Genomic DNA, 56,924 nt, shown 5'->3' with positions numbered 1-56,924 from the left:
CGTGCTGAAGATGCGTTTCCGCCGGTGATTGGCGTTGCAGCTCACAAAGGTGGTGTTTACAAAACCTCAGTATCCGTTCACCTGGCTCAGGATCTTGCTCTGAAAGGACTCCGTGTTCTGCTTGTTGAAGGCAATGACCCACAGGGAACTGCTTCTATGTATCACGGATGGGTGCCCGATCTTCATATTCATGCTGAGGACACTCTCCTGCCCTTTTATCTTGGGGAAAAGGATGACGCGAGCTACGCTATAAAGCCCACCTGCTGGCCTGGCCTTGATATCATCCCGTCCTGTCTGGCACTGCACCGCATTGAAACCGAGCTGATGGGGAAATTTGACGAAGGCAAATTACCTGCTGACCCGCACCTGATGCTCCGTCTGGCCATTGAAACTGTCGCTCATGATTATGACGTGATAGTTATCGACAGCGCACCCAACCTTGGTATCGGTACGATAAATGTTGTATGCGCTGCTGATGTTCTGATTGTCCCTACTCCGGCAGAGCTGTTCGACTACACCTCCGCACTGCAGTTTTTCGATATGCTTCGTGACCTGCTTAAGAACGTGGATCTTAAAGGCTTCGAGCCAGATGTCCGTATTCTGCTTACCAAATACAGTAATAATAATGGCTCGCAGTCCCCGTGGATGGAAGAACAAATTCGGGATGCCTGGGGAAGCATGGTCCTTAAAAATGTTGTGCGCGAAACGGATGAAGTCGGCAAAGGTCAGATCCGTATGAGAACCGTTTTTGAACAGGCTATTGATCAACGTTCTTCAACCGGTGCCTGGCGTAATGCCCTCTCTATCTGGGAGCCTGTTTGCAATGAGATTTTTGATCGTCTGATTAAACCACGCTGGGAGATTAGATAATGAAGCGTGCTCCTGTCATTCCAAGACATACCACACATACTCAATCGACTGAAGATACTTCATCACCGGCGCCGGCCGCGCCGATGGTGGATTCATTAATTGCGCGCGTGGGTGCTATGGCCCGCGGTAATGCAATCTCTCTTCCGGTAAGTGGACGGGAAGTAAAATTTACCCTTGAGGTGCTCCGGGGAGACTCTGTTGAGAGCGCTTCACGCGTATGGTCAGGCAATGAGCGCGATCAGGAACTACTTACCGAAGATGCTCTGGATGATCTCATTCCTTCATTTTTACTGACCGGTCAGCAGACTCCAGCTTTCGGCCGCCGGGTTTCTGATGTCATAGAAATTGCAGACGGCAGCCGTCGCCGTAAAGCCGCAATCCTGACGGAAAGTGATTATCGCGTTCTGGTTGGTGAACTGGACGATGAGCAGATGGCTGCATTGTCCCGACTGGGTAACGATTATCGGCCGACGAGTGCTTATGAACGTGGCCTGCGTTATACTAGCCGGCTGCAGAATGAGTTTGCAGGAAATATTTCTGCGCTTGCCGATGCGGAAAACATTTCTCGTAAGATCATTACCCGCTGTATTAATACGGCCAAACTGCCTAAATCCGTTGTTGCCCTGTTTGCACATCCTGGAGAACTGTCTGCCCGGTCAGGTGAAGCCCTTCAGAAGGCTTTTGCAGATAAAGAAGAATTACTGAAGCAGCAGGCTGAGACTCTCCACGATCAGAAGAAAGCGGGACTAATCTTTGAAGCTGAAGAGGTCATTAGTCTTTTAACATCCGTACTGAAACAATCTCCCGCATCAAGAGTTAATCTGAGCTCACGTCATCAGTTTGCTCCAGGGGCAACAGCATTGTATAAGGGCGATAAAATGGTGCTTAACCTGGATAAGTCCCGCATTCCTGCGGAGTGTATAGAGAAAATAGAAGCCATTCTTAAGGAGCTTGAGAAACCAGGAGTCTGATGCGGACACGCATTAGTCTACGGTGATCTCCCTTTACTTCATTTCCTTTCTCACAGGCCAGAAAACATAACTGGCCTGAATATTCTCTCTGGGACCACGGTCCCACCTGCATCGTCGGTCAGCTTATCTGCCTGGGACCACGGTCCCACCTGTATCGCCGGTCAGGTTATCTCCCTGGGACCACGGTCCCACCTGCGTCATCTGTCAGCTTATCTGCCTGGGACCATGGTCCCACCTGCGTCGTCGGTCAGCTTATCTGCCTGGGACCACGGTCCCACCTGCGTCATCTGTCAGCTTATCTGCCTGGGACCACGGTCCCACCTGCATCGCCGGTCAGGTTATCTCCCTGGGACCACGGTCCCACCTGCATCGTCGGCACATTATTAGTTAGGGATAACGGTTCAATCAATGCCTGTCACGAACAGGTATTGGCTTGTCGCCAGCAACCCGATGAGCGGAGTAATCACGCAGCAGGGCGGCTATTACAGGCGATGGTGAAAGCTCTATTGGGATCTGAACGAAGCATGTTGAGTGAAATTTGCAAAATTTCGCAGAGTATGCAGCTTAATCTTTAAATTTCCGCCGGCATTTTTAAAGCCAGCTACCGACGCTGCGCGTTGGCCGGCCCTTCGTCCGGCGGGTAACCAGTACCGGCCGATCTTACGACCCTGGATGAACATCATCCCGTCAGCAGCGTCTCCACTGTGATGTCGTTTTTCACACTGTCCGATCACAAAATAGAACGGGGAGGGACAACATATGGTAGGAAAAGCAACTGCCAGAGACACAATATATTGATTATCCACAGTAACGGGGGATAACCGTGTGGGTAACATATTGAAAGTCCGTCACGTTATCGTATTAATTGACTTTGTAGACACCACTGGACCATGAAAAGAATCTGGGGGAATCATCACAGCGCATAAACATACCGTTTGTTTTTGGGGGACGGCAAGGAGGCCCCTGTTATCCAGTGCGCCGTAAAACCCCGACCTTCAGGGCGGGGATATAAGGCGCGGTTTTCGGTAATGACTCCAACTTACTGATAGTGTTTTATGTTCAGATAATGCCCGATGACCTTGTCATGCAGCTCCACCGATTTTGAGAACGACAGTGACTTCCGTCCCAGCCTTGCCAGATGTTGTCTCAGATTCAGGTTATGTCGCTCAATGCGCTGAGTGTAACGCTTGCTGATAACGTGCAGCTTTCCCTTCAGGCGGGATTCATACAGCGGCCAGCCATCCGTCATCCATACCACGACCTCAAAGGCCGACAGCAGGCTCAGAAGACGCTCCAGTGTGGCCAGAGTGCGTTCACCGAAGACGTGCGCCACAACCGTCCTCCGTATCCTGTCATACGCGTAAAACAGCCAGCGCTGACGTGATTTAGCACCGACGTAGCCCCACTGTTCGTCCATTTCAGCGCAGACAATCACATCACTGCCCGGTTGTATGCGCGAGGTTACCGACTGCGGCCTGAGTTTTTTAAGTGACGTAAAACCGTGTTGAGGCCAACGCCCATAATGCGTGCACTGGCGCGACATCCGACGCCATTCATGGCCATATCAATGATTTTCTGGTGCGTACCGGGCTGAGAGGCGGTGTAAGTGAACTGTAGTTGCCATGTTTTACGGCAATGAGAGCAGAGATAGCGCTGATGTTCGGCAGTGCTTTTGCCGTTCGCACCACGCCTTCAGTAGCGGAGCAGGAAGGACATCTGATGGAAATGGAAGCCACGCAAGCACCTTAAAATCACCATCATACACTAAATCAGTAAGTTGGCAGCATTACCCAGAATAATGTCGCTATGGAAAGCATCATCAAGGGTGGCTGGCAAAGTAAAATATAAAGGGGCAAATGCCCCTTAGGATTCATTTCAGTCGTTTACCTGCATCATCAACGACTTTTTCACCATCTTCTTTGGTGAACGCGTGTTTTTGTGCATCCGGAAGAATATCCAGCACCACTTCTGAAGGACGACACAGCCGGGTCCCCAGTGGCGTCACCACAATCGGGCGGTTAATCAGAATAGGATGCTGTAACATAAAGTCGATTAACTGCTCGTCAGTAAAGCGGTCTTCCGCCAGCCCTAATGCTTCAAAAGGCTCGACATTCTTACGCAGCAGCGCTCGTACTGTGATCCCCATATCCGCAATAAGTTTAACCAGTTCATCGCGTGATGGTGGTGTCTCAAGATAATGAATAACGGTCGGCTCTGTACCGCTGTTGCGGATCATCTCAAGCGTGTTGCGAGAGGTGCCGCAGGCTGGGTTGTGATAAATGGTAATGTTGCTCATATCAGTATCTCATTACAAAGTGAAAGAGAGACGTAGCGCCAGCGCGGCCAGCGTTACAAACAGCACAGGCAGAGTCATGATAATCCCGGTGCGAAAATAGTATCCCCAGGTGATTGTCATCTTCTTCTGTGAAAGTACATGCAGCCAGAGTAGCGTTGCCAGGCTACCAATAGGCGTAATTTTAGGTCCCAGATCGCAACCGATGACATTGGCATAAATCATTGCTTCTTTGATGACACCCGATGCGGTGCTGCCATCGATCGACAATGCGCCAATCAATACAGTAGGCATGTTGTTCATGATGGATGACAGGAATGCTGTCAGGAATCCCGTGCCAAATGTGGCCGCCAAAAGCCCTTTGTCTGCAAGTAAATTCAACACGTCAGAGAGGTATTCTGTCAGCCCGGCATTACGCAACCCATACACAACCAGATACATTCCCAGTGAGAAAATCACAATCTGCCACGGTGCACCACGCAGGACTTTACCGGTGTTAATGGCATGACCTCTTTTAGCCACGACAAAGAGGATAGCAGCACCCACAGCTGCAATAGCGCTGACAGGAATACCCAGCGGCTCAAGCACAAAAAAACCTGCCAGCAGAAGGATTAATACAATCCAGCCCGTTCTGAACGTCGCCGGATCTTTGATAGCAAGAGCAGGTTCTTTCAGTCGGTTCAGATCATAGGTCGGGGGGATATCTTTGCGGAAAAACAGATGCAGCATCACCAGCGTGGCAATAATGGCGGCAATATCCACAGGCACCATCACGGAAGCATATTCCGTGAAGCCCAGATGGAAGAAGTCAGCAGAAACAATATTGACCAGGTTCGACACAATCAGCGGCAGGCTGGCGGTATCGGCAATAAACCCTGCAGCCATTACAAATGCCAGCGTGGTGCTTTTACTGAATCCCAGAGCCAGCAACATGGCAATCACGATCGGCGTCAGGATGAGAGCTGCACCATCATTGGCAAATAGCGCTGCTACCGCAGCACCGAGCAGAACGATATAAGTAAACAGCAGGCGACCCCGGCCATTTCCCCAGCGGGAAACATGCAATGCTGCCCATTCAAAAAAGCCAGACTCATCCAGCAGCAAACTGATGATAATCACGGCAATAAAGGTTGCTGTGGCGTTCCAGACGATATTCCATACCACCAGAATGTCGGTAATGTGTACTACCCCAGATATGAGTGCCAGTATTGCGCCAAATATGGCGCTCCAGCCAATCCCTAACCCCTTCGGCTGCCAGATAACCAACACGATGGTCAGGATGAAAATTGCTCCTGCCAGTAACATAAAACCTCCTGACAGGGCAGCATGACTGCCCTGTATATAGTAAAAATTAACCTGCGAGCTGTTTGAGTTTGTCTATACCGGTTGGCTCTGCCGCAAGAACAGGAACCAGTGCAACACGGGTAGCATGCTGGTTCTTTACAGCCTCGATTTGAGGCAGTTCCTGCTGCGCGCGCTGACGAAGCAGCGGTGAACGGGTTTCAGCGATGGAAAGACTGTTATTGATAATCCAGCCCCATGGATGAATCCCGGCACGTTCAAGATCGGCTTGTAAATTTGCAGCCTCAAGAACGGGGGTCGTTTCCGGCAGAGTGACCAGTAATACTTTTGTTCTTTCCGGATCCTGAAGCTGCATCATTGGCGTAGAGAAATGGCCTTTATCTCCCATTTTCTTTGCTATCTCCCGGTGGTATGCCCCGGTAGCATCAAGCAGCAACAATGTATGTCCTGTCGGTGCCGTATCCATGACGACAAACCGTTTACCCGCTTCACGGATCACCCGTGAGAAGGCCTGGAACACAGCAATCTCTTCGGTACACGGAGAGCGTAAATCCTCTTCCAGCAGATGTTTCCCCGCTTCATCCAGGTCACGTCCTTTCGTTTCAAGGACATGCTGGCGATAACGTTCTGTTTCATCATGAGGGTCGATTCTGCTGACCTGCAGGTTATTGAGGCTTCCATTGAGGGTTGTGCTCAGGTGTGCAGCAGGATCTGACGTCGTGAGATGCACATCAAATCCCATTTCGGCCAGTCTGACTGCAATGGCCGCAGCCATGGTTGTTTTACCCACGCCACCTTTACCCATCAGCATAATCAGGCCGTGTTCATTAAGGGCAATCTCATCAACCAGAGCAGACAACGACGATATCGCTGGTTTTTGCAGGGCGGACACTTCAGCAAATGAAGCCGTCTCAGGTTGGGAGGTGAGAAGTCCCCTTAAAGCAGACACACCGACCATATTCACTGGTTGAAGGAATAATGTGTCAGTAGGGAGAGCGTCCAGACCAGCGGGAAGACTTGCCAGCGCCTCCTGCTCCCGGCCCCATATTGCAGCCGCCAGGGTATCGTTGACTGCTTCTGTCTCAGGTAACACGCCGTTGATGACCAGATACTGATTTTTGAGACCTATCGCCGCAAGCTCATCATGAGTACGGGCGACTTCCTGAAGCGTTGATTTTTGCAGTCGAGCCACTAAAACCAGCCTCGTACGATCCGGATCAGACAATGCCTGGACGGCGTGTGAATACTGCTCACGCTGTTTCTCCAGCCCTGCCATCGGGCCAAGACAGGAAGCACCATCAGGATTGCTCTCAATGAAGCTACTCCACGCACCGGGCAACTGGAGAAGACGAATAGTGTGACCGGTTGGCGCGGTATCAAAGATAATATGGTCAAAGCGGGTCAATAATGATGCGTCAGTCAACAGACCGGTAAATTCATCAAAAGCTGCAATTTCGGTGGTACATGCACCAGAGAGCTGTTCGTTAATACTGTTAACGACATCATCCGGCAGAATGCCTTTGATAGGATCAACGATTCTGGCCCGATATTCCTGGGCGGCGGCCTGAGGATCAATTTCCAGCGCTGAAAGACCCGGTACAGAGGCCACCGGCAGAATGGTATTGCCAATAGTCTGGCTGAACACCTGGCCTACGTTTGAAGCCGGATCGGTGCTGACAAGCAAAACCCGCTTGCCTTGTTCCGCCAGGCTGATAGCGGTGGCACAGGAAATAGAGGTTTTACCGACGCCCCCTTTACCGGTAAAAAACAGGTAAGGTGGGATATTCTGTAAAAATTTCATATGTCCTCCTGACATTTCAGCAACAAGAAGTATTACCACCGCAGCAGCTTTTAGATGCTAATCCTACTTTCTCCAGCGGTATTCCGAACCAGCGGGCCAGCTCTGAGCGTTTCGGATAACGCCCCGCCATCACCATTTCTCCATCCAGCAACAACAATGGAAGCCCTTCAGCCCCGGATGCCTCAAGGAATGCTTTGGCTTTTTCGTTCTGTACAAAGCTCATGGGTTGCTGTGCCAGGTTATAACGATCAACCTGAATTTCACGCTGTTTTAGCCACTGTACATCCGCAGAAAAATCAACCAGAACCTGATCAATATCTGTACCGCAGACGCCGGTACTGCAACACATAGCCGGGTCAAACACCGTTAACGTTTTCATCATGAACACCTCACATTTGAAAAATCATATATGTTCAGGCAAATTTTTTAGATGCAGACAGCCTTGCCGCTACCAGAGCAGTTAGCTGATGCCAGCTTATGGGCGATAGCCTGTACGTCGTCCTGTTGGCTTAACCAGGCCTGCTCAATAACCTGAGCAGCCCATGAAGGAATATGCGGAGATAAGCGGTAGTGAACCCATTTCCCATTCTTGCGATCCAGCAACAATCCGCTTTCACGTAGCATCGCCAGATGACGGGAGATCTTAGGCTGCGACTGTTCCAGCGCCGTGCAGAGATCGCATACGCATAGTTCACCCATCTCTTTGAGGAGAAGGACGATACCCAGACGGGTTTCATCGGACAGGCTTTTAAAGAGTTGTAGGGGTGAAATTGATGACATCGTGACCTCCTGCGTTGAATGAATAGTGTCGCGCTTCTAAACCAGGAAGTCAAAAACATATATGTTATATCGAATTCGTTTAGTGTTAATTCTTCATTGGTAGATAACAGGAACAACAGAGTCGGGGCAATACGGGCAAAATTTCATCTTTGTTGTGAAAAGAAAAAGTTTAACGATAGGGTACTGATAAGTAAGGCAGCACCATACAATGAACAATAAATCACCTTAGCGTGGGATTTTTTCCGTTTTCCAAGCGGACCCCTGATACCGTGGGAAATGACGACATTCCAGTGGATAGCGGGCATGGGCAAAGTCCAGGGGATTTTTGTTGGTCACCGAAAGTTTGCTGTAGACAGCGACTGGAAAAGACGGGAAGAAGAGCGACGGTATCAGCTGCGATGCCAGAAATTTGATGCATGGTCAGAAAAATGGATCACCGTCTACAGACTTAATAACTCCCGTTTGTGGACAGATGCCGCCATACGCCGCTGGCTTGGCGTACCCCTGCAGCAGGGCAAATATAAGGTTTTCTCTGTTGAAGTCGTCAGGATGGCGGAAACACGCCCGGACTTTCAGGCGTGGCGACAGATACGTATCGATAAAAAACGAACTATGGATAAATACTCAGAGATCCCCTCTCTCTGAATGCGAATAACCGGCTTGTTCTCAAGCGTCTGACCCCACTTTACATATGGGCCTGACGTGTGACTGAATCATGGAGAAAGTTTATGAGTATCGAAGCAAAGCAGTTTTTACCGGCAGCGGCAGAAGAGTGCTGACAGATTATGGCAGGCAGGGAATGGGATCAGTTGATGGTGTCGGCTCTTCAACCGAGAAAATGCAGGACTACGTCGCTGCAGCTGTTTTTAAAACTGCGGCCAACTGACAACCAGCAGCTCGATGACATTATCAGTTGGATATAACTTTATCAGTCCTGAATGATGCATGATGATACAACGCGGCTTGTGTTTCTAACCGACGAAAGCATGACAGATTTGTATAGCGTTTCTATATACAAAGGCTATAATCGTATATAAATCTGCTAAACATGAGGTATCTATGAAACCAGACGTTCGTGAAGCTCCGATCAATATCCGGGCCAAAACATCACAGCGTGACCTGATCGACATGGCCGCAAGCCTGGTCTCAAAATCACGGACTGATTTTATGCTTGAGGTTGCCTGCAGGGAAGCACAGGACATTCTACTTGATCAACGACTGTTCCTCCTCAATGACAATCAGTTTGAGGCGTTTATTGAAGAGCTTGACGCCCCAATAACGCCGGAGCGCCAGGCGCGAATCGATAACCTGATGAACCGCAAATCACCATGGGAATGAGAGCGCCTGAATCCCTGACGGCTGAACATAACATCGCTGAGTTCTGCTGCCAGGAGCCTGCCCTTAATGAGTGGTTAAAGAAGAAGGCTCTCAGAAACCACAGTACCGGCATTTCCCGTGTCTATGTCGTCTGCGCAGAAAACTCGAACCGGGTCATCGGTTATTATTGTTTATCTTCGGGTAGCGTCCACCGTAACACAGTGCCTGGGGCCTATAGACGCAACGCGCCTGAAGTCATTCCGGTCATTGTCCTGGGACGGCTTGCCATCGACCAGGCCTGGTCCGGGAATGGGCTTGGTGCCGCACTTCTTAAGGATGCTATATACCGTGCGCAAAACATTGCCTTTCAGGTCGGGGTGAGAGCACTGGCCGTGCATGCGCTGAATGAAGAAGTTAAATGTTTTTACACCCGTTTTGGCTTTGAGCCTTCCATAGTCAACACGCTGACATTGTTATTCCCGATAAAAGTCTGAATGGTTTTCTGTATTCTGATTTTTTAATCGACTCCAGGAGTCTGCGGACAACCATCTCATTTGCTTCTCCGCTGTGTGCCACAAGCAGTCATTGCTAATTCCTGACTGCAACCATTGGCGAGCAACTCCGCCAGTCGATATAACCCAGAGTTTATGCCTGCACATGCGTTAATGACCAAGAGCTTTATTTCTCGGACGTAATGTAGCGACTCGGAGTCCTTGGCAAAGAGTTGATAAACGAGCCGTTGAATTATTAGACGGGATTTTTTCTGCTCTGCATGGAGTGTGACATTATCGACATTAAGGAAAAAATGGGGGTAGTGCCTTGCGGCCCACCCAGTCACTGTTAATCTGATTAACGTAGACGCTCTATCTCCTTGTCCCAGTAACTGATTTCGTTCTGCAATTGCTGGTATCTGGACTTAAACTCGCTGGATGCACTTTCCACATCAATTTTTTGGTAAAAAAGCTGTTTAGCATCTGAATCAAGGGCATCCCACATCATCGAAAATGTCGCGCCCTGCGCCTGTGCTTTACGCCGCTCGGCAAAGTGCCGTTCTGATCGCTTTGTGGTATCTACGTATGCAAACGATAAACCGAATAATACCAGAAACGTAGTCACTACGATGGTGACAGGGGCATTCAGTTTGAAATAGTAGATGGCAACTGCATCAAGAATAATTACTATCCCCGTGTATATAAGCGATATGAATATTACATTAAATAATCTTCCCATAAGTTGACGCATAATCTTTTCAGTTAGTCAGATATTTATAGGAAAAGTATACTGAATCGCCACGGGTTTAACAGACACCTCAGAGTCATTTAAGATGGCTTAAAGAGAGGTGCCCATGAGCGGTAAGCGTTATCCCGAAGAGTTTAAAACTGAAGCAGTCAAACAGGTTGTTGATCGCGGTTATTCTGTTGCCAGCGTTGCAACACGTCTCGATATCACCACCCACAGCCTTTACGCCTGGATAAAGAAGTACGGTCCGGATTCTTCCACAAATAAAGAACAGTCAGATGCTCAGGCCGAGATCCGCCGTCTCCAGAAAGAGCTGAAGCGGGTTACCGACGAACGGGACATATTAAAAAAAGCCGCGGCGTACTTCGCAAAGCTGTCCGACTGAGGTACGCCTTTATCCGTGACAACACCTGTTGCTGGCCTGTTCGCCTGCTCTGTCGGGTGCTGGATGTTCATCCCAGTGGTTTTTACGCCTGGCTTCAGCAGCCGCATTCACAACGCCATCAGGCAGACCTGAGACTGACAGGACAGATTAAACAGTTCTGGCTGGAATCGGGATGCGTCTATGGTTATCGCAAAATCCATCTGGATCTGCGTGACAGCGGGCAACAGTGCGGAGTGAACAGGGTCTGGCGACTGATGAAACGTGTCGGGATAAAGGCTCAGGTCGGATACCGGAGCCCGCGGGCACGTAAAGGCGAGGCCAGTATCGTGTCGCCCAACAGGCTCCAGCGACAGTTCAATCCGGATGCTCCGGATGAGCGTTGGGTAACGGACATAACCTACATCAGGACCCACGAAGGCTGGCTGTATCTTGCCGTGGTTGTTGATAGACTGGCCCCCTGAATCTCCAGACAGTTGGTATCACTTAAGTTAGTGATAGTCTTAATACTAGTTTTTAGACTAGTCGTTGGAGTCCGAATGATTGATGTTTTAGGTCCAGAGAAGCGCAGACGGCGAAGTGTTCAGGAAAAAATCGCCATTGTTCAGCAGAGTTTTGAGCCCGGAATGACCGTGTCGCTGGTCGCCCGTCAGCATGGCGTTGCTGCCAGTCAGCTGTTCCTGTGGCGTAAGCAGTATCAGGAAGGCAGCCTTACAGCCGTTGCCGCAGGAGAACAGGTTGTGCCCGCGTCGGAGCTGGCATCTGCGATGAAGCAAATTAAAGAGCTGCAGCGCCTGTTGGGCAAGAAAACCATGGAAAACGAGCTGCTAAAAGAAGCCGTTGAATATGGCCGACAAAAAAAGTGGATAGCGCACGTGCCCTTGTTGCCGGAGGATGGCGAATAAGCCTTGTCAGTCGTTGCCTCCGGGTCTCACGTGCGCAACTGCATGCCATGGCCCGTCGGTCGAAGGACTGGCAGGATCGTCGGTGCAAGCGCAAGCCTGATGATACTGACGCGCTGGCCCGTATCCATACCGTTATCGGCGATCTGCCCACCTATGGTTATCGTCGGGTATGGGCACTGCTGCGCAGACAATCAGAAACTGACGACATGGCGGTGATCAATGCCAAACGCGTATACCGCATCATGCGTCAGAATGCGCTGCTGCTTGAGCGTAAACCGGAAATACCGCCATCGAAGCGGGCGCATACAGGGAAAGTGGCCGTTGGAGAAAGTAACCAGCGGTGGTGCTCTGACGGCTTCGAGTTCAGCTGTGATAACGGTGAAAAACTGCGGGTCACGTTCGCTCTGGACTGTTGCGATCGCGAGGCACTTTACTGGGCGGCCAGTAACGGTGGATATGACAGTGAAACCGTGCAGGACGTCATGCTGGGTGCCGTGGAGCGTCGCTTCGGTAACAGCCTGCCGACATCCCCAGTTGAGTGGCTGACAGACAACGGTTCAGCCTACCGTTCTTATCAGACGCGTCAGTTCGCCAGAATGGTAGGACTGGAGCCTAAACATACGGCGGTACGTAGCCCGGAAAGCAACGGGATGGCAGAGAGCTTCGTGAAAACGATGAAGCGCGATTACATCAGCATCATGCCGAAACCCGACGGGTTAACAGCGGTAAAGAACCTTGCGGAGGCCTTCGAACATTACAACGAATGGCATCCGCATAGTGCACTGGGGTATCGTTCGCCACGGGAATATCTGCGGCGACGAACCAGTCATGGGTTAAGTGATAAAAAGTGTATGGAAATATAGGGGCCAATCCAGTTGATCTGTTCTCACGCAAAATTATCGGCTGGTCCATGCAATCCCGGATGACAAAGGACATTGTCCTGAACGCACTGCTGATGGCTGTATGGCGGCGTAATCCCCAAAAACAGGTGCTGGTTCATTCGGATCAGGGCAGTCAGTACACAAGCCATGAGTGGCAGTCGTTCCTGAAATCACACGGCCTGGAAGGCAGCATGAGCCGTCGCGGTAACTGCCATGATAATGCGGTTGCAGAAAGCTTTTTCCAGTTGTTGAAACGCGAACGGATAAAGAAAAAGATCTACGGAACGCGGGAAGAAGCCCGCAGTGATATTTTTGATTACATCGAAATGTTTTATAACAGTAAGCGTCGGCATGGTTCTAGCGAACAGATGTCACCGACAGAATATGAAAACCAGTATTATCAACGGCTCGGAAGTGTCTAGATTATCCGTGGCGATTCATTTAGTGCGACGTTAAGTCGCGCTGGTTACTGCCTTTGCCGTCTTTTTCCTGTAGCTTTCTCCCTTCAGTTCGAACATATATCCGTGGTGGATCAGCCTGTCGGCCGCCGCTACTGCCATCGTCTCATCCACGAAGATGCTGCCCCATGTGCTGAACGGATGGTTACTGGTGATCACCAGACTCCCTCGTTCATAGCGATGAGCGATTAACTCGAACAGCACACCGGTTTCCGCGTTGTCGCGTTTGACATAACCGAGGTCATCCACCACTATCACCCGATAGCGATCCAGTTTCAGTAACAGCTCATTCAGTTTCAGCTGAGCTCTGGCTTTACGCAGTTCCTGCAACAGCTCTCCCGCGCTGTAGAACCGGGCCCGGTAGCCCTGACCTACAACGCCATCCACGATCGCTGCCGCCAGATGGCTTTTCCCCAGCCCGCTGGCGCCGAACAGCAGGACGTTTTCACCTGCATCAACCCAGTCTGTCGTTTCGCAGAGCTGCCGGAACTGAGCTGCATTCAGCTCCGGCACCTGGGCGAAGTCATATTCACCCAGGGTTTTCGCGACCGGCAACCGGGCTTCCTTTTTATAGCGGCGCAGCTTTTCGCTTTCACGCCACAGCAGTTCTTCATTACACAGCGTCAGCAGATAGCGTGACGGGGTCCACCCCTCTGCCAGCGCACGTTTTTCCAGCGCATGCCATTCCGCGCCAACGCGTGTCAGGCGCAGTTTTCGCAGGCTGCGTTCCAGGTGATGGATATTGCTCACTGCAGACCTCCTTTTCCACGCAGCAACTGCTCATAACTGCTCAGGTTATGCTGAACGACACTGACGGGCGGTAGCTCTTTTTCCTTTATTCCCAGGAACCGCATCAACCGGTTCAGATCCAGTTCGCCTGGGGTATTCAGCATCTGCTCCATCCCGCGTGCCACGACCGAGATATCGTCATACCCCGCAGCCAGTTTCAGTGCGTGTACCATCAGTCTGCCAGCCATTTCGGGCTCCAGGTGGTTGCACAGACGGCGCCATAGTTTTCGCCATTCATCATCCGGCAGGATGTCGTTTCTCAGTGTCGCATGGCAGAACGCCCCGGGATTTTTTGCCAGGCTGTCGATCACATGCCGGAAGTCGATTCGCCGTGCCCGCGTCTTGCCTTTTTCGGGTCTGACCCGGGGACAGTTCATGACTTCGTTACTGCCAACGTAACAACTCAGACGGTCATCCCATAACCGGACCCGCAGAAGCTGGCCAACCAGCCGGGAAGGGACGCTGTAGATGACGTGCCTGACGTTGATGGTACTGCTGCTACTGACCCTCACCGTCAGTTCGTCATAGTCGGCGCTGCGACGAAGCGGCAGCGGCTTCAGATGAGGCTGCTCTTCTTTAACCAGATCCTGATTATTGCGGTTATGCCGCATGACCTGCTGAGTGATGAAGGCCTGGTATTCTTCAAGCGTACTGAAGTCGTTGCTACCGCGTAGTATCAGCGCCTGGCGGATCCGCCGTTTCAGATGCCCGTGAGCGCTCTCCACCGAACCGTTTTCATGGCCCCGTCCGGCATTATTGTGCACGCCCTGCATACCGTAGTGCCGGCAGAGCTCGGCATAACGCTCTGTCAGTTCCCGTTGACCGTCTTCACCCCGGTGTTTCCACGCGGCCCGCAGGCTGTCAGTTTTGTGCTCTGACGGCACGCCGCCTAACTGACCGAGCGCCTCCTGCAACCCTTCAGCCAGGGCAGAGAAGCTCTCCCCACCCAGCACAACCCGCATCCAGCTCCAGTGGCTCCACTCAAGGCGGAAGTGATACAGCTTATGCGCCAACAACTTACCGGCGATGGTGACAACTACGCCTTTCAGCTCAGTAAAGTCAGACAGACCACGCAACCCGGGTTGATGCCGCTGGCGGAACATGACCTCCTGCTCCGCACCATATTGCAACTTCCATTCACGGACCCGCCGCTGCATTGTCCTGCGGAGGTTGTTGGGGTACTGACCAGGATATTTATCCTGTAGCATTTCCAGCAACGTGGTTGGCATCAGAGCAGGCCTTTCTTTCAGTAAAGGGACAAGCTCGCTGTCCCACACAGCTTCAAGTGGATCTTTACGCGTTCGCCAGTGGCGTTCACCGGCTTTCGACCACTGATCTTTCTCGATCCGGCGACCAGATCGGACAGAGATACCGGCCTTCATGGCCGAGATATGCTGGGTTGCCCCTTTTTTACGTTGAGTCATGTAGTAACTGACCTGAGAAGTATTGAGCGTCACGCCATTTCCTGTTGGAGCATGTACATGACATTCAGATTACAAAACCGGCCAGAATAATCAGCACCAGGCGGACTGAGTTATTGTCGTCTCATAGTTCTGGTTAAGCCTAAAGTATCGCGTGCTGCACTTCCTGAGTTAATTGCAAGTTTGCCTCCCTGTGTTATCGGGATGGAAGCATGCTCCGGGGCTCACTACTGGGCAAGATTGTTTCGGCAGTATGGTCATGAGCCACGTCTGATGGCTGCTAAGTTTGTATCGCCTTATCGTATGGCCGGAAAATCAGGAAAAAATGATGCAGCTGATGCTCAGGCTATCTGTGAAGCTGTTCGTCGTCCGCATATGCGGTTCGTACCAGTGAAAGACGAAAGCCAGCAGGCCATGCAGTGTTTACATCGTACCCGTCAGGGTTTTATCGAAGAGAAAACAGCAACGTATAATCGTCTGCGAGGATTGATATCTGAATTCGGTGTCATCGCGCCGCAAAGTGCTGATGCCCTGCGCCACATGGTTTCTGTGCAGAAGAGCTCTTTACCGCTTCAGGTTCAGCAATGTGTTGATGATTTGATGGAACACGTTGATCGCATTGAAGCTAACATCACTGAATATGACCGAATTTTGTCCCACATAGCCAAAACAGATCATCGCAGTCAGCGGCTGATGGAGCTAAAGGGCGTTGGTCCCACAACGGCCTGTGCACTGGTCGCCAGTATCGGTAATGCACATGATTTTAAAAATGGACGTCAACTGGCAGCCTGGCTGGGGCTGACGCCATCACAATACAGCAGCGGGGGAAAGTCGAAACTCGGCAGGATCACAAAAGCCGGTGATTCGTATCTGCGAACGCTTCTGGTTCAGGGGGCTCGTTCAGTGCTTATTGGCGCCGGGAAAAGGACTGACTCATTCAGCCGTTGGGTTTGTATGTTGGTTGAGCGCAGAGGGTACTGGCGGGCTGTTGTGGCCATCGCCGCCAAAAATGCGCGGCTGTGTTGGGCATCACTACATTACGGTGATGATTTCCGGCTGTACTCAGTCAACTAAAGCTCGAAGCTGTATAACCATCTGACCTGCAATTCGTTGATGATAAAGGGTTAGACCCCGTGAGGCCTATCTGGCTATTGTACAGGATATACGTATCCGCTTAACGAACTAGAACCTCACGCGCGTCTTTCATCAGGGCCCGAATCGATGACGATTCATCATGGCCGTTTATAGTACCGCAGTCTCTCCCCTTTATTTTTACTGAAGAGCAGACAGAAACCATAAATACCGGCTTTGACATGCCGGGGAAGTCCTTATAGTACAATAATTTTCGATATCCAAGCTGACCCCTATCACGACCTTTGCCATTGTGGCCGCTGTCGAACTGGATGATGCCTCGCACCTGAAAAAACATCGGGTACGCCGGGATATTCTGCTGGAAGAGGTACTTCGCCAGGCCGGCATTCCGCTGTTGCGGGAGCGGGATTCAGAGAAACTGGTCAGGTGTGTGAGGGATTTTCTGAAGCACCGACACGACATCACTGAATGTCATCAGGAGTGAAATCGTATGAGTATAGAAAAAAGAACGACCCGTCAAACCCCAGCCAGCCGGTGGTGGTTGCCCGGACTGCTCAGTCTGGCGCTTTACACGCCAGTGCCGGCAGTCAACGCCGCGTCCATCGAGACCGGCTTTTCCCCGGAAGGAACGGCCCTGCAGCTGGTCCTGAAGACCATCGATTCAGCGCAGCAGGAAATCCGCCTGATGGGATACTCCTTCACGTCGCCGGAGGTGACTCGCTCGCTTATTGCGGCAAAACGGCGTGGAGTGGATATCAGGGTAGTACTGGACCAGAAGGCGAATACCGGGAAAGCCAGTGTGGCCGCCATGAACGTGCTGGTCAGCGCGGGTATCCCTGTCCGCACCGTCGACGTATATACGATCCTTCATGACAAAGTGATCGTCGCAGACAAACGCAATACCGAGGTCGGCTCTTTCAATTTCAGTCGGGCTGCGGACCGTTCGAATTCAGAGAATGTGCTGGTCGTGTGGGATGACCCGGTTGTCGCCCACAGTTACCTGAACCACTGGGCATCCCGCTGGGCACAGGGAACGGACTGGCAGAGTACGTACTGAAAATCGTTACGTTTTTTAACCTGAACTTCGCGCCAACGGAGATTAGGTTATATAACAAAAAATAACATAGCCACTCGCCGCATCAGGCCAGCTGTAGTATCTTTGTTCAGGTATTTAGTTAAATGCTTGAGGAGGCAGAGATGTCACAGGCCATAAACGCAGTTACTTCCTCATCTAAACGCCCCTACAGAAAAGGGAAACCACTTTCTGCTGCAGAACGGCAGCAGAAGGCTGTTGCGCGTAAAAAAACGACGCACAAAGAGGTGAGGGTGTTTGTGCGCGATTCACTTAAAAATCAGCTTCAAATCATGTGTGAGAGTGAAGGAATTACTCAGGCAGAAATGATTGAAAGGCTTATTGAAATGGAGTCCGCGAAGCTTGGAATTGATGTAACGACGTCACATTCTTGATCCATCCGGCTTTGAGTGCTAGATTACTGATCGTTTAGAGATTTCTGGCTGGCCACGCCGCAAGGTGGCAGGGAACTGGTTCGGATGGGGAATTTACCTGGAACCAGAAAAGCAAAAACCCCGATAATCTTCTTCATTCTTGGCGGAGCGAAAAGATTAACGGGGCCTTTCAAAACTGCATAGAAGCTGTTGCTCTATGCAGGGAGTATAGATTCATGCTCAGAAAAGTTCAAGACCTTCTGTGCTCACTCCTTCCGTGCAACATAAGCGCAGGAAGCGGTGGCTGACCAGAATTCAGAAAACTCATTTCATTACGTTCAGGTTAAAAATGCCGAGCCGCGTTTTATGGCGCGTGAAGGCAAAAAGACACTGCCGTTCTGTCGTAAGCTGATGGCCAAAGCCGAAGGCTTCACCGCTACCTTTGATTTTTCAATCCATGTTGCCTTTGCCCGCTCACTGGGTAAGCGCCGCCGCATGCCTCCTATACTGCGTCGACGTGCAATTGACGCGCTCCTGCAGGCAATGTGCTTCCATTATGATCCGCTGGCCAATCGCGTGCAGCGCTCGATTACCAATATGGCCATCGAGTGCGGGCTGGCCACGGAATCCGCAAGTGGCAATCTCTCTATCTCGCGGGCGACCCGTGCGCTGCGCTTTATGTCCGAGTTGGGCCTGATCACCTACACCACGGAATATGACCCGCAGATTGGCTGTAACATCCCGACCGACATGACGTTCACGCCGGCTCTTTTTCAGGCTCTGGATGTGTCAGATGTCGCTGTCGTGGCCGCGCGTCGTAGCCGTGTGGAGTGGGAAAACAAACAGCGTAAAAAGCAGAGCCTGCCACAACTGGAAATGGACGAGCTGATCGCTAAATCCTGGCGTTTTGTACGCGAGCGTTTTCGTAGCTACCAGGCTGAGCGTAAATCACATGGCCAGAAGCGAGCGACAGCTCGCCGGGATGCTTCACGCCAGCGTAAGGATATAGAGACGCGCGTTCGTCAGCAGCTGACCCGTGAATATGCCACCGGCCGCTTCAGAGGCGATCATGACGCGCTGAAGCGTGAGGTGGAGCGACGTGTGACGGAACGAATGCTGATATCCCGGGGCAATAACTATACCCGCCTGGCGCCGTACCCCGAGCCCATATAAACCTCCCACTTTTTTATCCGGCCGACGCCGGAGACTTTCGCTCGCCCGTCTTCTGCAGTTGCCTGATTTCTGACCATTCCTGTAACAGCCACCACGGCCACCTCCTGATTTTTCCTTTTCGTGGATGAAATTTCAGGTCTCCGGCCCCGGTTTTTTGACCGGATTTTACTTATACACATTTAACTGCAAGGGAACTATTCACCAGGCTACACCCGACACGTTTCCTGGGTGCCCGTCGAAAGAATTACAGACCGCATGGTTCCCTTTAAATACCTGCTCTGTACTTCTTTTAAAGATCTGAATCTCTTTCATCTCAAAGGAAAACCTGTTCGCCGTCTGTCCTGTGGACAGTCTCAATGAGGCCTTCGCTGGCAGCGGTCGCAAACGCCCGCGCCGCTCAGAATCGAGAAGTACCTCCCGCCGGCAAGCGGCGGGCACAGCACCAGCAAGCACTTTAGTTACAGCATTCAATTAACCATTTAAACAAACCTCCGGCGCCGTCCTGCAACACTGAGCCCCTCTCAGACCAATATTCAGTTCCGTGCACAGCGGTAACTACATAACTCATCCCACCACTGAAAAGCGCCGCCGCCCCCGGCCGAAGGCCGGGGAACAACATCGCTTTTAATGATGAGTGTTGTAACTACTCTTCTTCATCGCTGTGGGTGGAGCTGCGGTCAGTTGTCTGGTACACGCTCGTAAGCGGCCCTGCGGCCCTGCGGCCCTGCGGCCCGCTAACGCGGAGATACGCCCCGACTGCGGCCTCGCCTTGCCGGGTCAACTCCGACCGCGTACAGCGGCGTCTGAGATGTTTTTCGCGGGTATGGCTTTGCAGCTACCATGTTAAGTTCCCTGGTGTCGCTGAGATTTTTTATGAACATCCCCCTAAGCGTCAGCAGCAAGCTGCCGCCGCTAAGGCCCCGGAAATCACGCCCTTTACGTCGTAAACGCCGTAAAGCCCGCTCACCGGGGTTAAAAGGGATTACATTAACTTCTTCATTGCTGTTAGCGGGTTAAAGCTAATCAGGGCAGGGGGAGGATGGCAGAATTTATAGCCCGGTAACCGGCTACGCCGGGCTTTCGGCGCCATTTGACTCCACAGACACATGTAACCTCATCTGGCGCCTCCATGCCGCTGACGCGGCATCCAGAAGCTTCCCGATGCTGTAAATCTTAACGTCTGCTTTGTTCAAAAAGTAATTCGTGCCTAATATACGTTCATTAACGTATGTCCCAGCTTTGATACAAATAAATGCACCAGGAAGCGGCAGGCTGAGTAACCAAGAACCCCTTAGAATATAGGATGATTTGTATCGGCACTCATTACACCATGCTTTCCGATTAACGCCGCATAGCAAGTTGAACTTTGCTACTCTGTGAAAGGTAGTGTCTTCTATCCAGTGCGGATTTAATTAATGGAATAAATGATTATGAGTGAAAATGATACAATCCCGAAGAAGTCTACAAGCCAGATTAACAAAGCGGTATTTTTTACATCTGCTTTGCTGATTTTCCTTCTTGTTGCCTTTGCCGCCGTATTCCCGGATGTCGCCGACAAAAATTTTAAACTACTTCAGCAACAAATCTTCACGAATGCCAGCTGGTTCTACATCCTTGCTGTGGCCCTGATTTTACTGAGTGTCACGTTCCTGGGACTCTCACGCTACGGTGATATCAAGCTGGGCCCGGACCATGCGCAGCCTGATTTCAGCTACCACTCCTGGTTTGCGATGCTTTTTTCGGCAGGGATGGGGATCGGACTGATGTTCTTTGGCGTTGCCGAACCTGTAATGCATTATCTTTCGCCTCCCGTCGGCACCCCGGAGACCGTTGCGGCAGCGAAGGAAGCAATGCGTCTGACCTTCTTCCACTGGGGACTGCACGCATGGGCAATTTATGCCATTGTGGCGCTGATTCTGGCGTTCTTCAGTTACCGTCACGGTCTGCCGTTAACCCTGCGCTCCGCACTCTATCCCATTATCGGCGATCGCATATACGGGCCTGTAGGTCATGCGGTTGATATTTTCGCTGTTATCGGCACGGTCTTTGGCGTTGCGACCTCGCTGGGTTATGGTGTTTTGCAGGTGAATGCCGGTTTGAACCATCTTTTCGGGGTGCCCATCAATGAAACGGTGCAGGTTATTCTGATCGTGGTCATCACGGGGTTAGCGACGATTTCAGTGGTGTCCGGCCTGGATAAGGGAATACGTATCCTGTCTGAGCTCAATCTGGGTCTGGCGTTGTTGCTCCTGGCGCTGGTCCTGTGTCTGGGACCAACCGTGCTTCTGCTGAAGTCATTTGTGGAAAATACGGGCGGTTATCTTTCGGAACTGGTGAGTAAAACGTTCAACCTTTACGCGTATGAGCCTAAGTCGAGCAACTGGCTGGGGGGCTGGACATTACTGTACTGGGGATGGTGGCTTTCATGGTCGCCGTTTGTGGGGATGTTCATCGCACGGGTCTCCCGCGGGCGAACCATTCGCGAGTTTGTCACCGGCGTGCTGTTTGTTCCCGCGGGTTTTACGCTCATGTGGATGACGGTGTTTGGTAACAGCGCGATCTATCTCATTATGAACCAGGGGGCCACAGACCTCGCCAGTACCGTTCAGCAGGATGTGGCGCTGGCCCTGTTTAATTTCCTGGAGCATTTCCCGTTCTCTTCCGTGCTGTCATTCATCGCAATGGCGATGGTCATCGTCTTCTTTGTCACGTCTGCTGATTCAGGGGCAATGGTTGTTGATTCTCTGGCATCAGGTGGAGTGGCAAACACACCCGTCTGGCAGCGAATATTTTGGGCCTCGCTCATGGGCATTGTCGCAATTGCGCTTCTCCTTGCCGGAGGGCTAAGTGCGCTGCAAACAGTGACAATAGCGAGTGCATTGCCATTCTCAGTGATCTTACTGATATCTATATACGGACTTTTAAAAGCTTTGCGCCGGGATTTGACCAAGCGTGAAAGCCTGAGCATGGCGACAATTGCTCCTACGGCTGCACGTAACCCAATTCCCTGGCAGAGAAGGTTACGCAATATCGCGTATCTGCCGAAGCGATCTCTTGTGAAACGTTTTATGGACGACGTCATCCACCCCGCCATGACGCTGGTTCAGGAAGAGCTGAACAAGCAGGGGACGATAAGCCACATCAGTGACGCAGTCGACGATCGTATTCGTCTTGAAGTCGATTTGGGTAACGAGCTGAATTTTATATATGAAGTGAGGCTTCGCGGGTATAGCTCACCGACCTTCGCGCTCGCCGCGATGGATAATAATGAGCAGCAGACTGAACAACATAGATATTATCGCGCTGAGGTATATCTCAAAGAAGGCGGTCAAAATTATGATGTGATGGGCTGGAACCAGGAGCAGCTGATTAATGACATACTGGACCAGTACGAAAAACATCTGCACTTCCTGCACCTGGTTCGTTAACAGCAACATGCCGTCCTGGGGGCGGCAATTATTTATCCCGGCCGCAATATGAGGAATGCAGAATGATTTCACGCTGGAAATGGATTCTGAAGCAGACATTTAAAAAGCTATGGTTCAGGGCAACGTTATTCGCCATTGTCGCGATAATAACGGCCCTTTTATCAATTCTTTTTAAATCAATGATACCTGAGTCGGTTTCCGTGAAGGTTGGTGCGGAAGCAGTCGATAACATTCTGAACATACTGGCATCGAGTATGCTGGCAGTGACCACTTTTTCGTTGAGTATCATGGTCACAGCCTACGGTTCAGCCACTACTAATGTGACTCCCAGAGCTACGCGTTTAGTTGTTGAAGACGTGACCACACAAAATGTACTGGCCACCTTCATCGGTTCTTTTCTCTTCAGTCTGGTAGGGATTATTGCCCTCAATATGGGAGCTTATGGAGAAAGGGGGAGAGTCATTTTATTCATTGTCACACTGGTTGTCATTGCCTTAATCCTCATCACATTGCTTCGCTGGATACAGCATTTGACCTCTCTGGGGAGGGTTGGTGAGACAACGGCAAAAGTAGAACAGGCGGCCATCGAATCATTTATTGCGAGAGCAAGAAATCCCTTTCTCGGCGGATATCCATGGCTTGAGAACAATGAACAGCCGAAAGGAACGGTTGCAGTTTATCCGAAGAAGATTGGCTATGTTGAATATATTGATATGGTGAAACTTAGCAAACTGCTGACCAATGATCCCCGTCATGTATACCTCGTGGCGCAGCCAGGCAGTTTCATACATCCATCCATGCCAGTTTTGTACCTGAGTCAAGGCCAGGAGTCATCAATCAGCGCCGATTTACTTGAGACGATTATTGTCTCGGATGTACGTTCATTTGCTCAGGATCCCCGATTTTGTCTTAGCGTCATGGCCGAAATAGCCTGCCGGGCCCTTTCCCCCGCAGTGAACGATCCTGGAACCGCCATTGATGTCATTGGCAGAGGTGTTCGTATACTTTCCACTTACGCGCAGAATAAATCTGATGAAATAGAAGTGAAATATCCTTCAGTTCATGTTGCACCACTTCAGAATAACGATCTACTGGAAGACTTTTTCTCACCTGTCGCGCGCGATGGCGCCAGTATGAGGGAGATTCAGATAAGAGTCCTTAAAGGACTGTCTATGCTGAGTAAGGGTTGGCCTGGGGTATTTTCTGAGGCCGCGCATAATTTAGCATTTGAAACATTAGAGCATGCAACACGTGCTGACCATATAAATTCTGAAAAATATCTAATAAAATCAATTTATTATAATTTATTTGGTGGCGAAGATTCTAATAAAAAACCATAGTTGCGGAGCAAGCGATTCGGTTGTTGGCAAGTAAAGGGGGTCCGCTTGGAAAACGGAATCTATGGTCACTCCCGTTTTTGCAACACCGATTTTGACGACAAGTTGGCTTGCTTGAATCTATCCGGCGTCTGAATGGGATTTTATTCCCGCGCCTTGATGAGTTCCGCGCCTGATGAACCTCCAGAAAATATACGGCTTCAATGAGCCTTTCCGTTTTACAGGTTCCTCAACAGGCCGGTGGGCCGTTAGTATCATCAATATCAGTATTCGCAAAACCAGATCAGTAATTCTTTAAACCGGTGTATTTCTGCCGTTATGCTACATAAGTTTGCTGTCGTGCCGTTAGGGCCCAGGCTATTCTGGCCAGCTTGTTTGCCAGAGCACAAGTGACGACAAAGTTGCTTTTCCGGCACAGTAAATCCCTGACCCAATCGGCCAATTTGCCAGACTGGTGTTCCAGTTTTTGTATGAATACCCTGGCACATTGAACCAACAAAGTTCGGATCTTTTTATTACCTCGCTTACTAATTCCCAGCAATGTCGTCCTACCTCCCGTGCTGTACTGCCGAGGTACAAGCCCTGTTGCCGCCGCAAAGTCACGGCTGCTGGCGTACTGCTTCCCGTCGCCAATCTCAGTTGAAATAGTACTCGCTGTCAGTGTTCCGACGCAGGGAATGCTCAGCAAGCGCTGTCCAACCTCATCTTCGTCCAACTTTCGTTTCAACTGGGATTCCAAATCTTTAATCTGCTCAACAAGATAGTGATAATGCTGTTGTAATTTCAGCAATAACTGGCTGAGGTAAAGAGGCAAACTATTATCCTCAAGAATGGTACTCAGTCGGCTAATAACGGCAGCTCCTCGGGGAACGCTAATGCCAAATTCCAGCAGAAAAGCATGCATTTGATTGGTTGTTTTTACCTTATCCTGAACCAGGGATTCACGGACACGATGCAGAGCCCGCATTGCCTGCTGAGATTCCGTTCTGGGCTGCACAAAACGCATAGACGGACGCGATGCAGCTTCACAAATAGCTTCGGCGTCGACAAAGTCGTTTTTATTGCTTTTAACGAACGGGCGGACAAATTGTGGTGATATCAGCTTTGGGGAATGCCCCAACTCTTCCAACTTGCGTGCCATAAAGTGAGAACCGCCACAGGCTTCCATTGCGATGGTTGTAGCGGGGCATGTCGCCAAAAATTCGATCAACTTTGGCCGGGTAAATTTTTTACGGTAAACAGCCTTCCCGCGACGATCCTGGCAATGAATATGGAAAGAGTTTTTACCCAGATCGATACCAATGAGCGCAATGTTTTCCATGATAGTTCTCCGAATGAAAGCCTGTCCTCAGCATAGTACCGGGAAGGAGGGAGTGACCATCTCATTAAATAAAGCACGCTAAGCCGGTGGCAGCGGTCGCAATGGCCTGAACTTCCCCGCACCGACCTTGGCACTGCTGCGCCATAGGTAATCGCCGGTCAGGTTGATATGCTCCCACCCCAGCGGGGACAGATATTGCAGCAACGTGTCGTCCAGCGCCTCGCCCTTATTCAGCCCCGCATGGACGCGGCGGCGCAGCTCCACGCTTTGCAGCCAATCCAGAATGAACAGCGTGCGCTCGATGCGCCCATACATCCGCACCTTGTCGTTGATCGCCTTGCCGGAAGCCTGGAACTGCTGTTGATGCTTGTTCTTGGCCGCATTGAACAGCTTGCCGATGATACGGTCGTGAAGGTCGATGATTTCATCAGTGACGGTGGCCATGCCCTCGATGGCCAGTGCTACCAAGGTGGCGTAACGCCGCTGCGACTCGAACTTGGCCAGGTCGGCGGGCGTCATCTGGCCGCCTTCGCGGGCGATCTTGAGCAAGCGGTTTTGGTGTACCTGCCGTTCGATGCCAGCAGGTAGGTCAAGCGCCTGCCAGGCTTTGAGGCGTTCGATGTGTTCAAGCATGTGGCGCGAGTTTGGCTTGGCGGGCGATTGGCGCAGCCACGCTAGCCACGTCATTTTGCTACCATCCTTGCGCTTGAGCAGTTCGTCCAGGCACTGGCGATGGACAGGTATCAAGGAATCGGCCAATGCCGCATGGATGCTTCGGTTGGCACGGGTAATGGCCTCGGCGCTTGCGCGCTCGATGGCATTCATGGCGGGTAGGATGATGCTCTGCCGCCGCAGGTTTTCAATAAGGGTGCTGGCCAGCACAATGCCTTTGTCTGTTTGCAAGGCCATTTCGGTCAATGTATGCACGGCTTGCCGGTAATGACTCATGGTGAAGGGCTTGAATCCAAACACCGTTTGCAGCTCGACCAAGTGCTCCCGCCGTGTCTGCTCGTGCTGGCCGTAATGGTTCCAGCTTCCCACCGGCACCTTGAGTTGTGCGGCCACCATGCGCAGCAGGGGCAGAAATGGAGGATCATCGACGCCCAAGAAGATGCCAGGGAATCGCAAGTAGCAAAGCTGCACGGCGAAGCCCAATCGATTCGCGGCGCCGCGACGCTGACGGATCACCGACAGGTCGGTTTCGTTGAACGTGTAGTGCCGTATCAGTTCGTCTTTGGCATCTGGCAGTGTCAGCAGACTTTCGCGCTAGGTGGCGGACAGGATTGAGCGGCGTGGCATGGTCAGTCTTCCCGCAGGTACTGGTACAAGGTTTCGCGGCTGATGCCGAAGTCACGGGCCACCAAGGTTTTCTGCTCGCCTGCCGCAACTCGCCGTTTCAACTCGGCAATTTGTTCGCTGTTCAGCGATTTCTTTCGTCCCCGGTAGGCCCCGCGCTGCTTAGCCAGCACGATTCCCTCGCGCTGACGTTCGCGGATCAGAGCGCGCTCGAACTCAGCAAAGGCTCCCATGACCGACAGCATCAGATTGGCCATCGGTGAGTCCTCGCCGGTGAACGTTAGCCCTTCTTTGACGAACTCCATGCGCACGCCCCGTTGTGTCAGCCCTTGGACGATGCGGCGCAGGTCATCAAGGTTGCGTGCCAACCTGTCCATGCTATGCACCACCACGGTGTCGCCCTCGCGGACGAAGGCCAGCAGCCTTTCAAGTTCGGGACGTTGTGTGTCCTTGCCTGAAGCCTTATCGGTGAATACCTTGCCGACTTCTATTTGTTCCAGTTGTCGATCAGGATTCTGGTCGAAGCTGCTGACGCGAACGTAGCCGATACGTTGACCTTGCAAGGTGCCTCCAAAGGTAAAAGTGTCAGGATGAAATCCATTACCCTTGGCGGCTTGTGTCAATAAATACAAACTACAACTCTATTCTGACGTGCTTTGCGCCAAGCATCTGACATCAGGTTAGGGTATGCCTCAATCTGACGGCTGCGAACCGCCAGGGACAGGCGCAATGTCAGATTCTGTCGCGGCCTTGGCGCGTGCCTGGAAGCGTTCATAGCAATCCAGCCCGCAGAAATGTTCGACGTATTCCGCGCCTTCCGGGGTGAAGGCGGCATCGAGCGGAATTTCTTTGCAGCATACGCAGCAGGTGGTGCAACTGGCAGTGTTCGGGGCGTTTGCGTTCATGGTGGTACTCCTCCAGATTGGTAGCGAAGCTCAAAGCTGCCCACTCTCGGCTGGCTGGGAAGCGGTCATGATCTTCCCTTGAAGGCCCGCAGCAGCCGCGTCACAGACAGGACAAACAAGCCGGTCAGCGTGAGGGCTGCAATACCCCAGTGCTCCCCGATGAACGCGCCGGCCGTCGTGCCGGCTAGCACAATGGCGAGAATCGGCAAATGGCAGGGACAGGTGAGCACGGCCAGCGCGCCCCACAAGTAGCCGGTGATCGGTTTGTGCGTCTCAGACGGCAAGTGCTCTGGGCTGTTCATGGCAGACTCTCCGCGTGCTGTGCCGGTTCGGTTGGCATGGCGGCCAGTTGCATTTCGAGGCTGGCCAGGGCCTCGCGCCGACGCTCGACGAGTTGCCGCAACACGGCAAGCTGCGCAGACGCACCGTCACCGTCCGCAGCATCCAGCGCCCGGCACAGCCGCGCCAGTGCGTCCAGGCCGATACCCGCTTCGAAGGCAGCCCGTACAAAGCGCAGCCGTTGCAACGCGGTGTCATCGAACAAGCCGTAGCCGCCCGTGGTGTACGCGACCGGCCGTAGCAATCCGCGCAGCAGGTAGTCGCGCACGATATGCACGCTCACCCCGGCATCAAGGGCCAGCCGGGACACTGTGTAGGCGCTCATTGAACACCTCCTTTTCCTCATCCGGCGCAGCACGAAAGCTGCTTCACGTCCTTGCTGAAGGTCTGCGCCGCGAGCTTCAGCCCTTCGACCATGGTCAGGTAGGGGAACAATTGGTCGGCCAGTTCCTGCACGGTCATACGGTTGCGAATGGCGAGCACCGCCGTCTGGATCAGTTCACCCGCTTCCGGGGCCACCGCTTGCACGCCGATGAGCCGTCCGCTACCTTCCTCGATGACCAGCTTGATGAAGCCGCGTGTGTCGAAGTTGGCAAGCGCACGCGGCACGTTATCCAGTGTTAGCAGGCGACTGTCGGTCTCGATCCCGTCGTGATGTGCTTCCGCCTCGCTGTAGCCCACGGTGGCGACCTGCGGGTCGGTGAACACCACGGCCGGCATTGCGGTCAGGTCCAGGGCCGCATCGCCGCCAGTCATGTTGATCGCCGCACGAGTGCCGGCCGCTGCCGCCACATAGACGAACTGCGGCTGGTCGGTGCAGTCGCCGGCCGCGTAGATGTTCGGGCTACTGGTGCGCATGCCCTTGTCGATGACGATGGCCCCCTGCGCATTGACGGCTACCCCCGCCGCTTCCAATGCCAGGCTGCGCGTGTTCGGTGTCCGGCCGGTGGCGACCAGCAGCTTGTCGGCGCGCAATTCACCGTGCGTGGTGGTCAGCACGAATTCACCGTCCATATGGGCGACCTGGCTGGCTTGCGTGTGCTCCAGCACCTCGATGCCCTCGGCACGGAAAGCGGCTGTCACCGCCTCGCCGATGGCCGGGTCTTCACGGAAGAACAAGGTATTGCGCGCCAGGGCCGTGACCTTGCTGCCCAGCCGGGCAAAGGCTTGCGCCAGCTCCAGCGCCACCACCGACGAGCCGATTACGGCAAGGCGTTCGGGAATGGTGTCGCTCGCCAGGGCCTCGGTGGAAGTCCAGTAGGGTGACTCTTTCAAGCCCGGAATCGGCGGGACCGCCGGGCTGGCACCCGTGGCGACCAGGCAGCGGTCGAACATCACGACGCGCTCGCCACCCTCGTTCAAACTAACGATAAGGCTCTGGTCGTCCTTGAAACGCGCTTCACCGTGCAGAACGGTGATGGCTGAATTGCCGTCCAGGATGCCTTCGTACTTGGCATGACGGAGTTCTTCGACACGGGCCTGCTGCTGGGCCAGCAGCCGCTCGCGCAAGATCGTCGGCGGTGTGGGTGGCATGCCGCCGTCGAATGGGCTTTCCCGGCGCAGATGGGCGATGTGGGCGGCGCGGATCATGATCTTGGACGGCACACAACCGACGTTGACGCAGGTGCCGCCGATGGTGCCGCGCTCAATCAGCGTGACCTGCGCGCCTTGCTCGACGGCCTTCAGTGCTGCCGCCATCGCGGCTCCACCGCTACCAATGACGACGACCTGCAACGGGCGTTCGTTGCCACTGGGCTTATCAGCGGCCCCTATCCAGCCGCGCATCTTGTCGAGCAGGCCGGCGCGGTTGTCCGTCGGTGGCGCATCGGCAAGCGTTGCCTCGTAGCCCAGTCCGGCCACGGCGGTAGTCAGCGCATCCGATGACGTGCCCGCCTCAATGGCGAGTTGCGCTGTGCCCTTCGGATAGGACACCAGCGCCGATTGCACGCCGGGCACTTTCTCCAAGGCTTCCTTGACGTGAGCCGCGCACGAGTCGCAGGTCATCCCGGTGATTTTCAGGGTGGTCATGTATTTTTCCTTTTCTGTGGTGGCTACGGCTGTTGCCGTCAGCCACGTTGTTCTGGCAATTCACAGCTGTCCGGCCCGCAGCGGCGATGTGCTGGCGAGATGAAATCCCAGACCGACACCCCAACCATCAAGGCCAGGCCGACATAGAGCAGTCCACCGCTCTGCCAGCCGTAAGCCCGCATTAAAAACACCGCTGCCAGCACCAAGATCGGGCCTATCGTGCCGAGCGCCGTGCGTCGCCACTGTCGATGATTGAGCCAAGCGATAGCATTGGCGAGTAACGCGATGCCGGCGAACATCGGCAGCAGGATGCCAATGAATAGCCCCTCGTACTGGCTCAAGAAGCCCAGTCCGATGGCCGCGCCAAAGCTGGCGATGGCAGGAAAACAGGCGGCGCAGCCCATCGCGGAAACGACGCTGCCGAGCGCGCCGGTTTTGCCAGCGATGCGCGTGATGAGTCCCATGTGTCGCTCCCGAGTTCGGTTAACGGATCAGCGTTTGAGGCTGGACGGATAGCCCGCGTCCTCGGTCGCCTTGGTCAACTTCTGGACGTTGGTCTTGGCATCGTCGAAGGTGACGACGGCCTGGCGCTTGTCGAAACTTACGTCGGTCTTGCTCACGCCCTCAACCTTGGAAAGCGCGTGCTTGACAGTGATCGGGCAAGAGGCGCAGGTCATGCCAGGCACGGACAGCGTGACGGTCTGGGTGGCGGCCCACACGGGGGCAACAACGGCAGCGAGGGCGAGGGCGGCAAACAGTTTTTTCATGATGAACTCCTGTGATTAATAGAAAAATGGCATGACGTAGGGAAATCCGAGCGAGACCAGGACCAGCGCGGCCACGATCCAGAAAATGAGCTTGTAAGTAGCTCGCACTTGGGGAATCGCGCAGACCTCACCCGGTTTGCAGGCTTGCGCCGGGCGGTAGATGCGCCGCCAGGCGAAAAACAGCGCGACCAGCGCTGCGCCGATGAAGATCGGGCGATAGGGTTCCAGCACCGTCAGGTTGCCGATCCATGCCCCGCTGAACCCCAAGGCGATCAAAACCAGCGGCCCCAGGCAGCAGGCCGACGCAAGAATGGCGGCCAGCCCACCGGCGAAGAGCGCGCCGCGCCCGTTTTGTGGTTCAGACTTTTGTGGTTCAGACTTTTGTGGTTCAGACTTTTGTGGTTCAGACATACGCTTGTCCTTTCAAATTTGGTTTGGATAGCTTAAGCTTACTTCCGTAGTTATGTACGGAGTCAAGCGATATGCAAATTAATTTTGAGAATCTGACCATTGGCGTTTTTGCCAAGGCGGCCGGGGTCAATGTGGAGACCATCCGGTTCTACCAGCGCAAGGGCCTGCTGCCGGAGCCAGACAAGCCCTATGGCAGCATTCGCCGCTATGGCGAGGCGGATGTAACACGAGTGCGGTTCGTGAAATCGGCCCAGCGGCTGGGCTTTAGCCTGGACGAAATCGCCGAGCTACTGCGGCTGGAGGATGGCACCCATTGCGAGGAAGCCAGCGGCCTGGCCGAGCACAAGCTCAAGGATGTGCGCGAGAAGATGGCCGACTTGGCACGCATGGAGGCCGTGCTGTCTGAACTGGTGTGCGCCTGCCATGCGCGGAAAGGGAACGTTTCCTGCCCGCTGATTGCGTCACTGCAAGACGGAACGAAGCTCGCTGCATCGGCGCGGGGGAGTCACGGGGTGACTACGCCTTAGCGTGCTTTATTTTCCGAATTCTGAGACGACCCCTCAAAGGCCGACAGCAGGCTCAGAAGACGCTCCAGTGTGGCCAGAGTGCGTTCACCGAAGACGTGCGCCACAACCGTCCTCCGTATCCTGTCATACGCGTAAAACAGCCAGCGCTGGCGCGATTTAGCCCCGACGTATCCCCACTGTTCGTCCATTTCCGCGCAGACGATGACGTCACTGCCCGGCTGTATGCGCGAGGTTACCGACTGCGGCCTGAGTTTTTTAAATGGCGGAAAATCGTGTTGAGGCCAACGCCCATAATGCGGGCGGTTGCCCGGCATCCAACGCCATTCATGGCCATATCAATGATTTTCTGGTGCGTACCGGGTTGAGAAGCGGTGTAAGTGAACTGCAGTTGCCATGTTTTACGGCAGTGAGAGCAGAGATAGCGCTGATGTCCGGCAGTGCTTTTGCCGTTACGCACCACCCCGTCAGTAGCTGAACAGGAGGGACAGCTGATAGAAACAGAAGCCACTGGAGCACCTCAAAAACACCATCATACACTAAATCAGTAAGTTGGCAGCATCACCCAACAGTGCCCCTAATCGTGTTCAGCAGAATAGCCGGAGGAAGTTTCCTACTGTCGATAAGAAAGGATTGGCACAGGGAGTGTGAATATCGAAACACCATCACAGAATAATGCCAGATAGAAATGCGATAGTAGGGTTGGATATTTAAATAAGGAGCATCCCGACTTAAAATGAATATGACTGCGTAACCAGGCGCAATAAAAAAAGCGAAAGAATCGCTTTTATTCTGGTTGTTTTTTCGAAGAGTGACCGTTTTCTGAGATGACAAGAAATAAGGAAGTCCTATGATCGCTAGCGGAATAGTTCAAAAACTGAATGCGCAAATGAATCAGGAGTTTTATACCTCAAATTTGTATCTTCAGCTCAGCCAGAGGTGCAGCGAGAATAGCCTTAATGGCACCGCACTATTTTTGCGTCATCAGGCGCAAAATACGGTGACGCAAATGATGCGCATGTACGAATACATCAAACAGAGCGGCGCCACGCCGGTGTTACAGGAGCAACACGCCCGGTGCGGTGAATTTTCCACGCTGGAAGATCTGTTTGAGCAGACGGTAAGCGATTACCAGAAGCGCATTAATGCGCTGACCTCTTTGACGGAAGACGCCCAGGCAGCAAACGATAAGTCAGCGATTAACTTCCTGAAGCGATACAGAAAAGAGGAAATCGTGGACGGGACGCTGTTGCAAATCATTCTGGATGAAGTCCGCAGCGCTAAAAAAGCGGGCATCAACATGCAGCAAACCGACCACTATCTGGTTGGCGTGATCGATCGCTATCACTAAATCAATTTCGCAGTACGAGGAGGTTTTACGCCTCCTCAGAAAATCTGTTTTACATCAGAAACAGAGGTTTATGCCAGTGAACATTTGATACCCAACACGTCATAGTGATTTTTTAACTTAGCGTTTTTATATCGTGCCAAAAATGTCTCTGCTTGTGTCTTTATATTAAGGAAGGTGCGAATAAGCAGGTCATTTCTTCCCAAGCTGACTCGCTGATTAAAATTTCGCGGATCTGGGCCGATTTTTTTCCCGCAAACACATCGAATCAGCCTATTTAGGCTATTTTTTCCACCATTTCTGGCGTTATTTCCGGTTTTTACTGAGATCTCTCCCACTGACGTATCATTTGGTCCACCCGAAACAGGTTGGCCAGGGTGAATAACATCGCCAGTTGGTTATCGTTTTTCAGCAGCCCCTTGTATCTGGCTTTCACGAAGCCGAACTGCCGCTTGATGATGCGAAACGGGTGCTCCACCCTGGCACGGATGCTGGCTTTCATGTACCAATGCTGCATGCAGTGAATACGCAGCATGGTCTCCAGCGGATAGGGCCGTCGGCCATTGCCCGCCTTGGGATAAAACGGCTCGATGACAGCGGTCATATTCTGCCATGGCAGAATCTGCTCCATGCGGGAGAGGAAAATCTCTTTTCGGGTCTGACGGCGCTTAGTGCTGAATTCACTATCGGCGAAGGTGAGTTGATGGCTCATGATGTCCCTCTGGGATGCGCTCCGGATGAATATGATGATCTCATATCAGGAACTTGTTCGCACCTTCCTTAGAAGTGACATTTCAACTTTGGAGAAACAGGTGACATTTTAAACTTGCTTTAACAAAATTTTGGGACTGACCGAAACAAAAAGGCCAGCCCCGGAGGGCTGGCTATTCAGTACAGGGCAATGACAGGTTTCTTGATGCCGCAGGCGTGAGCGTAGCGGGTCAGTGTGTCGATGCTGGCTTTGGTGATGTTGTTTTCCAGGCGAGAAATAACCGGAGGTGTAACCCCCATGCGTTCAGCAACCTGCGCTTTTGTCAGGTTGTCATGCTTGCGCCATTCAGCAAGCAGCTCCCTGAGCTTTTCCTTACGTTCTTCTTCCTGCCATGCAGCGCGATATTCATCGTCCTGCATCCACTCGTTATGCAGTTCTTTATGGCTTACCAGTTTCATTAAGTACCTCCGCTAACCGCTTTTTGGCGAGATCGATTTCTTTCGCTGGCGTTTTCTGTGACTTCTTGATGAAAACACGGAGCATGATGATGGTATTGCCTTTGTGGTATACCCAGATTCCCCTGGCTATGTCCGTCCCCATCGTGCGGATCTCAAAAAGTCCATCGCCCAGGGGCTTCGTGTCCGGCTCCCGCAGTAATCGGGCGTCATACTCCAGTTTGCCGATGAGACGGTCAAACTTCACCCTGATTTTTACGGGTAATGCTGTGGCTTCTTCCCTGGCTTCCGGGTGATAAACAACGCTAAACATGTGACCTCCCATTTCTATTAATATTAACCTATAGGCTAATTTCAGACAAGGTAGAATTAACCTATAAGCTAATTTTGTTGGCAGTTATCGTGGCTACCCGGTCACTACCCTGTTAGCGTGAGTTTTCGTTCCACTGAGGAACGGGGATTTATGCGCGTTAGCGCATGTAAGGCGGCAGGATGAAATGACAGGTAGCACCGAGGGTTAGCCGCCGATACCAGTGAGGGATCGAAAGGGATCGCCTATCCATCCCTTCACCTTGCAAAGCCATATTCCGCTAAAAGCGGCTCAGAGGCTTTTGTGCGCGGTCGGAGTGGTCACAACAAGGCGAAGCCGCAGTTGGGGCGTATCTCCGCGTTAGCGGGTCGTAAGAGCCGCTTACGAGCGTGTAAGCTAATTCTTCAGCGATATTTGCTGACGTATCCGGCGTGGCCGGATTTGTCCAATCCCTCGATGGCTAACAGGCGAGCTGTTAGCCATCGAGGGATTCCGTTCTGAATGCCCCGCGCTTTAGCGTGGGGAGCTACTTTTGAGGCGCTCGCGCCGATGCTGTTCGGTTATCCACTTTTTAAAGGGGATAACAGTAATGTCTTTTATTTTTTGGTTTATCTTTTAATACGTAAGTAATTAAAAGATAAACCAAAAGAGTATTTGCGCCATCTCGTTTGCACTTCATTATCACTTACCCACAAGCTATACAGGGGTCGGTTCCGGCTGAGGGCGAAATGACACCCTAAGCGTTAGCTCTGTGTCGTTGCACGATGTCAGCGACGGTATTCTTGCTGATACCGAGCTCGCGTGCGATCCAGCGATAGCTGCGTCCCTCGGCCCTCATCGCAACCACCTTAGGCAAAAGTCGGTCTGATTTTGGTCGCACTCCGGCCTGACGACCAAGCCTCTTACCACGTGCCTTCGCAACAGCAAGGCCTGACTTGACCCGCTCGCTGATGAGATCCCGCTCAAACTCCGCAATGCCGGAAAGAAACGTCGCCAGCATTCGTCCATACGGCGACGAAAGATCGAACGCCATTCCATTCATGGCTATCACGGAAACCTTCCAGTTCTCCAGTTCACGTAGCGTATTGAGCAGATCGAGCGTCGAGCGCCCCCACCGGGAAAGCTCAGTGACCAGGATTGCATCAATTTGTCTGGACTGGGCAAGCGCCAGGACTTTCTTTCGCTCGGCCCGGTCGAGTTTAGTTCCTGAACCTGTTTCCTTAAATATTCCCACCACGTCGTAGCCGGCACGGCCGGCGAAGGCTCGCAGATCAAATTCCTGGCGTTCACAAGACTGATCCGCTGTTGAAACCCGGCAGTAAATGGCGGCACGATGTCCCAATTGAACCCTCCTGGATTTTTGTATCGGAACGCCCTGATTTATATGGGCTGGCTGTTGTCCAAAACAGACTATACTTCAAAAGGGACGAATTTGTATGTCACGACGCCATATTTTCACCGAACGGCAGCGAGCAGCGCTGTTCGATCTGCCCACGGACGAACTGTCGCTACTGAAGTTCTACACGCTGGGCGATGATGACCTGGAAAACATTAGGCAGCGCCGCAGACCGGAAAACAGGATTGGCTTTGCCCTGCAACTTTGTGCCTTACGATATCCGGGCCGTGCACTGGCTCCTGGTGAGATGATCCCGCGTGAAGTCCTTTCCTTCGTCGGTGCTCAGCTTGGAGTTCCGGCTGATGCGCTTCTCACTTATGCCACACGGCGCCAAACCCGTCAGCAGCACATGGACACGCTGCGCGAAATTTACGGCTACAAGACCTTCACGGGCCGTGGTGCCCGTGATCTGCGGGAGTGGACTTTCGGCCAGGCCGAAGATGCCAGATCAAACGAGGATCTTGCTCATCGTTTTATTGTGCGGTGTCGGGAAACTTCCACCATTCTGCCCGCAGTATCGACAATCGAGCGCTTGTGCGCGGATGCTCTGGTCGCCGCTGAGCGGCGGATTGAAACGCGGATTGCGGAAAATTTAACAGCGGATGTTCGCGATCACCTGGACAAACTTCTGAGTGAAATGCTCGCCGGCAATATCAGTCGTTTCATCTGGCTTCGCAACTTCGAGGTTGGTAACAACTCGGCTGCTGCTAACCGTTTGCTCGACAGGCTCGAATTTCTGCGTACCCTGAATATCAATCATAGTGCTTTGGCCAGCATACCTGCCCATCGCATTGCCCGGCTGCGTCGGCAGGGTGAACGCTACTTCACCGACGGTTTGCGTGACATCACTTCGGACCGCCGCTGGGCGATCCTTGCCGTCTGTGTTGTGGAGTGGGAAGCGGCGATTGCTGATGCCATAGTCGAAACCCATGACAGGATCGTAGGAAAAACCTGGCGGGAAGCGAAGCGCCAGCATGACGAAACAATTTCCGGCTCTAAAGCCACACTCACGGATACGATCCGTACCTTCACCGCGCTGGGAGCTTCGTTGCTTGAGGCCCGCAGTGACGGAACCCCGCTGGAGATGGCTGTCGCCAGTTCGGTTGCATGGGACCGGCTCGCTCAACTGGTAGCGACAGGGACTCAACTCAGCAACACGCTAGCCGATGAGCCTCTTGCATATGTCGGGCAGGGATACCATCGCTTTCGTCGTTATGCGCCCCGCATGTTGCGCTGTCTGAAGCTCGAAGCCGCGCCGGTCGCCGGACCATTGGTAGCAGCAGCTTTGTCGATCGGAGAGATGAAAGGTGTTGCATCGCCAGAAAGGCGTTTCCTGCGGCCCAGCTCCAAATGGAACCGTCATTTACGAGCTCAGGAAAAAGGAGATACCCGTCTTTGGGAAGTGGCGGTACTCTTTCACCTCCGGGATGCTTTTCGTTCCGGAGATGTCTGGCTCGCTCATTCGCGCCGCTATGGTGACCTCAAGCAGGTACTGGTGCCGATGATCGCGGCGCAGGAAAATGCAAAACTGGCCGTGCCTTCCAACCCACAGGATTGGCTGGCAGACAGAAAGGCGCGACTCACGATCGCTCTTAAGCGGCTGGCCCGGGCTGCCCGTAACGGCACTATTCCGCACGGTAGCATAGAAGATGGAACGTTGCGGATCGACAGGTTGACAGCAGACGTGCCGGATGGTGCCGAGGCACTCATACTGGATCTGTATCGCCGAATGCCGTCCGTTCGGATTACCGACATGCTGCTTGAAGTTGATGCAGCCCTTGGTTTCACAGATGCGTTTACCCATCTGAGAACCGGGGCTCCATGTCGCGACCGGATCGGTCTGCTCAACGTCCTGCTCGCTGAAGGGCTCAATCTGGGCCTGCGTAAGATGGCGGAAGCTACAAACACGCATGATTACTGGCAGCTCTCACGCCTTGCCCGCTGGCATGTTGAAAGCGAAGCCATGAACCAGGCATTGGCAATTGTGGTGGCCGCGCAGGGTAAACTGCCGATGTCACGCGTCTGGGGGATGGGCACGTCAGCATCGAGCGATGGTCAGTTTTTCCCGACAGCGCGGCATGGCGAAGTCATGAACATGGTCAATGCCAAATATGGTTCTGTTCCCGGCCTCAAAGCGTATACTCACGTAAGCGACCAGTTCGCGCCATTCGCTTGTCAGTCGATCCCGGCGACCGTGAGCGAGGCACCGTATATTCTCGATGGACTACTGATGAACGAGGTCGGTCGCCATGTTCGCGAACAGTATGCCGATACAGCAGGATTCACCGACCATTTGTTCGGAGCCAGTAGCCTGCTCGGCTACAATCTCGTTCTGCGAATCAGGGATCTGCCATCGAAGCGGTTGTACGTATTTAATCCCGATACGACCCCCAGGGAGTTACGCAAGTTGGTAGGTGGAAAAGCCCGGGAGGATCTTATCGTTGCGAACTGGCCTGATATTTTCCGTTGTGCCGCGACGATGACCGCTGGCAAAATCAGGCCCAGCCAACTCCTGCGCAAGCTCGCTTCTTACCCACGACAAAACAACCTTGCAGTTGCGCTTCGTGAAGTTGGTCGTATTGAACGGACCCTTTTCATTATTGAGTGGATCCTGGATACGGACATGCAGCGGCGTGCTCAGATCGGTCTTAACAAGGGAGAGGCCCACCATGCGCTCAAAAATGCGCTCCGTATCGGGAGGCAGGGGGAAATTCGCGATCGCACGACAGAGGGGCAGCACTACCGAATCGCTGGGCTCAATTTATTGACTGCGGTGATCATTTACTGGAATACCGTCCATCTTGGTCATGCCGTCACGGAGCGGCGGAACGAAGGGTTGGATGTTCCCCCTGAATTTCTTCCCCACATATCCCCATTGGGCTGGGCGCACATTCTACTGACTGGCGAATATCTTTGGCCCAAGGAACCGAAAGCTTAGGGTGTCATTTCGCCCTCAGCCGGAACCGACCCCATATAGGCCGGGTTCATATCCATCGACAAGGTTTTGATGGATTCGAGCTGGCGGTCACCCAGGTTTCGGAGATAACCGGCAAGACTCTCAACACCACGATCATCCCTTAGCTCAAGCGCTTGTCCCTGCGTATCCGAGATAACGGTGACATACTGATAACCCTTTTTGAAGCTCACCTCATCCACACAGAGGTGACGCGCAGACTGGGGCAACCGTCGGCGCGCCAGTCCTCGCTTTACCGCACGCTGCATGATGTTATCGACGGCATTCCAGCTGAGTTTCAGTTGTTTCCTGACAGCATCAACGGTACTGATTTTCAGCCATGAGAGCACGAAGGATTCGAACAACAACGTATACCGGCTGCCGGGTCCCGCCCACGGAACTGGCAGCGTCAGGCAACCATGTTCCGGGCACATAATGCGGGGGACATCGGCTTCGACTATCGTTGAAAACTGGCAGGTATCGAGATGACGCCATTTGCGATGCCGGTGATCGTGAGCAGGACAGGATTTCCCGCAGGCCGGACAGGTCAACTGAGTATTTTCAGCGATCCCGACAGTAACGGTAACAGACCCCGCATTTTCATCGAGAGAAAGAGACGTTACCTGCCACGGAGCAGACAGGTTGAGGATATGAGCATAGAGGGACTTTTCGTCCATGGTGGTGACCTCTGGCGAATTAATACGCCATTATCATGCCTTTAGCCACCACAACAAGGGAAGACCCATTTTTTCCACCATTTCTGGCGTTATTTCCGGTTTTTACTGAGATCTCTCCCACTGACGTATCATTTGGTCCACCCGAAACAGGTTGGCCAGGGTGAATAACATCGCCAGTTGGTTATCGTTTTTCAGCAGCCCCTTGTATCTGGCTTTCACGAAGCCGAACTGCCGCTTGATGATGCGAAACGGGTGCTCCACCCTGGCACGGATGCTGGCTTTCATGTATTCGATGTTGATGGCCGTTTTGTTCTTGCGCGGATGCTGCTTCAAGGTTTTTACCTTGCCGGGACGCTCGGCGATCAGCCAGTCCACATCCACCTCGGCCAGCTCCTCGCGCTGTGGCGCTCCTTGGTAGCCGGCATCGGCTGAGACAAATTGCTCCTCTCCATGAAGCAGATTACCCAGCTGATTGAGGTCATGCTCGTTGGCCGCGGTGGTGACTAGGCTGTGGGTCAGGCCACTCTTGGCATCGACACCAATGTGGGCCTTCATGCCAAAGTGCCACTGATTGCCTTTCTTGGTCTGATGCATCTCCGGATCGCGTTGCTGCTCTTTGTTCTTGGTAGAGCTGGGTGCCTCAATGATGGTGGCATCCACCAAAGTGCCTTGGGTCATCATGACGCCTGCTTCGGCCAGCCAGCGATTGATGGTCTTGAACAATTGACGGGCCAGTTGATGCTGCTCGAGCAGGTGGCGGAAATTCATGATGGTGGTGCGATCCGGCAGGGCGCTATCCAGGGATAATCGGGCAAACAGGCGCATGGAGGCGATTTCGTACAGGGCATCTTCCATGGCACCGTCGCTCAGGTTGTACCAATGCTGCATGCAGTGAATACGCAGCATGGTCTCCAGCGGATAGGGCCGTCGGCCATTGCCCGCCTTGGGATAAAACGGCTCGATGACAGCGGTCATATTCTGCCATGGCAGAATCTGCTCCATGCGGGAGAGGAAAATCTCTTTTCGGGTCTGACGGCGCTTAGTGCTGAATTCACTATCGGCGAAGGTGAGTTGATGGCTCATGATGTCCCTCTGGGATGCGCTCCGGATGAATATGATGATCTCATATCAGGAACTTGTTCGCACCTTCCCTAATATTCACTGATACTCAGACCGGACAAACGAATTTTATCAGAAACTTCCCTGAACTGCTCTTTCCAACCATTTGTCAAATGTCTTTGTGACGCGATTTTGCAGGCGACGCTGAACGGTGTTCTCCCCAGTTTCTCGGAAAGCCAGAAAAGATGCTTACCAATATCATCATTCGGGACGCCATCGAGCGCATCCAGTAATAAAGTTTCCTCTTCAGCCACCCAGGCCTGGCGGGCATTCGGAAAGCGTGGGTCAGGTACAGGTGCCTGTTTCTCTTCCTTCGGTTTCGACGATGCCGGTATCGCGGGCTTTTTCATGCCGACGCGCGCTTTCATGGCGCCGATGGCGGCGACGGCCAGTACCAGCGTTTCACGCTCCTTGCGCGTGAGCAGGCTGTCCTCACAAATCAGGGTGTTCAGGTTATCGATCAGCGTATTCAGTCTGGGTTCAGTGACTTTCATTTTATGCTCCTGTTCCTTGTGTGGTGGCGATCAGTCCCGGCTCTCATTCACCTGGACGATGACCGGCAGGCCTGCATCAAAACAGGTCTGATACCATGTGGCCACCTGCAGGGGATCGCCCTCTTTTATCCGGCGTATGCCGCCGGCATCCGTCAGCTGCAGGCAGGTGGTACCGTCCAGACGGATCACGTAGGCCGCTTCCCGCAGGAAGTAACGGCCATCACCCAGCTGCAGCTCCACCGCGTCGCCGGCAGCCATCTGGCGTAACGGCAGACGCCGGACGTCTGTCAGCCGTTGTCGTGCCGTTTCAGCCTTGGTAGAGCGGTTCTGCAATGCCGCGACCGGCCTTCGTCAGCTCGACGGCCAGCTGCAGGTTCGGAGCGCGCAGGGTGCGCAGCCAGCCCGCGGCTTCCATGCGCCTGCAGGAGGCGCGCAGGTTCGGCCCGTACACCGGGGCGTCGCCGCCCTGCTCCAGCACCCGCTCAATATCAAGTACTGAAGCGGTCTGGATCTCCTCGGATATATGTTCGAACTGAAGGGAGAAAGCTACAGGAAAAAGACGGCAAAGGCAGTAACCAGCGCGACTTAACGTCGCACTAAAGGATGCGGCCAGAATAGTTGGCGCCAGTCGGCAAAACTAGTTGACGTCTAATACCTGCGGAGCAGTTTTATTTACTGGCAGCCTGAATAATCGACAACGCGAGGCTTTACTGACTTACCTCCGTTAATGCGACAGAGCCCGTTTGGCTGTTTCTAATTCCTCAATGCGTTTTGCGGTGAGATCGCTCTGCTGCTGATGCTCGTTTTTTCGCTGTTTCAGGAAAGCGTCTACTGGTTCGAAAATCTCATTCACCACCTCGCGAATCACCCCCTGCCACGCCTGTTTCAGCCCATCCATCAGCGTGGCGGCGGTGTCTTCTGCGGCTTCTCGACGGCGACGTCTTGCCTGTCTTAATTTTTCATTTTCATTCACGGCCTGATAAATGTTCCAGGCTCCCACGCCCAGAGCAATGGCAGGGCCTGCTAAGCGTCCTGCCGTAGCGGCCCAGCGCTCGATGGTTCTTTTCCCAATCCCTTTAAACAGATTTGGCAACAGATCTTTGGCAATCACTAACCCTTTTTTGGCGCCTGCTTCGGCAAGGGCATTCACATCCAGTTTGTCGCTGTGGCCCATCACCTGCTTCAAGCCCTGTTTCCAGGCAGATTCCTCGTCTTCACTCTGGAAAGCTTTTACGTCGGGACTTTCGGCCTGAGCCTGCCGCATCTCGGCGACCTGCAAGGTTTCACCAATGTCCTCCAGCTTGCGCTGCGTTTTGGGCAGTTCACTTTCCAGTAATGCCTGCTGTTGCTGGAAAATCTTATCTGAAACCACTTCCAGTTCACGGCTGAGATCCGCTTCAAAGACGTGCTTAGAGCGGCAGTTTTCCAGCAGGTCATCAATGGTGCCTGCTAGGACATGCTGATGCTTCTGAATGTTTTTCTCTAAATGATCATGGAGTTGCAGGCTCAGGCGCTCGCACTCACTCTCTACGCGCAGTCTGGCGTCCTGCAAGGCCTCGCTTTCCGGACTGGCGGCGATTTTCGCGAGCGAGAGCAGGGCGGTATCAATGGCCTGACGCAGGTCGCTGTAACAGGTATCGAGCACGCTGTACTGATCGGTTTCCTGCAAAAATTGCGACAGTTGCTCTTCCAGCAAGGTGATCCCGCTTGAGTTGATTAGTCCTGACTTCTGCTCAAGCCTTCCCTTGAGTGCCGAACGGGCATTCACCAGATGAATACTGACTTTGCTGAGTATATCGTCGATCTGTTCCTCGTCGGCGGCATACTGAAGCCGCTGTCTGAGCTGATCGACAAGATGAATATATTCATGTGATTCAGGTTTGAGGCCGGTTTTATTGTTGACGATCAGCATGACCCGTCGCTCTTTTTCGACCAACGAGATCAGCGCCTGCCAGGTCGATTGCTCCTCGACCGCGCCTCCCGTGGCGACGACGAACAACACGACATCGGATTCGCGCAAATGCGCTTCCGTCACTTGCTGATGTTCTTGCGGAGCATCGATGCCCGGCGTGTCATACAGCGTATAGCCGCGCCACTGATAGCCCGTCACCTGATCGGTCATGGGCCTGTCTGCCATCTCAGCATCAGCCCGGCCCATTAATGCGTTCAGCAAGGTGCTTTTTCCGGCGTTATAGACGCCGTAAACCATAATCACTGGCTGCAATTGCTCGCTTTTCGTCATCAGGCGTTTGCCCAGCAAGGCCGCTTCACCCGCAGGTAAACCCACTTCGAGCGTCTCCTGGCAGTGATGGTAAACATCAAAAACGTGTTGATAATCAGGCAGGTTCATTGTTAAGCAACTCCTTTGTCAGGGCCAGATGCTGGCTACGTAATTCCAGTTGTAATGACGTCAGAGCAGTATGGATCTCTGTCACCCAGGCTTTGATATCGCCATAGAAGGCGTTCTCCAGCAGGCACTGTTGCAAATAGTCGGTGGTGATAAACTTATCATCCCCTTTTGCTGATGGAGCTGCACATGAACCCATTCAAAGGCCGGCATTTTCAGCGTGACATCATTCTGTGGGCCGTACGCTGGTACTGCAAATACGGCATCAGTTACCGTGAGCTGCAGGAGATGCTGGCTGAACGCGGAGTGAATGTCGATCACTCCACGATTTACCGCTGGGTTCAGCGTTATGCGCCTGAAATGGAAAAACGGCTGCGCTGGTACTGGCGTAACCCTTCCGATCTTTGCCCGTGGCACATGGATGAAACCTACGTGAAGGTCAATGGCCGCTGGGCGTATCTGTACCGGGCCGTCGACAGCCGGGGCCGCACTGTCGATTTTTATCTCTCCTCCCGTCGTAACAGCAAAGCTGCATACCGGTTTCTGGGTAAAATCCTCAACAACGTGAAGAAGTGGCAGATCCCGCGATTCATCAACACGGATAAAGCGCCCGCCTATGGTCGCGCGCTTGCTCTGCTCAAACGCGAAGGCCGGTGCCCGTCTGACGTTGAACACCGACAGATTAAGTACCGGAACAACGTGATTGAATGCGATCATGGCAAACTGAAACGGATAATCGGCGCCACGCTGGGATTTAAATCCATGAAGACGGCTTACGCCACCATCAAAGGTATTGAGGTGATGCGTGCACTACGCAAAGGCCAGGCCTCAGCATTTTATTATGGTGATCCCCTGGGCGAAATGCGCCTGGTAAGCAGAGTTTTTGAAATGTAAGGCCTTTGAATAAGACAAAACGCTGCCTCATCGCTAACTTTGCAACAGTGCCGTTTTATTTACTGGTAGCCTGAATAATCGACAACGCCAGATTTTGCTGGCATTGCCTCCGTTAATATGACAGAACCCAGTCATCTCGGTGGCGTCAGTCCAGAGGCCTTTGAGCTGGTCTCGTCGTGAGGACAGAATTTGTCTACGGGCGTGGGGTCAGTCCAACATGGCGACTTCTTGCCCACGATTGATTTCTGCCCGGTGATTTTCAAAGGCACCTATGACGAACAAAACTGGCAGGTACTGAGTCAGCGCTGGGACAACCTGCGTGCACAGTTGCACGGCAATCCCTTCTCCGCCAGTGCGCTGCAGGATCATGCTCTGCATAAAGAACTTATTCAGTCGGTGCTGGACAGTGCGCCGAACTTCTCTCCGTTAAAGAGAGCGCATGACAAAGATTAGTTTGCCAGTTTGTTACTGACAGAGAAAAAAGTTGAGCCAACCACAAGGATTCACAATGGGGAATATTGACGGACTGACGCTGATGCAGAGAGAAGATCCTTCATTCGCTGAGCACTACCTGCGTTGGGAAAGTATCAGACAGACCTCAGCATCCCATCAGGTTGCCATTTGCGGCCTGATGAATGCAGGGAAAAGCGCATTACTGAATATGCTGACCGGACACCTGGAACAGGAGTATTTCGCCACCGGCGCGAGTCGCACCACGGCAGACGTACAGTCAATGACCACGGAAAACATTGACTGGCTCGACACGCCAGGCATTGATGCCAGTGACAGCGATGATCACACCGCCTTGCGTGGCATATTGCGTGCGGATTCGGTTCTTTTTGCCCATACCCTGCGCACCGGCACGCTTGAGCAGGTGGAACTCGATTTTCTTGATACGCTGATGCGCCATATCCCCGCTCTGCCGCAGCGATTGATTGTGGTGCTCACCCACGCTGACAGTGTGGAAACCCATCAGCAAGAGAGCATTGATTCCATTACGCGGATTCTCTCCACGCGTTTTGCCGAACAGTTGCCGCTGTTTGTCACCTCAAGCCCGCGTTTTATTAAAGGTACGCTGACGAATAAGCCTAGGCTGGTTCAGCGCAGCGGTATTCCGCAGTTGCTGGCAGCCATCACCACCCGTGTCAGTAGGGCCAATGCATCGCTCGTCTCAGGGCGGGCGCTGGAAAAAGTTCATCTCGACATCATGCTCAAGGGTGCTATCACTGAGGCTCTTGCTCAGCGCGAAGAGAAGTTGAGCGCACTAATGCTGCAACATAAAGAAGAGGAGAAGGCGTTTCGCAAGGCAGCAAAACAGCTGCTAAACGCCCTGCGTCAGCGTATCCCTGATGAGAATAAATCTGACATTTAAGGAAATAACGATGTGGTGGTTACTTATTCCTGTTGTAGGCGCAGTGATTACAGCCGTTGCCGCCTCAGACAGCAGCAGTTCATCTTCTTCATCTGACACCGGCAACAGCCGTGAAACGGCGGCTCGCGAAGCGCTGGAAAAAGAGCAGAGGCGTAACCGGGAGTTGAACCAGGCGGCATTGGTTCAGGATGCCCGCAAAGGCCTGAAGAGGCTGCTGGCCGATCATCCCGCTTTTCTGAAACGCACCCAGCCCGATGACTGGCACACGCTGACGGCGTTCAATCTCGAAAATGCGTTGAGCACCCCGGCGACGGTGAATAACAGTTTCTCGAAACTGCGGGCGCTGTTACCGGATCTGGAATATGTCGGCAACGACAGTGAGGTGCAGATGCATATTCATCAGTTGCAGGGAGAGATGGCGGAGCTGCTCGCACTCAGTCAGCGTCTTTCTGAGGAGATGGATCAATGATTACCTCACCCGCCAATCGTAATGAACTGCTCGCCGTGTTTTCGCAGGTGGCAGAAGGCTTTAGCGCCACAGGCAACAGGATCAAACAGTACGAAGCGCTAATCAGCCCGCTGCTGGCGGCGCTCACCGACACGCAACAGCGTGATCCCTGGGCCAACAGCGCACTCCGACGTGACCATCCCTTTTTGCAGTTTGTTGAAGACCACACTGCGCAGCTGCGTGAGATGCTGCGTCTTCAGGTCGGGGAGATGCTCAGCTATCAACGAAAAAACATTTTTCGTCAGAAGTTTGATGATGCGTTGATGGTCTACGTTTACGGTAAAGTCAAAGCCGGTAAATCCTCCTTTGGCAATTTTATTGCCTGGGGCCATCCCTGCCCGGATGCAGCGCTGAAAAGCCAAGTCGAACCGAAACCCGCCTTCTTTTGTGAAGTTGATAGCGGTACAACAGAAAAGATGTCGGCAGAAAAAATGGCACGCCAGCAACACTTTTCCGTCGGCGTATCGGAAACTACCAGCGCTATTCAGGGTTTCACCCTGCCTGGACTGACCTGGATTGATTCGCCCGGAATTCACTCGGTGACCGCTGAGAATGGTAGGCTGGCGCAGGAGTACAGCGATGCCGCCGACCTTATCATCTATCTGACCAGTTCCAGCAGCCCCGGCAGGAAAAGCGATCTGGAGGTGATGCGCGAAGTTGTTGAGAAGAACAAGCCGATGATGGTGCTAATCCCGGCCAGCGACATTATCGATGAAGATGAAGATGATGAAGGTAATCCCGTTTCTCAACTGATCATGAAGTCAGATGCCGATCGCGTCGATCAGGAAAACTATGTCAGCGAGTCGCTTTCTGCTCTGGTGGACAGCCATAAAGTTGGCGTCACGGTGCAATCCATCTCGGTCGAGTATGCGCGACAAGGCGCAGAAACTGAGCGCAACGCGCGCTGGCAGGAGAGCGGTTTAGAGACGTTTGCCGAAACCGTTGCTCGGATCGCGCAGTCCGATGGCATCAGGATGAAACAACGTACCCCGCTGATTAACCACAAAAATGTTTGCGATTACCTGACCCGCAGTGGCGATGAGATCATCGCGCTGTTGAATGAAGTGTCCGCCGGACTGGATGACGCCGCGCAAAAACTGCATCAGGAGTGTGAACGCCTCTGTCTTGAGCTGGAGGAGCGGCTTAAGCCAAAAATCGAACGTCTGATTGAACGTTACGCGATGGATAACCGCCAGTACCTGTCGCACTGCGCCAGAGTGTGGGAAGATGAGATCGCGACCAGCAAAACGGCGCTGCTTGAACAGGTTCAGCAGGGCTTCGACCAGTTGACGCTTAACCTCAATCAACTGGATGTGATTGACGAGGCGATACCGGGTTTTGAAAAGCGTACAGAGCGCATCGCTTTTAACTCACGTCTGGGGGAAAACGTCGGTAAAGCCGGCGGGGCGGCCGTCGGCACGGCGATCGGTGCCTTCGCGGGAAGCATCATTCCGGGTATTGGAACGGCTATCGGTGCCGGCATCGGCGGTTTACTTGGTGGCATGGTGGGCGGCTACGGTGGCGGCAAAATTGGAGAGAATTTCAATTCAACCGAATATGAAGATATCGAAGTCGGCGATAACCGCGTGGAGGTGGCGTTAAAAACCCGCAAAGTGTTAAGCCAGCGGGCTGAACGCGAGCTGGGCGCGGTAACGGTCATGCTGGAGGGCACTGTTGCAAAGTTAGCGATGAGGCAGCGTTTTGTCTTATTCAAAGGCCTTACATTTCAAAAACTCTGCTTACCAGGCGCATTTCGCCCAGGGGATCACCATAATAAAATGCTGAGGCCTGGCCTTTGCGTAGTGCACGCATCACCTCAATACCTTTGATGGTGGCGTAAGCCGTCTTCATGGATTTAAATCCCAGCGTGGCGCCGATTATCCGTTTCAGTTTGCCATGATCGCATTCAATCACGTTGTTCCGGTACTTAATCTGTCGGTGTTCAACGTCAGACGGGCACCGGCCTTCGCGTTTGAGCAGAGCAAGCGCGCGACCATAGGCGGGCGCTTTATCCGTGTTGATGAATCGCGGGATCTGCCACTTCTTCACGTTGTTGAGGATTTTACCCAGAAACCGGTATGCAGCTTTGCTGTTACGACGGGAGGAGAGATAAAAATCGACAGTGCGGCCCCGGCTGTCGACGGCCCGGTACAGATACGCCCAGCGGCCATTGACCTTCACGTAGGTTTCATCCATGTGCCACGGGCAAAGATCGGAAGGGTTACGCCAGTACCAGCGCAGCCGTTTTTCCATTTCAGGCGCATAACGCTGAACCCAGCGGTAAATCGTGGAGTGATCGACATTCACTCCGCGTTCAGCCAGCATCTCCTGCAGCTCACGGTAACTGATGCCGTATTTGCAGTACCAGCGTACGGCCCACAGAATGATGTCACGCTGAAAATGCCGGCCTTTGAATGGGTTCATGTGCAGCTCCATCAGCAAAAGGGGATGATAAGTTTATCACCACCGACTATTTGCAACAGTGCCGTATTGAGCATAGTCGAGATTGGTGCAGATGACTTCTGATATTGCGTTGTCAGGAGTCGCCTGCACATCTGGCGTTACGCCCCGTCAATTGGTGCAGTCGTCTTCTGAAAATGACAAGTCAGGACTTTTCAAGACTGTCACAAAAACCATCGTTTTTGATACATTAATTTAACCAATAGGTTGCAGATCAAATCGTCTGTAACAGCCTTTCTGGCTGTTTGTATATAATCATGAAAAAATGGTGAGTAGAGTTTCAGGGTAACAGGGGATGCTTATGTCGGTTTTCCACAACTGGCTACTTGAGATCGCATGTGAGAATTACTTCGTCTACATCAAACGCCTTTCCGCCAACGATACCGGCGCAACAGGTGGTCACCAGGTAGGGCTTTATATCCCTTCAGGTATCGTTGAAAAACTCTTTCCGTCTATCAACCATACCCGTGAACTGAACCCTTCGGTTTTTCTCACCGCACATGTGTCATCGCATGATTGCCCTGACAGCGAAGCCCGGGCAATTTATTATAACAGCCGTCATTTTGGTAAAACCCGGAATGAAAAAAGGATTACCCGCTGGGGTAGAGGCAGCCCACTTCAGAATCCTGAAAATACAGGGGCTCTGACGCTCCTGGCTTTCAAGCTTGATGAGCAAGGGGGGGACTGTAAGGAAGTAAATATTTGGGTATGCGCCAGCACTGATGAAGAGGACGTCATTGAGACCGCTATTGGTGAAGTTATACCCGGAGCGCTTATATCCGGCCCCGCAGGACAGATTCTAGGCGGACTATCTCTACAGCAAGCGCCAGTAAATCATAAATATATTCTACCTGAAGACTGGCACCTGCGCTTTCCGTCGGGAAGTGAAATTATTCAGTATGCAGCCAGCCATTATGTGAAAAATTCCCTTGATCCGGATGAGCAACTTCTTGACCGCCGGCGCGTGGAGTACGACATATTTCTATTGGTTGAGGAACTGCATGTTCTGGATATCATCCGGAAAGGATTTGGCTCTGTGGATGAATTTATTGCGCTGGCCAATTCTGTCAGCAATCGCCGTAAATCCAGAGCCGGGAAGTCGCTGGAACTGCACCTGGAGCATCTATTCATTGAGCACGGCCTGCGACACTTTGCGACGCAGGCCATCACAGAAGGTAATAAAAAACCCGATTTCCTTTTCCCTTCCGCAGGGGCTTACCACGATACTGAGTTTCCCGTAGAAAATCTGCGCATGCTGGCAGTCAAGACTACCTGTAAGGATCGCTGGCGTCAGATACTGAATGAGGCCGATAAAATTCATCAGGTGCATCTGTTTACACTCCAAGAGGGAGTTTCTCTGGCTCAATATCGGGAGATGCGGGAGTCGGGTGTCAGATTGGTCGTGCCATCATCGCTGCACAAAAAATACCCGGAGGCGGTGAGAGCTGAGCTAATGACGCTAGGTGCGTTTATTGCTGAGCTGACAGGGCTTTACGCAGATATTCCATAGATTATCTCCCGGCATAAATACCGGGAGGAGCGATCAGATTCGTTCAACCTTGCACGAATCGGCATTAACCGCTTTCAGGATATAAGGTTCAAGCAGTTTGGCTACGGCTTCAAACACGGGCACCACTACGGAGTTACCGAACTGCCTGTACGACTGAGTGTCTGACACAGGAATGCGAAAAGGCCTGCCATCTACTTTTTCAAAACCCATAAGGCGCGCGCACTCTCGTGGAGTCAGCCTGCGGGGCCGATGCGCCTGATTTTCTTCGTTCGCGAAGTCTGTTTCACCTGTGGCCATATCCCAGCCACGGTCTATCAGAATTTCAGACCCGTCTTTGTGATAGCGAGCAGAAAGCGTACGGGCAATGCTTTCTTTATTTTCAGGATTAACGAGGCCAAAACCGAATCCGTTACCCTTAGCTGCGTGCTTTTTGGCGTAGTTATAGAGATACTCCCAGAGTTTCGGCGTCAGTATATATTTGCTGTCAACCACGGGTTCCAGCAGTTCGCCAAATGACGGACGCTGTTCCGGATAAAAACGACTAATATCGCGCAGGGTAAAGCCCTGGTGAATGTTCAGATCACGACGGAAACCGACCAAAACGATACGTTCTCGGTGCTGAGGTAAAAAGTGCTTTCCGTCGATAACTTTAGGATCGTTTTTGCCCATCTCAGCTGCATCCGCAACTTCATAGCCCAGTTCGTCGAGGGTATCCATGATGACTTTAAAGGTTTTACCCTTGTCATGGCTCTTCAGGTTTTTAACGTTTTCAAGAACAAAGATGGCAGGTTTTTTTGCGCGTATAATACGCGCCACATCGAAGAAAAGCGTTCCCTGAGCCTCACATTCGAAACCATGCGCGCGCCCGAGCGAGTTTTTCTTGCTTACGCCCGCAAGGCTGAACGGTTGACAGGGGAAACCTGCTAGAAGTACATCATGATCCGGCACATGCTCATTAATGTAAGCATAGGCATCGTTTTCAGGTACTTCAGGTTTATCACTGAGCGTGACTTCCCGAATATCGAGATTGAAAGTGTGTTCCTGAGCATCGTTAAACCAGTTAGCTTTATATGTGCGCACAGCCTCTTTATTCCATTCACTGGTAAAAACGCACTGGCCACCGATGGTTTCGAAGCCCTTCCGTATACCTCCAATCCCAGCAAACAGGTCAATAAACCGGAAGGCATAGTCAGGGTGATGTGCAGGCGCTTCCGGAAGCATTTTTCGTAGAAGTTCCTCTTCGGCTAACGTCAGCGTCTTAGGTGAGCACTTACCATTAATCCAGCGATTAAGAGTCTCGCGACTCCACTCATTTTTACCAACTTTTCTAAGCAGTTCAGCCACGTACTTCTGGTCATAGATTTCCAGCACCTGCCCGAGCAGCTTTTTATCATTTTCCTGTCGCAGTTGTTCTTCCGCTTCTGCTTTCTCAAGCAGATCCTGCGCCAGTAATTCAAATTCAGACATATTGCCTCCATTGGGTCTTATGGGTGAAACTGTATCACTCATTTGACCCAGATTGAATGTTTTTATCTGGATATTTAAACAGGTTTATTGTTAGGTAACGCACGTTGGCCACGCTGGAGGGGGTCAGTTTGGAGATCGGAAATTTTTGTACGTTAAGCACATTATTTAACCAATTCGGATACGTAAATGATTGATTTATCGTCATTGGCTATCGCTTTTAGGTTGTCGCTCTTGCTGTATCGCATTTAGGTTATCCGATTAAGACAAAATCCCCTGAAAACGCTGTATAGCGCGGGAGTACACCCTATTGCTATAGGTAAGTCTGTTCAAAAAACAGGCTTACCGTACAATAATTCTCTATATCCAAACTGACCCCTTTTTGCACCGTCTGGGTGAAATAAGGGATCGTGGGCTGGAGAATCAGAGTTATCGCGCCAGCGGGCTGACATTACTGACAGCAGCGATCACGTTGTGGAACACGGTATATATAGAAAGAGCTATTGAGTCACTAAAACGAAAGGGTATCCCGATAAATGAGCAACTGGTCTCTCATCTTTCTCCCCTGGGCTGGGAACATATCAATCTGAGTGGAGATTACGTCTGGCGTAATAATCTTAAGCTGGGATCCGGAAAATACCGCTCATTACGTACAGTCGATACCGCTTTGTACAAAAAACAGTCTTAGCGTGGGATAATTAATGAGATGGTCACTCCCTCCTTCCCGGTACTATGCTGAGGACAGGCTTTCATTCGGAGAACTATCATGGAAAACATTGCGCTCATTGGTATCGATCTGGGTAAAAACTCTTTCCATATTCATTGCCAGGATCGTCGCGGGAAGGCTGTTTACCGTAAAAAATTTACCCGGCCAAAGTTGATCGAATTTTTGGCGACATGCCCCGCTACAACCATCGCAATGGAAGCCTGTGGCGGTTCTCACTTTATGGCACGCAAGTTGGAAGAGTTGGGGCATTCCCCAAAGCTGATATCACCACAATTTGTCCGCCCGTTCGTTAAAAGCAATAAAAACGACTTTGTCGACGCCGAAGCTATTTGTGAAGCTGCATCGCGTCCGTCTATGCGTTTTGTGCAGCCCAGAACGGAATCTCAGCAGGCAATGCGGGCTCTGCATCGTGTCCGTGAATCCCTGGTTCAGGATAAGGTAAAAACAACCAATCAAATGCATGCTTTTCTGCTGGAATTTGGCATTAGCGTTCCCCGAGGAGCTGCCGTTATTAGCCGACTGAGTACCATTCTTGAGGATAATAGTTTGCCTCTTTACCTCAGCCAGTTATTGCTGAAATTACAACAGCATTATCACTATCTTGTTGAGCAGATTAAAGATTTGGAATCCCAGTTGAAACGAAAGTTGGACGAAGATGAGGTTGGACAGCGCTTGCTGAGCATTCCCTGCGTCGGAACACTGACAGCGAGTACTATTTCAACTGAGATTGGCGACGGGAAGCAGTACGCCAGCAGCCGTGACTTTGCGGCGGCAACAGGGCTTGTACCTCGGCAGTACAGCACGGGAGGTAGGACGACATTGCTGGGAATTAGTAAGCGAGGTAATAAAAAGATCCGAACTTTGTTGGTTCAATGTGCCAGGGTATTCATACAAAAACTGGAACACCAGTCTGGCAAATTGGCCGATTGGGTCAGGGATTTACTGTGCCGGAAAAGCAACTTTGTCGTCACTTGTGCTCTGGCAAACAAGCTGGCCAGAATAGCCTGGGCCCTAACGGCACGACAGCAAACTTATGTAGCATAACGGCAGAAATACACCGGTTTAAAGAATTACTGATCTGGTTTTGCGAATACTGATATTGATGATACTAACGGCCCACCGGCCTGTTGAGGAACCTGTAAAACGGAAAGGCTCATTGAAGCCGTATATTTTCTGGAGGTTCATCAGGCGCGGAACTCATCAAGGCGCGGGAATAAAATCCCATTCAGACGCCGGATAGATTCAAGCAAGCCAACTTGTCGTCAAAATCGGTGTTGCAAAAACGGGAGTGACCATAGATTCCGTTTTCTGAGACGTCCCCAGTATGGCAACCACGATCAGTCTGCTGGAGCCGGTTATAGCCGCACTGCTGGCCGTTGTGCTCGTCGGTGAAAGGCTGCCGCCTTCCGGATGGGCAGGCGTCGGACTGATAGTTGCGTGTCTGGGGCTCATCACCGTTCCGGCTGGAAAGTTACGTTTCAGTCTGTTCCGGCAACGGAAAGAAAACTTTGAAATCGCAAAAAGGAAAGAATTATGAAAGATAAAGCGTCATTTGACTCATTTTCGGCTCTCGATATGCGTGCCGGTACCATCATCAGGGTTGAGGAGAGTAAAACATCAAAGCCCACCTGGCGCATGACTATTGACCTAGGACCAGAACTGGGAACAAGGGTGTCATGCGGTGCGTATACTAACTATGCAGCAGAAGACCTGCAGGAAACGCAGGTAATCTGCATCGTCAATCTGGGTACCATGAAGATGGGACCTGAAAAGTCAGAGGTGCTGGTACTTGGTGTGTCTGATGGTTCAGGCGGGACGATCCCGCTGACGACAGAAAAGCGCGTCGATAACGGTGAATGCGTTTTCTGAAAATCGGCAGATAAAGCCACGTATGGGCAAGAAAATGCTTCCTAAAAATTTCAGTGAATATGTCTGCTTATCGCTCAAAGCTGCCTGTCAAAGTGGTCAAGCTTCACATAGCTCAGAGGTACAAAAAATAACCTTAACGAATGGAAGGGACTTCCCCTGGATATGCGCCTGATTAACTCTTGTGCAATCATGGGGTAAACATAGCCCCGGAGGGATTCGTTATGACCATCACGACTGTCGGTATCGATCTTGCTAAAAATGTGTTCGCTGTTCACTGCGTTGACCAACACGGTAAAACTGTTCTGGTTAAACCCAAAGTATCGCGTGCTGCCCTTCCTGAGCTGATTGCCAGTTTACCTCCCTGTGTTATCGGGATGGAGGCATGCTCCGGGGCTCACTACTGGGCAAGGTTGTTTCGGCAATATGGTCATGAACCACGGCTGATGGCTGCTAAATTTGTATCTCCTTACCGCATGGCCGGTAAATCAGGCAAAAATGATGCAGCTGATGCTCAGGCTATCTGTGAAGCAGTTCGTCGCCCGCATATGCGGTTTGTACCAGTGAAGGATGAGAGCCAGCAGGCGATGCAATGCCTACACCGTATCAGACAGGGTTTTATCGAAGAGAAAACAGCAACATATAACCGATTGAGAGGTTTGATATCGGAATTCGGTGTCATCGCCCCACAAAGTACAGATGCCCTGCGTCACATGGTTTCTGAGCAGAAGAGTTCTTTGCCACTTCAGGTTCAACAATGTGTTAATGACCTGCTGGAACACATTGATCGTATTGAAGATAATATTACTGAATATGACCGGATTTTGTCCCGCATGGCAAAAACAGATCACCGCAGCCAGCGATTGATGGAACTGAAAGGGATTGGTCCCACAACGGCCTGTGCGCTGGTCGCCAGTATCGGTAATGCACACGATTTTAAAAATGGGCGACAACTGGCAGCCTGGCTGGGACTAACGCCATCGCAGTACAGCAGTGGTGGGAAATCAAAGCTTGGCAGGATAACTAAAGCTGGCGATTCGTATCTGCGAACGCTACTGGTTCAGGGGGCTCGTTCGGTTCTGATTGGTGCCGAGAAAAGGACTGATTTATTCAGTCGTTGGGTCTGTTCACTGGTCGATCGCAGAGGATACTGGCGTGCCGTTGTAGCCATCGCCGCCAAAAACGCAAGGCTGTGCTGGCATCATTGCATTACGGTGATGATTTCAGGCTGTACTCAGCCAGCTAAAGCACGAAACAAAATAACCATCTGACCTGCAATTCGTTGATGATAAGGCACTGTTGCAAATAGTCGGTGGTGATAAACTTATCATCCCCTTTTGCTGATGGAGCTGCACATGAACCCATTCAAAGGCCGGCATTTTCAGCGTGACATCATTCTGTGGGCCGTACGCTGGTACTGCAAATACGGCATCAGTTACCGTGAGCTGCAGGAGATGCTGGCTGAACGCGGAGTGAATGTCGATCACTCCACGATTTACCGCTGGGTTCAGCGTTATGCGCCTGAAATGGAAAAACGGCTGCGCTGGTACTGGCGTAACCCTTCCGATCTTTGCCCGTGGCACATGGATGAAACCTACGTGAAGGTCAATGGCCGCTGGGCGTATCTGTACCGGGCCGTCGACAGCCGGGGCCGCACTGTCGATTTTTATCTCTCCTCCCGTCGTAACAGCAAAGCTGCATACCGGTTTCTGGGTAAAATCCTCAACAACGTGAAGAAGTGGCAGATCCCGCGATTCATCAACACGGATAAAGCGCCCGCCTATGGTCGCGCGCTTGCTCTGCTCAAACGCGAAGGCCGGTGCCCGTCTGACGTTGAACACCGACAGATTAAGTACCGGAACAACGTGATTGAATGCGATCATGGCAAACTGAAACGGATAATCGGCGCCACGCTGGGATTTAAATCCATGAAGACGGCTTACGCCACCATCAAAGGTATTGAGGTGATGCGTGCACTACGCAAAGGCCAGGCCTCAGCATTTTATTATGGTGATCCCCTGGGCGAAATGCGCCTGGTAAGCAGAGTTTTTGAAATGTAAGGCCTTTGAATAAGACAAAACGCTGCCTCATCGCTAACTTTGCAACAGTGCCCCTAATCGTGTTCAGCAGAATAGCCGGAGGAAGTTTCCTACTGTCGATAAGAAAGGATTGGCACAGGGAGTGTGAATATCGAAACACCATCACAGAATAATGCCAGATAGAAATGCGATAGTAGGGTTGGATATTTAAATAAGGAGCATCCCGACTTAAAATGAATATGACTGCGTAACCAGGCGCAATAAAAAAAGCGAAAGAATCGCTTTTATTCTGGTTGTTTTTTCGAAGAGTGACCGTTTTCTGAGATGACAAGAAATAAGGAAGTCCTATGATCGCTAGCGGAATAGTTCAAAAACTGAATGCGCAAATGAATCAGGAGTTTTATACCTCAAATTTGTATCTTCAGCTCAGCCAGAGGTGCAGCGAGAATAGCCTTAATGGCACCGCACTATTTTTGCGTCATCAGGCGCAAAATACGGTGACGCAAATGATGCGCATGTACGAATACATCAAACAGAGCGGCGCCACGCCGGTGTTACAGGAGCAACACGCCCGGTGCGGTGAATTTTCCACGCTGGAAGATCTGTTTGAGCAGACGGTAAGCGATTACCAGAAGCGCATTAATGCGCTGACCTCTTTGACGGAAGACGCCCAGGCAGCAAACGATAAGTCAGCGATTAACTTCCTGAAGCGATACAGAAAAGAGGAAATCGTGGACGGGACGCTGTTGCAAATCATTCTGGATGAAGTCCGCAGCGCTAAAAAAGCGGGCATCAAC

The 56,924-nt window shown here is 52.3% G+C and carries 54 protein-coding genes and 14 pseudogenes (2 of these 68 cut by a window edge); 34 read left to right on the top strand and 34 right to left on the bottom strand.

The window, feature by feature from the left end:
- Together sopA and HV213_RS31815 are read left to right on the top strand one after the other, a co-directional pair.
- Positions 1-870: the 3' portion of a plasmid-partitioning protein SopA gene (sopA, locus tag HV213_RS31820; RefSeq protein ID WP_000523812.1), read on the top strand. Its footprint begins 297 nt before the window's first position; only the last 870 of its 1,167 coding nucleotides appear in the window; its start codon lies beyond the left edge, outside the window; it ends in the stop codon at positions 868-870.
- A complete protein-coding gene (locus tag HV213_RS31815; protein WP_004206785.1) occupies positions 870-1,841 on the top strand; it encodes a ParB/RepB/Spo0J family plasmid partition protein in 972 nt (323 codons plus the stop codon). The genes sopA and HV213_RS31815 overlap by 1 nt, the downstream gene beginning before the upstream one ends.
- Positions 1,842-2,880: 1,039 nt before the next feature.
- Here HV213_RS31815 and HV213_RS31810 read toward each other — a convergent pair.
- The 6 genes and pseudogenes from HV213_RS31810 to arsR form a co-directional block, all read right to left on the bottom strand.
- Positions 2,881-3,577: pseudogene (locus HV213_RS31810) on the bottom strand (IS1 family transposase).
- Between the two features lie 134 nt (positions 3,578-3,711).
- Complete coding sequence (gene arsC / locus HV213_RS31805; protein WP_032694619.1) at positions 3,712-4,137, bottom strand: glutaredoxin-dependent arsenate reductase; 426 nt, start codon at positions 4,135-4,137, stop codon at positions 3,712-3,714.
- 12 nt (positions 4,138-4,149) lie between these two features.
- Positions 4,150-5,439 carry an arsenic transporter gene (locus HV213_RS31800; RefSeq protein ID WP_032694618.1) on the bottom strand — a complete coding sequence of 430 codons (1,290 nt, stop codon included), beginning with the start codon at positions 5,437-5,439 and terminating at the stop codon, positions 4,150-4,152.
- A 46-nt stretch (positions 5,440-5,485) separates the two neighbouring features.
- Positions 5,486-7,237 (bottom strand): arsenical pump-driving ATPase, encoded by a 1,752-nt coding sequence (gene arsA, locus HV213_RS31795; protein ID WP_032694617.1) that lies wholly within the window; start codon positions 7,235-7,237, stop codon positions 5,486-5,488.
- A 16-nt stretch (positions 7,238-7,253) separates the two neighbouring features.
- The gene (gene arsD, locus HV213_RS31790) at positions 7,254-7,616 is read right to left on the bottom strand and encodes an arsenite efflux transporter metallochaperone ArsD (protein WP_032694616.1); all 363 of its coding nucleotides are present in this window, start codon (positions 7,614-7,616) and stop codon (positions 7,254-7,256) included.
- A gap of 47 nt (positions 7,617-7,663) precedes the next feature.
- On the bottom strand, positions 7,664-8,017 hold the full coding sequence (gene arsR, locus HV213_RS31785; protein ID WP_025376942.1) for an As(III)-sensing metalloregulatory transcriptional repressor ArsR: 354 nt from the start codon (positions 8,015-8,017) through the stop codon (positions 7,664-7,666).
- Positions 8,018-8,320: 303 nt separating this feature from the next.
- Between arsR and HV213_RS31780 the strand changes: the two genes are divergently transcribed.
- From HV213_RS31780 to HV213_RS31765, 4 genes are all read left to right on the top strand, one after another.
- On the top strand, positions 8,321-8,662 hold the full coding sequence (locus tag HV213_RS31780) for a hypothetical protein (RefSeq protein WP_032694615.1): 342 nt from the start codon (positions 8,321-8,323) through the stop codon (positions 8,660-8,662).
- A 70-nt stretch (positions 8,663-8,732) separates the two neighbouring features.
- Positions 8,733-8,903: a hypothetical protein gene (locus HV213_RS31775; RefSeq protein ID WP_223240723.1), complete on the top strand. Its 171-nt coding sequence runs from the start codon at positions 8,733-8,735 to the stop codon at positions 8,901-8,903.
- A gap of 173 nt (positions 8,904-9,076) precedes the next feature.
- Positions 9,077-9,355: a type II toxin-antitoxin system TacA family antitoxin gene (locus HV213_RS31770; RefSeq protein WP_004902250.1), complete on the top strand. Its 279-nt coding sequence runs from the start codon at positions 9,077-9,079 to the stop codon at positions 9,353-9,355.
- Positions 9,346-9,828, top strand: coding sequence for a GNAT family N-acetyltransferase (locus tag HV213_RS31765; RefSeq protein ID WP_181486546.1), 483 nt, complete (start codon positions 9,346-9,348; stop codon positions 9,826-9,828). Before HV213_RS31770 ends, HV213_RS31765 begins: the two co-directional genes overlap by 10 nt.
- Positions 9,829-10,183: 355 nt before the next feature.
- Here HV213_RS31765 and HV213_RS31760 read toward each other — a convergent pair whose 3' ends face one another.
- Positions 10,184-10,576 carry a hypothetical protein gene (locus HV213_RS31760; RefSeq protein WP_223239433.1) on the bottom strand — a complete coding sequence of 131 codons (393 nt, stop codon included), beginning with the start codon at positions 10,574-10,576 and terminating at the stop codon, positions 10,184-10,186.
- A 103-nt stretch (positions 10,577-10,679) separates the two neighbouring features.
- Here HV213_RS31760 and HV213_RS31755 point away from each other — a divergent pair.
- The 3 genes and pseudogenes from HV213_RS31755 to HV213_RS31745 form a co-directional block, all read left to right on the top strand.
- Positions 10,680-11,404: pseudogene (locus HV213_RS31755) on the top strand (IS3 family transposase); the annotation flags it as partial.
- Between the two features lie 90 nt (positions 11,405-11,494).
- Positions 11,495-12,723, top strand: a protein-coding gene (locus HV213_RS31750) for an IS3-like element ISEc36 family transposase (protein WP_110129298.1) whose coding sequence is annotated in 2 segments (ribosomal slippage) — positions 11,495-11,810 and positions 11,810-12,723 — 1,230 coding nt in all. Because the reading frame shifts where the segments join, the coding sequence is not laid out codon by codon here.
- An 11-nt stretch (positions 12,724-12,734) separates the two neighbouring features.
- Positions 12,735-13,163 (top strand): annotated as a pseudogene (locus HV213_RS31745) (IS3 family transposase); the annotation flags it as partial.
- Positions 13,164-13,193: 30 nt separating this feature from the next.
- On the opposite strand, the gene istB reads toward HV213_RS31745, so the two are convergent.
- On the bottom strand, positions 13,194-13,949 hold the full coding sequence (gene istB / locus HV213_RS31740; RefSeq protein ID WP_038423655.1) for an IS21-like element ISEc10 family helper ATPase IstB: 756 nt from the start codon (positions 13,947-13,949) through the stop codon (positions 13,194-13,196).
- The gene (istA, locus tag HV213_RS31735) at positions 13,946-15,445 is read right to left on the bottom strand and encodes an IS21 family transposase (RefSeq protein ID WP_181486545.1); all 1,500 of its coding nucleotides are present in this window, start codon (positions 15,443-15,445) and stop codon (positions 13,946-13,948) included. The genes istB and istA overlap by 4 nt, the downstream gene beginning before the upstream one ends.
- A gap of 72 nt (positions 15,446-15,517) precedes the next feature.
- Here istA and HV213_RS31730 point away from each other — a divergent pair, with 72 nt between their 5' ends.
- The 4 genes and pseudogenes from HV213_RS31730 to HV213_RS31715 all read left to right on the top strand — a co-directional run bounded on the left by HV213_RS31730 (position 15,518) and on the right by HV213_RS31715 (position 17,968).
- A complete protein-coding gene (locus HV213_RS31730) occupies positions 15,518-16,483 on the top strand; it encodes an IS110 family RNA-guided transposase (RefSeq protein WP_370530312.1) in 966 nt (321 codons plus the stop codon).
- Between the two features lie 283 nt (positions 16,484-16,766).
- Positions 16,767-16,985, top strand: a pseudogene (locus HV213_RS31725) (DUF2726 domain-containing protein); the annotation flags it as partial.
- Positions 16,986-16,991: 6 nt separating this feature from the next.
- Positions 16,992-17,558 (top strand): phospholipase D family nuclease, encoded by a 567-nt coding sequence (locus HV213_RS31720; RefSeq protein ID WP_051800686.1) that lies wholly within the window; start codon positions 16,992-16,994, stop codon positions 17,556-17,558.
- A gap of 140 nt (positions 17,559-17,698) precedes the next feature.
- Positions 17,699-17,968: a replication regulatory protein RepA gene (locus HV213_RS31715; RefSeq protein ID WP_040118434.1), complete on the top strand. Its 270-nt coding sequence runs from the start codon at positions 17,699-17,701 to the stop codon at positions 17,966-17,968.
- A 23-nt stretch (positions 17,969-17,991) separates the two neighbouring features.
- Here HV213_RS31715 and HV213_RS33850 read toward each other — a convergent pair.
- Positions 17,992-18,105, bottom strand: a pseudogene (locus HV213_RS33850) (replication protein RepA).
- A 78-nt stretch (positions 18,106-18,183) separates the two neighbouring features.
- Here HV213_RS33850 and tap point away from each other — a divergent pair.
- The 4 genes from tap to HV213_RS31695 all read left to right on the top strand — a co-directional run bounded on the left by tap (position 18,184) and on the right by HV213_RS31695 (position 23,888).
- Positions 18,184-18,255, top strand: a complete 72-nt coding sequence (tap, locus tag HV213_RS33655) for a RepA leader peptide Tap (RefSeq protein ID WP_071887233.1) — start codon at positions 18,184-18,186, stop codon at positions 18,253-18,255.
- A gap of 58 nt (positions 18,256-18,313) precedes the next feature.
- A complete protein-coding gene (gene repA, locus HV213_RS31705; RefSeq protein ID WP_044348844.1) occupies positions 18,314-19,120 on the top strand; it encodes an incFII family plasmid replication initiator RepA in 807 nt (268 codons plus the stop codon).
- A gap of 1,430 nt (positions 19,121-20,550) precedes the next feature.
- Entirely contained in the window at positions 20,551-22,548 is a 1,998-nt protein-coding gene (locus HV213_RS31700) for a BCCT family transporter (protein WP_023302468.1), read from the top strand.
- 62 nt (positions 22,549-22,610) lie between these two features.
- Positions 22,611-23,888 (top strand): DUF2254 domain-containing protein, encoded by a 1,278-nt coding sequence (locus HV213_RS31695; RefSeq protein ID WP_047693655.1) that lies wholly within the window; start codon positions 22,611-22,613, stop codon positions 23,886-23,888.
- A 313-nt stretch (positions 23,889-24,201) separates the two neighbouring features.
- On the opposite strand, the gene HV213_RS31690 is transcribed toward HV213_RS31695, so the two are convergent.
- From HV213_RS31690 to merT, 11 genes and pseudogenes are all read right to left on the bottom strand, one after another.
- Positions 24,202-25,206, bottom strand: coding sequence for an IS110-like element IS4321 family transposase (locus HV213_RS31690; RefSeq protein ID WP_000427623.1), 1,005 nt, complete (start codon positions 25,204-25,206; stop codon positions 24,202-24,204).
- 78 nt (positions 25,207-25,284) lie between these two features.
- A complete protein-coding gene (locus HV213_RS33845) occupies positions 25,285-25,521 on the bottom strand; it encodes a Tn3 family transposase (RefSeq protein WP_176392666.1) in 237 nt (78 codons plus the stop codon).
- Positions 25,495-26,463, bottom strand: a pseudogene (locus HV213_RS31680) (DUF4158 domain-containing protein); the annotation flags it as partial. The gene HV213_RS33845 and the pseudogene HV213_RS31680, both read right to left, overlap by 27 nt.
- Positions 26,464-26,507: 44 nt before the next feature.
- Positions 26,508-27,065, bottom strand: a complete 558-nt coding sequence (locus tag HV213_RS31675; protein WP_016236504.1) for a recombinase family protein — start codon at positions 27,063-27,065, stop codon at positions 26,508-26,510.
- A 129-nt stretch (positions 27,066-27,194) separates the two neighbouring features.
- A pseudogene (locus tag HV213_RS31670) lies at positions 27,195-27,422 on the bottom strand (DUF3330 domain-containing protein); the annotation flags it as partial.
- Between the two features lie 50 nt (positions 27,423-27,472).
- Complete coding sequence (gene merE, locus HV213_RS31665; protein ID WP_001087807.1) at positions 27,473-27,709, bottom strand: broad-spectrum mercury transporter MerE; 237 nt, start codon at positions 27,707-27,709, stop codon at positions 27,473-27,475.
- On the bottom strand, positions 27,706-28,071 hold the full coding sequence (merD, locus tag HV213_RS31660) for a mercury resistance co-regulator MerD (RefSeq protein ID WP_001277466.1): 366 nt from the start codon (positions 28,069-28,071) through the stop codon (positions 27,706-27,708). Before merD ends, merE begins: the two co-directional genes overlap by 4 nt.
- A gap of 17 nt (positions 28,072-28,088) precedes the next feature.
- Positions 28,089-29,774: a mercury(II) reductase gene (gene merA, locus HV213_RS31655; RefSeq protein ID WP_000209296.1), complete on the bottom strand. Its 1,686-nt coding sequence runs from the start codon at positions 29,772-29,774 to the stop codon at positions 28,089-28,091.
- A 38-nt stretch (positions 29,775-29,812) separates the two neighbouring features.
- Complete coding sequence (merC, locus tag HV213_RS31650; RefSeq protein WP_000522996.1) at positions 29,813-30,238, bottom strand: organomercurial transporter MerC; 426 nt, start codon at positions 30,236-30,238, stop codon at positions 29,813-29,815.
- Positions 30,239-30,265: 27 nt separating this feature from the next.
- On the bottom strand, positions 30,266-30,541 hold the full coding sequence (gene merP / locus HV213_RS31645) for a mercury resistance system periplasmic binding protein MerP (protein ID WP_000732275.1): 276 nt from the start codon (positions 30,539-30,541) through the stop codon (positions 30,266-30,268).
- A 15-nt stretch (positions 30,542-30,556) separates the two neighbouring features.
- On the bottom strand, positions 30,557-30,952 hold the full coding sequence (merT, locus tag HV213_RS31640) for a mercuric ion transporter MerT (RefSeq protein ID WP_001294653.1): 396 nt from the start codon (positions 30,950-30,952) through the stop codon (positions 30,557-30,559).
- A 71-nt stretch (positions 30,953-31,023) separates the two neighbouring features.
- Here merT and merR point away from each other — a divergent pair, with 71 nt between their 5' ends.
- A complete protein-coding gene (gene merR / locus HV213_RS31635; protein WP_001166628.1) occupies positions 31,024-31,479 on the top strand; it encodes an Hg(II)-responsive transcriptional regulator in 456 nt (151 codons plus the stop codon).
- A gap of 32 nt (positions 31,480-31,511) precedes the next feature.
- Here the strand turns inward: merR and HV213_RS31630 are convergent.
- Positions 31,512-31,987, bottom strand: a pseudogene (locus HV213_RS31630) (IS1 family transposase); the annotation flags it as partial.
- Positions 31,988-32,326: 339 nt separating this feature from the next.
- On the opposite strand from HV213_RS31630, the gene HV213_RS31625 reads away from it, so the two are divergent.
- The gene (locus tag HV213_RS31625; RefSeq protein ID WP_001752509.1) at positions 32,327-32,827 is read left to right on the top strand and encodes a non-heme ferritin-like protein; all 501 of its coding nucleotides are present in this window, start codon (positions 32,327-32,329) and stop codon (positions 32,825-32,827) included.
- 316 nt (positions 32,828-33,143) lie between these two features.
- On the opposite strand, the gene HV213_RS31620 is transcribed toward HV213_RS31625, so the two are convergent.
- The 4 genes from HV213_RS31620 to HV213_RS31605 form a co-directional block, all read right to left on the bottom strand.
- Complete coding sequence (locus HV213_RS31620) at positions 33,144-33,536, bottom strand: transposase (protein ID WP_074143888.1); 393 nt, start codon at positions 33,534-33,536, stop codon at positions 33,144-33,146.
- A 176-nt stretch (positions 33,537-33,712) separates the two neighbouring features.
- On the bottom strand, positions 33,713-33,994 hold the full coding sequence (locus HV213_RS31615) for a helix-turn-helix domain-containing protein (protein WP_000780222.1): 282 nt from the start codon (positions 33,992-33,994) through the stop codon (positions 33,713-33,715).
- Positions 33,975-34,304, bottom strand: a complete 330-nt coding sequence (locus HV213_RS31610) for a type II toxin-antitoxin system RelE/ParE family toxin (protein WP_000493286.1) — start codon at positions 34,302-34,304, stop codon at positions 33,975-33,977. The genes HV213_RS31615 and HV213_RS31610 overlap by 20 nt, the downstream gene beginning before the upstream one ends.
- A gap of 733 nt (positions 34,305-35,037) precedes the next feature.
- A complete protein-coding gene (locus tag HV213_RS31605) occupies positions 35,038-35,643 on the bottom strand; it encodes a recombinase family protein (RefSeq protein ID WP_000509966.1) in 606 nt (201 codons plus the stop codon).
- A 94-nt stretch (positions 35,644-35,737) separates the two neighbouring features.
- Between HV213_RS31605 and HV213_RS31600 the strand changes: the two genes are divergently transcribed.
- Positions 35,738-38,635 carry a Tn3-like element Tn5403 family transposase gene (locus HV213_RS31600; RefSeq protein ID WP_023307208.1) on the top strand — a complete coding sequence of 966 codons (2,898 nt, stop codon included), beginning with the start codon at positions 35,738-35,740 and terminating at the stop codon, positions 38,633-38,635.
- 32 nt (positions 38,636-38,667) lie between these two features.
- On the opposite strand, the pseudogene HV213_RS31595 reads toward HV213_RS31600, so the two are convergent.
- The 6 genes and pseudogenes from HV213_RS31595 to HV213_RS31565 form a co-directional block, all read right to left on the bottom strand.
- Positions 38,668-39,327 (bottom strand): annotated as a pseudogene (locus HV213_RS31595) (helix-turn-helix domain-containing protein); the annotation flags it as partial.
- A gap of 102 nt (positions 39,328-39,429) precedes the next feature.
- Positions 39,430-40,410, bottom strand: a complete 981-nt coding sequence (locus HV213_RS31590; RefSeq protein WP_000019445.1) for an IS5-like element ISKpn26 family transposase — start codon at positions 40,408-40,410, stop codon at positions 39,430-39,432.
- A 68-nt stretch (positions 40,411-40,478) separates the two neighbouring features.
- Positions 40,479-40,940 carry a hypothetical protein gene (locus HV213_RS31585; RefSeq protein WP_020805464.1) on the bottom strand — a complete coding sequence of 154 codons (462 nt, stop codon included), beginning with the start codon at positions 40,938-40,940 and terminating at the stop codon, positions 40,479-40,481.
- Between the two features lie 30 nt (positions 40,941-40,970).
- Positions 40,971-41,463 (bottom strand): annotated as a pseudogene (locus tag HV213_RS33430) (hypothetical protein).
- Between the two features lie 201 nt (positions 41,464-41,664).
- The gene (locus tag HV213_RS31570) at positions 41,665-43,290 is read right to left on the bottom strand and encodes a GTPase (RefSeq protein ID WP_020804893.1); all 1,626 of its coding nucleotides are present in this window, start codon (positions 43,288-43,290) and stop codon (positions 41,665-41,667) included.
- Positions 43,277-43,486, bottom strand: coding sequence for a hypothetical protein (locus HV213_RS31565; RefSeq protein WP_181486554.1), 210 nt, complete (start codon positions 43,484-43,486; stop codon positions 43,277-43,279). The genes HV213_RS31570 and HV213_RS31565 overlap by 14 nt, the downstream gene beginning before the upstream one ends.
- On the opposite strand from HV213_RS31565, the gene HV213_RS31560 reads away from it, so the two are divergent.
- The 5 genes from HV213_RS31560 (at position 43,477) to HV213_RS31540 (ending at position 47,890) form a co-directional block, all read left to right on the top strand.
- Entirely contained in the window at positions 43,477-44,181 is a 705-nt protein-coding gene (locus HV213_RS31560) for an IS6-like element IS26 family transposase (RefSeq protein WP_001067855.1), read from the top strand. The two genes, HV213_RS31565 and HV213_RS31560, sit on opposite strands and share 10 nt — an antisense overlap.
- Before the next feature lie 228 nt (positions 44,182-44,409).
- Complete coding sequence (locus tag HV213_RS31555; RefSeq protein WP_223878977.1) at positions 44,410-44,634, top strand: hypothetical protein; 225 nt, start codon at positions 44,410-44,412, stop codon at positions 44,632-44,634.
- Positions 44,635-44,689: 55 nt separating this feature from the next.
- Complete coding sequence (locus HV213_RS31550) at positions 44,690-45,553, top strand: GTPase (protein ID WP_020804894.1); 864 nt, start codon at positions 44,690-44,692, stop codon at positions 45,551-45,553.
- A gap of 10 nt (positions 45,554-45,563) precedes the next feature.
- Positions 45,564-46,022, top strand: a complete 459-nt coding sequence (locus tag HV213_RS31545) for a hypothetical protein (protein ID WP_020804892.1) — start codon at positions 45,564-45,566, stop codon at positions 46,020-46,022.
- Complete coding sequence (locus HV213_RS31540) at positions 46,019-47,890, top strand: dynamin family protein (RefSeq protein ID WP_228288648.1); 1,872 nt, start codon at positions 46,019-46,021, stop codon at positions 47,888-47,890. Before HV213_RS31545 ends, HV213_RS31540 begins: the two co-directional genes overlap by 4 nt.
- Here the strand turns inward: HV213_RS31540 and HV213_RS31535 are convergent.
- Entirely contained in the window at positions 47,781-48,485 is a 705-nt protein-coding gene (locus HV213_RS31535) for an IS6-like element IS26 family transposase (RefSeq protein WP_001067855.1), read from the bottom strand. The genes HV213_RS31540 and HV213_RS31535 overlap by 110 nt on opposite strands.
- 82 nt (positions 48,486-48,567) lie before the next feature.
- Between HV213_RS31535 and HV213_RS33650 the strand changes: the two are divergent.
- Positions 48,568-48,663 (top strand): annotated as a pseudogene (locus HV213_RS33650) (NTP-binding protein); the annotation flags it as partial.
- 159 nt (positions 48,664-48,822) lie between these two features.
- Positions 48,823-50,031, top strand: a complete 1,209-nt coding sequence (locus HV213_RS31530; protein ID WP_000110241.1) for a type II restriction endonuclease — start codon at positions 48,823-48,825, stop codon at positions 50,029-50,031.
- Positions 50,032-50,064: 33 nt separating this feature from the next.
- On the opposite strand, the gene HV213_RS31525 is transcribed toward HV213_RS31530, so the two are convergent.
- On the bottom strand, positions 50,065-51,498 hold the full coding sequence (locus tag HV213_RS31525; RefSeq protein ID WP_001288432.1) for a DNA cytosine methyltransferase: 1,434 nt from the start codon (positions 51,496-51,498) through the stop codon (positions 50,065-50,067).
- Between the two features lie 376 nt (positions 51,499-51,874).
- Between HV213_RS31525 and HV213_RS31520 the strand changes: the two are divergent.
- The 7 genes and pseudogenes from HV213_RS31520 to HV213_RS31490 form a co-directional block, all read left to right on the top strand.
- Positions 51,875-52,183: pseudogene (locus HV213_RS31520) on the top strand (Tn3 family transposase); the annotation flags it as partial.
- Positions 52,184-52,261: 78 nt separating this feature from the next.
- Positions 52,262-53,266, top strand: coding sequence for an IS110-like element IS4321 family transposase (locus HV213_RS31515; protein ID WP_000427623.1), 1,005 nt, complete (start codon positions 52,262-52,264; stop codon positions 53,264-53,266).
- A gap of 277 nt (positions 53,267-53,543) precedes the next feature.
- Positions 53,544-53,759: pseudogene (locus HV213_RS31510) on the top strand (EamA family transporter); the annotation flags it as partial.
- Positions 53,756-54,091 carry a hypothetical protein gene (locus tag HV213_RS31505; protein ID WP_016236507.1) on the top strand — a complete coding sequence of 112 codons (336 nt, stop codon included), beginning with the start codon at positions 53,756-53,758 and terminating at the stop codon, positions 54,089-54,091. The pseudogene HV213_RS31510 and the gene HV213_RS31505, both read left to right, overlap by 4 nt.
- Positions 54,092-54,312: 221 nt before the next feature.
- Positions 54,313-55,334, top strand: a pseudogene (locus tag HV213_RS31500) (IS110 family transposase).
- Positions 55,335-55,443: 109 nt separating this feature from the next.
- Positions 55,444-56,148: an IS6-like element IS26 family transposase gene (locus HV213_RS31495; protein ID WP_001067855.1), complete on the top strand. Its 705-nt coding sequence runs from the start codon at positions 55,444-55,446 to the stop codon at positions 56,146-56,148.
- A 326-nt stretch (positions 56,149-56,474) separates the two neighbouring features.
- On the top strand, positions 56,475-56,924 hold the 5' portion of the coding sequence (locus HV213_RS31490; protein ID WP_001752509.1) for a non-heme ferritin-like protein. Its footprint extends 51 nt past the window's final position; only the first 450 of its 501 coding nucleotides appear in the window; the start codon lies at positions 56,475-56,477; the stop codon falls past the right edge of the window.

The sequence above is a fragment of the Klebsiella sp. RHBSTW-00484 genome (assembly GCF_013705725.1).
Classification (GTDB): domain Bacteria; phylum Pseudomonadota; class Gammaproteobacteria; order Enterobacterales; family Enterobacteriaceae; genus Klebsiella.
This window is presented reverse-complemented; position numbering and strand designations above follow the sequence as displayed.

Coding starts and splice junctions, on each gene's coding strand:
- HV213_RS31815 (WP_004206785.1), top strand. CDS start 870: ATGAAGCGTGCTCCTGTCATTCCAAGACATACCACACATACTCAATCG.
- arsC (WP_032694619.1), bottom strand. CDS start 4,137: ATGAGCAACATTACCATTTATCACAACCCAGCCTGCGGCACCTCTCGC.
- HV213_RS31800 (WP_032694618.1), bottom strand. CDS start 5,439: ATGTTACTGGCAGGAGCAATTTTCATCCTGACCATCGTGTTGGTTATC.
- arsA (WP_032694617.1), bottom strand. CDS start 7,237: ATGAAATTTTTACAGAATATCCCACCTTACCTGTTTTTTACCGGTAAA.
- arsD (WP_032694616.1), bottom strand. CDS start 7,616: ATGAAAACGTTAACGGTGTTTGACCCGGCTATGTGTTGCAGTACCGGC.
- arsR (WP_025376942.1), bottom strand. CDS start 8,017: ATGTCATCAATTTCACCCCTACAACTCTTTAAAAGCCTGTCCGATGAA.
- HV213_RS31780 (WP_032694615.1), top strand. CDS start 8,321: ATGGGCAAAGTCCAGGGGATTTTTGTTGGTCACCGAAAGTTTGCTGTA.
- HV213_RS31775 (WP_223240723.1), top strand. CDS start 8,733: ATGGAGAAAGTTTATGAGTATCGAAGCAAAGCAGTTTTTACCGGCAGC.
- HV213_RS31770 (WP_004902250.1), top strand. CDS start 9,077: ATGAAACCAGACGTTCGTGAAGCTCCGATCAATATCCGGGCCAAAACA.
- HV213_RS31765 (WP_181486546.1), top strand. CDS start 9,346: ATGGGAATGAGAGCGCCTGAATCCCTGACGGCTGAACATAACATCGCT.
- HV213_RS31760 (WP_223239433.1), bottom strand. CDS start 10,576: ATGCGTCAACTTATGGGAAGATTATTTAATGTAATATTCATATCGCTT.
- HV213_RS31720 (WP_051800686.1), top strand. CDS start 16,992: ATGAGTATAGAAAAAAGAACGACCCGTCAAACCCCAGCCAGCCGGTGG.
- HV213_RS31715 (WP_040118434.1), top strand. CDS start 17,699: ATGTCACAGGCCATAAACGCAGTTACTTCCTCATCTAAACGCCCCTAC.
- repA (WP_044348844.1), top strand. CDS start 18,314: ATGGCGCGTGAAGGCAAAAAGACACTGCCGTTCTGTCGTAAGCTGATG.
- HV213_RS31700 (WP_023302468.1), top strand. CDS start 20,551: ATGAGTGAAAATGATACAATCCCGAAGAAGTCTACAAGCCAGATTAAC.
- HV213_RS31695 (WP_047693655.1), top strand. CDS start 22,611: ATGATTTCACGCTGGAAATGGATTCTGAAGCAGACATTTAAAAAGCTA.
- HV213_RS31690 (WP_000427623.1), bottom strand. CDS start 25,206: ATGGAAAACATTGCGCTCATTGGTATCGATCTGGGTAAAAACTCTTTC.
- HV213_RS33845 (WP_176392666.1), bottom strand. CDS start 25,521: ATGTATGGGCGCATCGAGCGCACGCTGTTCATTCTGGATTGGCTGCAA.
- merE (WP_001087807.1), bottom strand. CDS start 27,709: ATGAACAGCCCAGAGCACTTGCCGTCTGAGACGCACAAACCGATCACC.
- merD (WP_001277466.1), bottom strand. CDS start 28,071: ATGAGCGCCTACACAGTGTCCCGGCTGGCCCTTGATGCCGGGGTGAGC.
- merA (WP_000209296.1), bottom strand. CDS start 29,774: ATGACCACCCTGAAAATCACCGGGATGACCTGCGACTCGTGCGCGGCT.
- merC (WP_000522996.1), bottom strand. CDS start 30,238: ATGGGACTCATCACGCGCATCGCTGGCAAAACCGGCGCGCTCGGCAGC.
- merP (WP_000732275.1), bottom strand. CDS start 30,541: ATGAAAAAACTGTTTGCCGCCCTCGCCCTCGCTGCCGTTGTTGCCCCC.
- merT (WP_001294653.1), bottom strand. CDS start 30,952: ATGTCTGAACCACAAAAGTCTGAACCACAAAAGTCTGAACCACAAAAG.
- merR (WP_001166628.1), top strand. CDS start 31,024: ATGCAAATTAATTTTGAGAATCTGACCATTGGCGTTTTTGCCAAGGCG.
- HV213_RS31625 (WP_001752509.1), top strand. CDS start 32,327: ATGATCGCTAGCGGAATAGTTCAAAAACTGAATGCGCAAATGAATCAG.
- HV213_RS31620 (WP_074143888.1), bottom strand. CDS start 33,536: ATGAGCCATCAACTCACCTTCGCCGATAGTGAATTCAGCACTAAGCGC.
- HV213_RS31615 (WP_000780222.1), bottom strand. CDS start 33,994: ATGAAACTGGTAAGCCATAAAGAACTGCATAACGAGTGGATGCAGGAC.
- HV213_RS31610 (WP_000493286.1), bottom strand. CDS start 34,304: ATGTTTAGCGTTGTTTATCACCCGGAAGCCAGGGAAGAAGCCACAGCA.
- HV213_RS31600 (WP_023307208.1), top strand. CDS start 35,738: ATGTCACGACGCCATATTTTCACCGAACGGCAGCGAGCAGCGCTGTTC.
- HV213_RS31590 (WP_000019445.1), bottom strand. CDS start 40,410: ATGAGCCATCAACTCACCTTCGCCGATAGTGAATTCAGCACTAAGCGC.
- HV213_RS31585 (WP_020805464.1), bottom strand. CDS start 40,940: ATGAAAGTCACTGAACCCAGACTGAATACGCTGATCGATAACCTGAAC.
- HV213_RS31570 (WP_020804893.1), bottom strand. CDS start 43,290: ATGAACCTGCCTGATTATCAACACGTTTTTGATGTTTACCATCACTGC.
- HV213_RS31560 (WP_001067855.1), top strand. CDS start 43,477: ATGAACCCATTCAAAGGCCGGCATTTTCAGCGTGACATCATTCTGTGG.
- HV213_RS31565 (WP_181486554.1), bottom strand. CDS start 43,486: ATGGGTTCATGTGCAGCTCCATCAGCAAAAGGGGATGATAAGTTTATC.
- HV213_RS31550 (WP_020804894.1), top strand. CDS start 44,690: ATGGGGAATATTGACGGACTGACGCTGATGCAGAGAGAAGATCCTTCA.
- HV213_RS31545 (WP_020804892.1), top strand. CDS start 45,564: ATGTGGTGGTTACTTATTCCTGTTGTAGGCGCAGTGATTACAGCCGTT.
- HV213_RS31540 (WP_228288648.1), top strand. CDS start 46,019: ATGATTACCTCACCCGCCAATCGTAATGAACTGCTCGCCGTGTTTTCG.
- HV213_RS31535 (WP_001067855.1), bottom strand. CDS start 48,485: ATGAACCCATTCAAAGGCCGGCATTTTCAGCGTGACATCATTCTGTGG.
- HV213_RS31530 (WP_000110241.1), top strand. CDS start 48,823: ATGTCGGTTTTCCACAACTGGCTACTTGAGATCGCATGTGAGAATTAC.
- HV213_RS31525 (WP_001288432.1), bottom strand. CDS start 51,498: ATGTCTGAATTTGAATTACTGGCGCAGGATCTGCTTGAGAAAGCAGAA.
- HV213_RS31515 (WP_000427623.1), top strand. CDS start 52,262: ATGGAAAACATTGCGCTCATTGGTATCGATCTGGGTAAAAACTCTTTC.
- HV213_RS31505 (WP_016236507.1), top strand. CDS start 53,756: ATGAAAGATAAAGCGTCATTTGACTCATTTTCGGCTCTCGATATGCGT.
- HV213_RS31495 (WP_001067855.1), top strand. CDS start 55,444: ATGAACCCATTCAAAGGCCGGCATTTTCAGCGTGACATCATTCTGTGG.